Raw genomic sequence first — 57671 nt, 5'->3', positions numbered from 1 at the left:
CGCGTGGGAATGCCGGCTCGGCCACGCGCAGCAGCGCGTCGAGCCCCCGGAACAGGTTGTACCAGCCGGCATGCTGGTGCGGCGCGCGCGGCGCCAGGCCGACGCTGCGGCGTGGGTTGGAGAAGAGTTCGTCGATGCCGACGCCGCGCGGATTGCGCGCGCGCGGGCGCAGGCTGTTCAGCACCAGCAGCGGCACGATCACCGTGCGCGCCCAGTAAGAGACCTTGGATAGATGGAACGGGAACCAGCGCGGCAGCAGCATGATTTCCACCGGCATCATCGGCACCGCCGACCACGGCATCACGCCGTACAGCGCCAGCAGCGTGCGGGTGAACACGTTGCTGGCCTCGGCGCCGCCCATGGCATGGATGGCCTGGCGCGCGCGCGCCATGTGCGGCGCCTGCGGATCGTCGCCCGCCATCTTCAGCGCGAAGTACGCCTTCACGCTGGCACTGAGGTCCGCCCGCCCGTCATGGAACAGCGGCCAGCCGCCATCGTCGTTCTGGATGCGGCGCAGGTAGCGCGCGATGCGCGCTTCGAGCGCCAGGTCGGGTGCCTCACCAAGGTAGTGCACCATCAGCACGTATTCGGCCGGGATGGTGGCGTCCGCTTCCAGCTCGTAGACCCAGTGGCCATCGGGGCGTTGCTGGTGCAGCAGCGCATCGACCGCGAGGCTGATGCCGTGGTCGAGCTCCTGTGCGGCAGATTGCTGGTCGAACGCAGGGGCGAACGCCGGATCGGCGGCGATCCGGATAGGCGGGGCTGTCGTGGCGAAGGCGGTCTCGTTCATCGACATGCGGACTCCTTGTGCCGGCGCGGGCGGAATGATCCGCGCCCGGCCCCGGCTTGCATCGGCTTATATCGCCGGCAATGGCGTGCGGCGCTCAACCAATGGTGTGGCGCAGCATGATCCAGAGCAACTGCGCGCGCGGCAGGCGCACGCGTTGGCGCGGCGCCCGCCAGCCCTGCATGCGCAGGCGCGCGAGGATGCGGTGGTAGACGTCGGCCATGATGCGCGGTGAGCGCACCAGCCGTGGCGGGCAGCGCGCCATGATGGCGTCGGCCTGGTCGTAGTGCGCCTGTGCTTCCTGGGCGAGTGCCGCGCAGGCCTGGCCGATTGCCGCATGCGCGACCACCGCCTGCGGCGTGGCGCGCGCGGCATCGATGCCGGCGGCGGCCAGCGCCTCGGCCGGCAGGTAGAGGCGGCCGATGGCGGCATCCTCATCGATGTCGCGCAGGATGTTGGTCAGCTGCAGCGCGCGCCCCAGGTGGTGCGCCAGCGCAACGCCGCACGACGCTTCCAGGCCGAACACACGCACCGCCAGCCGGCCCACCGCGCTCGCGACGCGGTCGCAATACAGATCGAGGGTGGCGGCGTCGGGGGCGCGGATGTCCTGCACCACGTCCATGGTCATGCCGTCGATGACGGCGAGGAAATCCTGCTGCTGGAGGTCGAAGGCACGGATCTGCGCGGCCAGCGCCTGCAGCGCCGCGGGCGGGCTGCCGGCGTAGCAGGCAGCGATGTCGCGCCGCCAGGCATCGAGCCCGGCCAGGCGCTCGGCATGCGGGGCGTTGCCGTCGGCGATGTCGTCGACCGCGCGGCAGAACGCGTAGATCTCGAACATGGCCTGGCGCTGGTGCGCCGGCAGGATGCGCAGCGCGGCATGGAATGAGCTGCCGGCAGAGGCGGCAGCTCCCGCGCTGGAGCCGGCCACGGCGGCGGGGGTGTCTTGCGTTGCGATATGAGTACCGGCCACGTAACTCCTCGACACGCTGCATACCGTTCCGCGCAGCGCACGCAACGGTGTGCGCGCCCACGCGCGGGCGGTGGTTGTGGGTCGGGCGATTATAGCAACTTCACCCTGCGCATTGCGGCGCCATGGCCGGCGGAAGGAAGGCAACGGCGCATTGCCGGTGCGCAAAACCGGCGCGCAAAAGAAAAGCCCCGCGCCGGAGCTGCGGGGCTTGCTGGCCGGCACGGCGTCGCGAGACGCCGCGGGACCGGCCGGGTCTTCAAACCGGTATCAGACGGCCTGAATCTTGGTGGCTTGCTCGCCCTTCTGGCCCATGGCCTTGACGTAGCGCACCTTCTGGCCTTCCTTCAACGACTTGAAGCCCGAGCCTTCGATTGCGGAGAAGTGCGCGAACAGATCATTGCCGCCTGCGTCCGGCGTGATGAAGCCGAAGCCCTTGGCGTCGTTGAACCACTTAACGGTACCGGTTTCCATATCTATCTCAACCTTGGATTTCAAAATGAGCGAAAAACGCTCGTTATACACCGTGTGCAACGCAGGCAACGGTTTCTTGGATTCGCCGCTGCTGCATCCGTATGACCTCGATATGTCGCTGTCGTGACAACCGAAAACATCACGGAACAACACACCAAATGACACACCCCAAAGGGCGCTGCACAAGTGGGAATCATTCTGCCGAATTTTCCCGATGTGTCAATCAGGCGAAGCGCCTAATCATGATGAGAGGTTCCGATAGGAGATATTAACGTCTTCTACTTCGCATTCGATTCAGTGAATTCCCTGAGTGCGGTTGCCTGCGCAGTTTCGACTGAATTTCAGACGGATGCACCTTGAATGCGCGCCGATCAGGTTCCTAGTGCAGAAGGCTCGCGTTTCGGTGCATTGTTTCGTTTTGTTTCAAACTGCATTACCGCATTCGGGGGATGTTTTTACCGTTCGGGGGCGGCCGGCATCGGTATGGGGCAAATCCGGCCGGGAGAAATGCCGCGGCACGCCATTTTCGCAGAACGATTCTCGGGCGACGCATATAGGGTGGACCCCTGCAAAATGCTTCGCCGCGGCGCTGCAAAGTCGCGGGGCTGTTGTTTCGACAGGGTAAGTCCCGATTGTCGGCCGCCGTCGCTGGTTGCTGTGGATGCCCGTTGAGACCCTGCCACCTTCCGGCGGGCAAGAATTTTCCTGCCTCCTGTCGTCCGGAAGGCCCGTTGCTGCGTTAGCTGTCCGTCCCCTGTGCGTGATTGCGTGGATCGCTGCGTGGAGGGGGTACGCCGGGGGGCGGCGTGAGGCAATGCGGGTCGTCAACGGGTTCAGTATCCACAATAATAAAGTGACAAAAATGACAGGGGTCAATGGGGAAGGCGCGCCGCGCATTTATGTGCCCGTGCGCATCAAGTTCGCGGTCGCGCTGGCCGTGGCAGCGGGCTGGACCGCCTTTTCGGTGTGGATGGCGCAGCAGTGGATGTCCGACCTGACCAGCCGGGTCGGCGTAGTGGCCGCCGCGCTGCTGGTGGGTGGCATTGCCATCATCCCCGGCTTCATGAACGCCTTCCTGATCGCCAGCCTGGCCATGGACCGCCGGCCGCCGCGCCGGCAGCTGGACGACTATCCGCCGCTGACCATCCTGATCGCGGCCTATAACGAAGAAGCGTCGATCCTGGACACACTGGCCAGCATCGAGCGGCAGAACTATCCCGCGCCGTTGCAGGTGATCGTCATCAACGACGGCTCGCGCGACGCCACCGCGTCGCTGGTGCGCGGCGCCGAGGTCAAGTACCCGTGGCTGCGGTTGCTCGACATGCCCAGGAACGGCGGCAAGGCGAAGGCGCTGAACGCCGGGCTGAAGCTCGCGCTGAACGACCTGGTGGTCACCGTCGACGCCGATTCCTACCTGCAGAAGCTTGCGCTGGTCAGCATCGTCGAGCGCTATCGCCAGGACCCGCCCAATACCCGCGCCGTGGCCGGCAAGATCCTGGTGCGCAATTCGCGCCAGAACTGGCTGACGCAGTGCCAGGAATGGGACTATTTCCAGGGCATCGCTGCGATCAAGCGCATGCAGTCGCTGTACCAGGGCACGCTGGTCGCGCAGGGTGCGTTCTCGATCTACGACCGCCAGGCACTGCTGGAAGTGGGTGGCTGGGACGACTGCGTCGGCGAGGACATCGTGCTGACCTGGGCGCTGCTGAAGGCTGGCTACCGCGTCGGGCATTGCGAGGACGCCTGCATCTTCACCAATGTGCCCGACAACGTGCGCCAGTTCGTGCGCCAGCGCCAGCGCTGGGCGCGCGGCATGATGGAGGCCTTCCGCCAGCACCCGGGCATCCTGCTGGTGCCGCGCATGTCGACCTTCTTCGTCTACTGGAACCTGCTGTACCCGTGGCTGGACCTGGCCTTTACGCTGGGCTTCGTTCCCGGCATCGTGCTGGCGCTGTTCGGCTATTACTGGATCGCGGGGCCGATGACGCTGGCGCTGTTGCCGCTGGCGGTGCTGATGAGCGTGCTGATGTTCACGATCGAACGGCGCATGTTCGACCGGCTCGGACTGAAGGTCAGGCGCAACCGCCTCGGCCTGTGCATTTACGTGATTTTCTACAGCCTGCTGCTCCAGCCCGCGAGCGTGCTCGGCTATATCGACGAACTCTTCAAGACGCGCAAGACCTGGGGTACCAAGTGAAACGATTCGGCTTTATGTTGGTGTGCGCGGTGCTTGGTTCCCTGGGTGCGGAGACGGCGGTAGCGGAGGAAGAAAAGGTGCTCGACCAGGGGTTCGGCCCGGAATTCCTGGCCACCAACGACAGCGAAGGCTTCCGGTCGCGCCGCTTGTCGGTCGAGTACCTGCCCAGCATCCAGCACGCCGACCACCTGTTCGGCCTGCGCGCCAGCGACTATCGCTACAGCCAGGCCGGCTGGGCCCGCCACGGGCAAAAGGTGAGCGTGTTCGGGCGGCAACTGGATCCGGCCACGCTCAACGGCTGGACCTTCGACGCGGGTGTGTTCACCCAGGGCGGGCATACGCTGCTGACGCTGGATGGTGGCTACCGGCTGCCGCTGGCAAAGCGCACCGCGCTGGAAGTCTTCATCAACCGCGATTGGGTGGAGACCCAGACCGCGCTCGACCGCGGAGTGTCCTATACCTTTGCCGGCGTGGCGCTGGACCAGGGCATCGGCCCGCACGTGACGCTGGTGGGCGTGGCCGGGCAGCAGTATTTCTCCGACGGCAACCGCCGCGACCACGGCCGCGTGCGGCTGATCTACCAGCCGTCGCTCGACCTGGGCCTGACGCTGCAGGCGCGCTTCCGCGCCTACCGCAGCACGCAGGACGACGTGGGCCGCGCGTACTTCAACCCCGAGCACTACTCGGAGACCATGCTGGCGATCGGCTGGCGCCAGCGCTACCAGGGCTGGATGGGCTCGCTGGTGGCCGGCCTGGGGCGCGAAAAAATCGACGATTCCCCGCTCCAGCCCACCCGGCTGTTCGAGGTCAGCCTCCAGAGCCCGGTGCGCGGTGCGCAGTCGCTGCGCCTGCGTGCCGGCTACAACCGCAGCGCCTCCTATAACGGCCCTGATTATCACTATCGCTACGTGATCGGCGAATGGATCATCCGCTTCTAAGCCGTGCCTGAGCGGCTCGCCGGCTCCCCGCCGCCTCTCCGCCAGCTCCCCGCCGCACCGATTTCCGCCTCCCCGCGATCGTTGCGATTGGCCGGTTTTTCGCCACGGATCGATGGCCGATCCCGGCATGTTGCGCCATGCCCCTCGTCGGGAGCCTCGACGGCGGGTGTCGCTGTTGGGTAACATTGCACTTTCCGGCTTGCTTCGGCCATGCTTGCCGTGCGATTGACCATGGGCCGCGCCCACCAGGGTGAATATCAGAGCAGCCGTCAGTATTGCCCGGCGCGCAGTGGCAGTCGCAGTAGGCAGGGGGGAGTGGATGAGAATTGCCTCGGTAGAGGACGATCCGGATCAGGCCGAGCTGATCCGGCAGATTTTGGGCGAGGCCGGTTTCGAGTGCGAATCGTTCGCCAATGGCGCCGATTTCCTGCGCGCGCTGCGCGAACGGGCGTTTGACCTGCTGATGGTCGACTGGCAGCTGCCGGGCACCAGCGGCTACGAACTGGTCAGCTGGGTGCGCCAGAAGTCCGGCAACATGCCGCCGATCCTGTTTGTCACCAGCCGTACCGGCGAAGCCGACATTGTCGCCGGGCTGAGTGTCGGCGCCGACGACTACATGCTCAAGCCCATCCGCGCCGGCGAGCTGGTCGCGCGCGTGCGCTCGCTGCTGCGCCGCGCCTATCCCGAGGCCGCGCAGGAAGTCGAGCTGATCCGGCGCGGCAACTACACCGTCGATCCCCATGCCCGCGCCATCTCCCTCGGTGGCCAGCCCGTGCAGCTGTCGCCGCGTGAATATGAGCTGGCCCTGTTCCTGTTCCGCAATACCGGGCGCCTGCTGGCGCGCGAGGTGGTGGAGCAGGCGGTCTGGGGCCGCGCCATGGGCGCCGGCTCGCGCACGCTCGATACCCATATCTCGCGGCTGCGCCTGAAGCTGGCGTTGCGCCCCGAAAACGGCGTGCGGCTGACGTCGGTGTACTCGCACGGCTATCGCTTTGAGGAAATTTCCGCTGCCGAAGCGGCAGATTACGAGGCCGGGGCGGATGCGTAAGTGGATTGGCACGGCCGCGCTGGCCGGGGTGGCCTGGCTGGCCGGCGTGGCAGGTCCGGCCCAGGCCGGGCCGGCGGGCGCCGAGGGCGCCGACTTCCTGTACTTGGTGGAGCCAGGCGATACCCTGATCGGACTGGCCGAGCGCTACATGGCGTCGACCGATGGCTGGCGCACGCTGCAGCGGCTCAACGGCGTGGCCGACCCCTACCGGCTCGTGCCCGGCACGCGGCTGCGCATCCCGCTGAGCCAGATCCCCGAGCAAGCCGCCTCGGCGCGCGTGGTCTATGTCAACGGCGAAGTGCGTGCTAACGGCCGTCCGGTGCAGGTGGGCATGTCGCTGGACGAATCGGTCCGGATCGAAACGCCGGCGGCCGGCTCGGTCACGCTGGAATTGCCCGATCGCAGCCGCGTCACGCTGCCGCCAAAAACCACGGTGGCCGTGCGCCGGCTGCGTACGTTCGCGCGCAGCGGCCTGACCGATACCGTGATCCGCATCGAGCAGGGCGGCGCCGATACCCGCGTGGCGCCCGAGGGCAGCGGCGTGGGCCGCTTCGAACTGCATACGCCGATGATGGTCACGGGCGTGCGCGGCACCAGCTACCGGGTCGCGGCCGACGCGGCCGGCAGCCGCAGCGAGGTCCTGGAAGGCCGCATCGGCGTCAGCGCGGCGCGCCAGGCCAGGCCCGCCCCCGCCCCCGCCGGCCGCGCCATGACGGCGGCGGCGCAAGTGAGCGCCGGCTACGGCGTCGGCGTGTCCGACCGTGGCCGGCTGTCTCAGCCGGTGGCGCTGCTGCCGGCGCCGGTGTTGCTGCCCCCGGCCGATACGGTGCTGGGCCCGGCCTTCGACGCCGCCTGGCAGCCGGTGCCCGGTGCCAGCGCATACCGCGTCACGGTGGCGCGCGACGCGGCGCTGACAGAACTGGCCTGGAGCGGCACCACCACTGACACCCGCGCGCGTCCCGAGGGCCTGCCGGAAGGCACGCTCTATCTTGCTGTCAGCGCCATCGATGCCAACCGGCTGACCGGCCATGCCGCCCAGGCGCCGGTGGCCGTGCGGCTGAACCCGCCGGCGCCGTTCACGCTGCAGCCCGCCGCCGATGCGGTGCGCTATGGCGAGACGGTGGCGTTCGCGTGGGCGACGGTGCCCAGCGCGGCCAGCTATGAACTGGCCGTGGCCGGAGATGCCGGCTTTGCCGGCGAGGTGGCTCTGCAGCCCGCTGCGGAGCCCGCAAGCACGCAGCCGCAGGCGCCTGGCCAGTACTGGTGGCGCGTGCGCAGCGTCGACGCTGCCGGCCGGCCGGGCCCCTGGTCGGCGCCGGTCGCTTATCGCGTCGAGCCGCCGGGTCCGGTGGCGTCAATGCAGGACGACGGCAAGACGCTGCAGATCGGCTGGCCCGCCGACCGTGGCGCGGGCACCGGCTACCGGGTCCAGCTGTCGGCCGATGCCGGCTTCGCCACGCTGCTGGTGGACCAGCACAGCGAAACCAGCGCCATCGAGCTGCCGCGCCCGGCGCCTGGCGTCTACTACGTGCGGGTCGCCCGCGCGGCGCCGGGCACGGTGCCTGACCCGGCGGCGTTCTCCGCGCCGCAGCGCATCGAGATCTTCACCTACCTGATGGACGGCAATGGCAGTGCCATCGGCGCGGGTGGCGGGACGGGTGGCGGTGGCCGCATCCGCCTCCACTGAGCCCGCCGCGGCGCCGGTACCGGGTGTGCCGGCCGCGCCGGGCCGCGCCTTCGGCCGCCGCACGCTGGTCGAATGGTGCGTGCTGGTCGCGGCCGTGCTGGCACTGGTGCTGCTGGCCGCGCGCCAGGGCTGGACCGAGCGCGCCGACCTGGCCGCCTACGACACCGCCATCGCCGCCCAGCACCACCCCGCCCGCGACGACATCGTCATCGTCGCCATCGACGACGCCAGCATTACCGCCATCGGCCGCTGGCCCTGGCGCCGCGCGGTGCTGGGGCAGCTGGTCGAGCGCATTGCCGCCGGCGGCCCGCGCGCGATCGGCGTCGACGTAATCCTGTCCGAGCGCGACACCCGCTATCCGCAGGACGACGCGCTGCTGGCGCGCGGCCTGGCGCAGGCGGGCAACGTGGTGCTGCCAGTGGTGGCCGAGCCCGGTGCTGGTGGCATGCTGGTGCGCTACCCGCTGGCCGGGCTTGGCGCCGCGATCGGCCATATCAACATGGTGGTCGATACTGACGGCGTGGCACGCCAGGTCTGGCTGCGCGAAGGGCCGGAGCCGGTCGAGGCCGCCGGCGTGCCGCACCTTGCGGCGGTGATGGCCGGCATGCTGGCAGAACCGGGACGCGCACCGCGGGCGCTGGACAGTTACCGGCAGGAAGCCGTACGCGTTACCGAAAGCAACGGCTGGGAGCGCAGCGGCCGCGTGCGCATTCCCTACGCCGGCCCGCCCGGCACCTTTGCGCGCGTGTCGGCGCGCGATGTGCTGGAAGGCCGCATCGATCCCGCGCGCTTTGCCGGCAAGGCGGTGCTGGTCGGCGCCATGGCCACCGGCATGGGCGACGTGCTGCCCACACCGGTGTCGCGCGACGGCCGCGGCATGAGCGGCGTCGAGATCCTGGCCAATACGCTGCAGGCGCTGACCGACGGCGACGCCATCCTGGCGGTGCCGCGCGGCTGGCAGCTCGCGGGAACGCTGCTGGCGGTGCTGCTGGCGGCGCTGGCCGCGCTGCGGCTGCCGCCGCGCGGCGCGCTGGTCGCCACTGGGCTACTGCTGGCGGCCCTGCTGGGCGGCTCGCTGGCGCTGCTGGCGCTGGCACGGCTCTGGTTCGCCCCGGCCGCGGCTGCGCTGGGCTGCCTGCTGTTCTACCCGCTGTGGGCGTGGCGCCGCCAGGAAGCGGCGCTGCGCTTCCTGACCGACGAACTCGCGCGGCTGGAGCGCGAGCCGGGACTGATGCCGGCGCCGCACTACACCGGCGCCACCCTGGACAGCCGCATACGCGCCGTCTATGGCATGAGCGCCAGGCTGCGCGGCATGCGCCGCTTCCTCTCCGACGGGCTGGAAAGCCTGCCCGATGCCACCGCCATCTGCAACCTGGAGGGCGGCGTGATGCTGGCCAACCGCCGCTGCGTGGCGCTGGCGCCGGCCGTGCTCGGAGGCATGGCCGCGACAGGCGATACCGGCCAGCCGCGTCCGCCGATCCGCGACGTGATCGAGGCGCTGTTCCCGGCGCCCGCGCCGGTGCTGGCGTACTGGCACGCGCTGCATGACCGCCATGCCGGGGTCCGGCCGGGGCAGGAGCCCGTGCCCGAGGGCGGCATCGAGGTGGCCGGGCGCGGCGACAGTCGCTACCTGGTGCATGGCGCGCCGCTGCACGGAGAATCCGGCGCGGTGGCGGGGCTGATCGTCAGCGTCACCGACATCACGGCGATCCGCGTGGCCGAGCGCCAGCGCGAGCAGATGCTGCGCTTCCTGTCGCATGACATGCGCTCGCCGCAGGCATCGATCCTGGCGCTGATCGAGTTGCACGAGCGCCGCGCCCGCCGTATCACCGGCAATACCGGCAATACCGGCGACGGCCGCCATGGCGCCGCGCAGGCCGAAGGCGCCGGCGACAGCAACAGTGCCGTGCTGCACCGCATCGCCGCCCACGCGCGCCGCACCATGACGCTGGCCGACGATTTCATCAGTGTGGCGCGCGCCGAGTCGCAGTCGCTGGCCTTTACGGAAGTCGAGCTCGGCGGCCTGGTGCTGGATGCCACCGACCAGTTGTGGGCGCTGGCCAACGCCCGCAGCGTGTCGCTGCAGGTTGACCTGCCCGACGAGCCCGCCGTGCTGCGTGGCGAGCCCGCGCTGCTGGTGCGCGCCATCGCCAACGTGGTCAGCAACGCCATCAAGTTCAGCCCGCACGGTGCCGAGGTGGCGGTGACGCTGACGCACGCACGCGAGCATTTCGTGATTGCGGTGCAGGATCATGGCCCCGGCATCGACGAGGCCGACCAGGCGCGGTTGTTCGAGCCCTTCGTGCGCCTGCACGAGGGCCGGCAGGGCGCGCCGGACGGCACAGGGCTGGGCCTGGTGCTGGTGCGCGCGGTGGCCGAGCGGCATGGCGGCAAGGTCACGGTGCAAAGCGCGGCAGGTGCCGGCGCAACATTCAGGATCGAATTGCCGGCCGGTTAGCGGCTCAAAACAGCGCGGGCCATAACAGCGCGGGCCATGGCAGCGTGGGCCATGGCGGCAACGTGTCCGCCGACACAATTGTTGCCATTCGAAAAGGGCGGAATTGCGTAGCATCGGCCCGCCGCTGGAGCCGCATCCGGCGGTCTTTGCGCCCTCGCCAGCTCCCCCAACGGCCTTACTGGCTTGGGCGGCTTTTTTGCGCGCCCTTCAGCCTGCAGGCCATCAATCACGTCCGCACGGTGCCCTGTTCGCGCCGCGCGCGGAACGTCAGCACGAAGCGCGTCCTGCCCGCGGCCGACTCGGCGGCGATGGCGCCGCCGTGCGCCGCCATGATCGCCTGCGTGATCGCCAGGCCTAGCCCGGTGCCTTCCGAATCCGGCCGCGCGCGCGACTTGTCGGCGCGCGAAAAGCGGTCGAACAGCGACGGCAGGAATTCGGGCGGAATGGTTTCGCCTTCGTTTTCGACCACGATATCCACCGCCTCCGCGCCTTCCTGCGCGTCGGCGCGTGGCACGATCGTCACCATGATCGGCTTGCCCGCGGCGGCGTGCCGCAGCGCATTGGACAGCACGTTGCTGAGCGCGCGCCGCACCATCAGCCGGTCGCCGGTGATGCGGCCGCTGCCGTGCTGCCGCAGCTGCACGCCCTTGTCTTCTGCCAGCGCATCGTAGAAATCGAACAGCGCCGCGACTTCCTGCTCGAGCGCGATGCGCTCCGCGCTGGGCAGCGTGATGCCGTGTTCCATCTTGGCCAGGAACAGCATGTCGGACACCATGCGCGAGAGCCGCTGCAGCTCCTCGGCGTTGGACGCCAGCACCTCGCGGTATTTGGGCGCATCGCGCGGCTGCGACAGCGCCACGTCGGTCTGCGTCATCAGGTTGGTGATGGGCGTGCGCAACTCATGCGCCAGGTCCGACGAGAAGTCCGACAGGCGCCTGAAGTCTTCCTGCAGCCGCGCGAGCATGGCGTTGAGCGTGACGGCGAGGTCGGCCATTTCCGCCGGCACTGCTTCCACCGGCATGCGCTCGTCGAGCTTGTGCGCGGTGACCGTGCGCGCGCGCGATGCCATGGTGCGCAGCGGCGCCAGCCCGCGGCGCGCCGCCCACCAGCCCAGCAACCCGCTGGCCAGCGCGGCCAGCGCGGTGTAGAAGGCCAGCGACTGGCGGAACGCATGCATGAAGTGCGCATGCAGCGCGGTGTCCATGCCGACCACGATGCGCAGCGCGCCGGCACCCGGTACCTGCGCCACGGCGCGCAAGCCGCGGTAGGCTTGTCCGCGCTGCTGCCAGGCGAAGGTATCGCGATCCGCCGGCAGCGCCGCGGCGGTGGCCTGCGCGGGGCCGAAATCGAAACCGTGCGTCGCATACACGCGTTGGCCATCTGTGTCGCGCACCTCGGCAACGAAGCCGGGATGGTGCTCCAGCGCCTGTCCCAGCCGCTGCGGCAGCGACGCCATCGGGCCTTCGGCCGCGATCTTGCGTACCAGGCGCACGTTGTCGTCCAGCACGGCATAGTCTTCGTCGGCGAAATGGCTGTCCATCGCCAGCCAGATCAGCACGCCAAGCCCCAGCAGCACCGCCGCCGACGACAGCGAAAACAGGATCGTGAGCCGCGCCGTCAGCGACAGCCGGGCCTTCATGCCGCATCCTCCGGGTCCGGCTCCTCCAGCACATAGCCCATGCCGCGCACGGTCTGGATCAGCCGGGGCTCGAAACCGTCGTCGATCTTGGCGCGCAGGCGGCGGATGGCCACATCGATCACGTTGCTGTCGCTGTCGAAGTTCATGTCCCACACCTGCGAGGCGATCAGCGAGCGCGGCAGCACTTCGCCGCGGCGCCGCGCCAGCAGTTCGAGCAGCGCGAACTCCTTGCTGGTCAGCGTGATGCGGCGCCCGGCCCGGGTGGCGCGCCGGCGCCCGAGGTCGAGCACGAGATCGGCCACCTGGATCCGGTCGAGCGCCATCTGCGCGGCGCCGCGCCGCAGCAGGGTGCGTACGCGGGCCAGCAGTTCGGAGAAGGCGAAGGGCTTGACCAGGTAGTCGTCGGCGCCCAGCTCCAGCCCCTTGACGCGGTCGGCAACGCTGTCGCGCGCGGTCAGGAACAGCACCGGAACGGCGTTTTCCGCGGCGCGCAGCGCCTGCACGATGCGCCAGCCGTCCATGTCCGGCAGCATCACGTCGAGGATGACGAGGTCGTAGGGCTCGGTCATGGCCAAGTGCTGGCCGTCCAGCCCGTTGTGCACCAGGTCGACGACAAAGCCCGCTTCCGTCAGGCCCTGGCGCAGGTATTCCCCGGTCTTGGCCTCGTCTTCCACTACCAGCAGTTTCATCGGCCTTGGCTTCCTTGAATTGATTGTTCCGGCAACTCTACGCGAGCGCGGTGCGCGCGAACATGACCGTAAGATTACCGGATTGTCATGTTCCGGTCAGGCGAGGGTAGGGTGGCGCTGGCTACGCTTAGCTTGCCTTGATCAACAAAGTGAAGCCATGCGACGCCACCGACCCACGGGCCTCTTGCTGCCCACGCCTCCCGACTTGCCACGCCGCCGCTTCGTCCAGGGACTGGTGGCCGGCGGCGTGGTCGCCGGGCTGGCGGGGTTTGGCGGCACCAGCGTGCTGGCCGGCACGCCGCCTCGCTCCCCCGCCTCCGCCGCCGCGGCAGGAACCGCGCCGGTGCTGCGCGGCACCGAATTCGACCTCGTGATCGGCGAGTCGCTGGTCAACTTCACCGGCAAGCCGACGGTGGCGACCACCATCAACGGCATGCTGCCGGGCCCGACGCTGCGCTGGCGCGAAGGCGACACCGTCACCATCCGCGTCACCAACCGGCTGCGCGAGGCGACCTCGATCCACTGGCACGGCATCATCCTGCCGTTCGAAATGGACGGCGTGCCGGGCATCAGCTTTGCCGGCATCGCCCCGGGGGAGACCTTCACCTACCGCTTCAAGGTCGCGCAGCAGGGCAGCTACTGGTACCACTCGCACTCCGGTTTCCAGGAGATGACCGGGGTCTACGGCGGCATCGTCATCGACCCGGCCGAAGGCCGCGCGCACGGACATGCTGACCGCGACTACACCGTGCTGCTGTCCGACTGGACCGACGAAGACCCGATGCGGGTGCTGAGCAAGCTCAAGGTGCAGAGCGACTACTACAACTACAACCAGCCTACCGCCGTCGACTTCTTCCGCGACGCGGCACGCGACGGGATGAAGCAGGCGCTGGACAAGCGCCGCATGTGGAACCAGATGCGGATGAGCCCGACCGATCTCGCGGACCTGTCCGGCGCCACGCTGACCTACCTGACCAACGGCGTCACGCCGGCCGGCAACTGGACCGGGCTGTTCCGCCGCGGCGAGACCGTGCGCCTGCGCTTTATCAACGGCTCGGGCAATACCTTCTATGACGTGCGCATCCCCGGCTTGAAGCTGCGGCTGGTGCAGGCCGATGGTCAGGACCTGGAGCCGGTCACCGTCGACGAGTTCCGCTTCGGCCCCGGCGAGACCTACGACGTCGTAGTCGCGCCGCAGGACGACGCCTACACCCTGTTCGCGCAGGCGATCGACCGCACCGGCTATGCGCGCGGCACGCTGGCCGTGCGCGAAGGGCTGTCGGCACCGGTGCCGGCACTGGACAAGCCGGAGTGGCTCAGCATGGCCGACATGATGGGCGACATGGGCGGCATGGGCCATGGCGGCGCGCATGGCATGGACCACGGCAGCATGCACGGCATGGACCATAGCCAGCACGGCATGGACCATAGCCAGCATGGCATGGACCATAGCCAGCACGGGATGACGGCGATGTCAGCCGAGTCGTCCCTCAAGGTGCCGAGCAAGGTCGCGCGCCATGCCCGCACCGAGTATGGCGCCGGCACCGACATGCGCGTCGACACGGCGCGCACCAACCTCGACGACCCCGGCATCGGTCTGCGCAACAACGGCCGGCGCGTGCTGACGCTGGCCGACCAGCGCACCGTGGGCGGCCCGATGGACCCGCGCGGCCCGGGCCGCGAAGTCGAACTGCACCTGACCGGCAACATGGAGCGCTACACGTGGTCGTTCGACGGCGTGGAGTTCGGCAAGTCGACGCCGGTTTATTTCAAGTACGGAGAACGGCTGCGCGTGATCCTGCACAACGACACCATGATGACCCACCCCATGCACCTGCACGGCATGTGGAGCGAACTGGAAGCGCCGGACGGCAGCTTCCAGGCGCGGCGCCACACCATCCCCGTGCAGCCGGCGCAGCGCATCAGCTTTCTCGTCACCGCCGACGCGCTGGGACGCTGGGCCTGGCATTGCCACCTGATGATGCATATGGATGCGGGCATGTTCCGCGAAGTGGTGGTGGCGTGATGACGGCAATGAAGAGGACTTCCCGTTCGCTGGCCAGGCCAGCCACCCATGTCGCGGCCGCGGTGCTGGCCTTGGCCGCGATGGGCGCCGCGTCGGCGCAGGATCCGCACGCACATGGCCATGAGGGCCACCAGGGGCACCAGGGGCATGGCGTGCCGGCGCAGGAAATCTCCCCGATGCAAGGCATGGAGCCGATGGAGACGATGCAGCCCATGCAGCCCATGGAACCCATGCAGTCCACGCAGCCGATGCAGCAATCCGGCGCGATGGATCACGGCGACATGAAGATGCAGGGCGGCAGCGCTCCGCCCGATGCGCGCGATCCGCACGCATATTCCGGTGGCTACCAGCTCGGCGTCGGCAAGTACGCGCTGGGCGACAAGCGCCAGCTGGTGATGGCAGATGAGCACCTGTTCGCCTCCGTGCTGGTCGACCGCCTGGAGTGGGCCCACGCCAGCGGCGAAAACGCCGCGGCCTACGAGGTGCAGGCATGGTTCGGCAACAGCTACGACAAGCTCGTGCTGAAGGCCGAAGGCGAGGCCGCGAAGGGAAAGATGCATGAGGCCCGCACCGAACTGCTGTGGGGCCATGCCTTGGCCAGCTACTGGGACACCCAGGTGGGCCTGCGCAACGATGCCGGGAGCGGCCGTCCCGCGCGCAACTGGCTGGCGTTTGGCATCCAGGGATTGGCGCCGTACTGGTTCGAGGTCGACGCCACCGCCTACGTCGGCACCAGCGGCCGCACCGCGCTGCGGCTTGCCGCCGAGTACGAGCTGCTGCTGACGCAGCGCCTGATCCTGCAGCCGCGCATCGAAGCGAACCTGTACGGCAAGAACGACCCCGAGACCGGCATCGGCAGCGGCCTGTCCAGCGGCACCGTGGGTTTGCGCCTGCGCTATGAGTTCAGCCGCCAGTTCGCGCCGTATATCGGCGTCGAGCGCTACCAGGCCTTCGGCAACACGGCGGACATGATCCGCACGGCCGGCGGCCGCGCCGGCGAGACGCGCTTCGTGGCCGGCGTGCGCATGTGGTTCTGATCGGCCGCGATTTTCCTTTCCCATTTCCAATACGGAGCAGAGCCATGCGAATCAAGCGCCCCCTGATCGCCACCATTGCCGCCGCGGCCGCCGCGCTGGCCAGCAGCGCGGCCCTCGCGCATCCCAAACTGATCACGTCGACGCCCGCCGACAAGGCCGAGGTGGCCGCGCCGCAGAAGATCGAGCTGACCTTCTCGGAAGACCTTGTCACGCAGTTTTCCGGCGCCAACCTGGTGATGACCGGCATGCCCGGCATGGCCAGCCATGCGCCGATGAAGATGGCAGCCAGGGTGTCCGCCAGCAGCGACCCCAAGGCCATGGTGATCACGCCGGCGCAGCCGCTTCCCGTGGGCAGCTACCGCGTCGAATGGCGCGCCGTGTCGGCCGACACGCATCCTGTCACCGGCAATTTCTCCTTCACCGTCAAGTGATGGCCGGCCATGGACTGGCTCGCCGTCGTGCTGCGCCTGGCGCTCTATGTCGTCCTGGGCCTGGCGTTCGGCCTGCCGCTGTTCTGCCTGACTGCGCTGCGGCGCGATGAACACGATGCGCGGTTCGCCGCGCAGTGCCGGGCCATTGCGCTCGGTTGCGCGCTGGCCGGCATCGCGCTGTCGCTGGCGGCGCTGGTGGTGATGGCCAGGACGATGAGCGGTGCGGTGTCGTACGCCGCATTGGAGCGCGATGTCTTTGGCATGATCCTGGCCGGCACGGCGTATGGCGTGGCCTGGTCGGTGCGCGTAGCGGCGCTGGTGCTGTGCCTGCCAGGGGTGCTGGCGCTGCGCGCGCGGCCAGTCGCGCAGGCGGTATTGCTGGCGACGCTGTCAGCGGTGGCGCTGGCATCGCTGCCCTGGGGCGGCCACGGCGCGATGAGCGAGGGCATCGGCCATTATGTGCACCTGGCGGCCGACGCCGCACACCTGCTTGCCGCAGGTGCGTGGGCCGGTGCGCTGGCCGCCTTCATGCTGCTGTCGCGGGCACGGCTGGGATCCGATCGCGCCGCGCTGTCGCTGCTCAGCCGCACGGCCAACGGCTTCGCCCGTATCGGCACCGGCATTGTCGTCACGCTGGTGCTGACCGGCGCACTGAACTACGGCTTTGTCATCGGACCAGTCTTGCCGGACATGTCGGCAACGGCTTACGGTGGCTTGCTGGCCGCCAAGCTGGCGCTTTTCCTGGGGATGCTGACGCTGGCTGCCGCCAATCGCTTCCGCCACGCGCCGCGGCTGGAGCAGGCCTTGCGCGCGGGAGGGCAGCCAGCCATGGCGGCGCGCGCGCTGCGGCGCAGCGTGGCGCTGGAAGCGGTGGCGGGTACCGCGGTGCTGGCGCTGGTCGCGGCGCTGGGCACGCTCTCGCCCGTACCGGGATAACAGGGCCGACCGGCGGTCGGACAATTCCCGGGCGGTTGCAGGGCGGCACCCGCGGTCCATGTTCCCGCGCCAGCCGGCGCGCGGAGCGCCTCAGACGTAGGCGATCAGGCGCCCGGCACAGATCACCAGCACCCACATCACCACCGACACGATGGCACTGATGCGCGCGCCAGCCGGCGGCGCGCGCTCCACGTCCCAGCCGAGCCGGCTGTCATGCAGCCGCCGGTACGGCACCGTGTGAAACCACGCGACGTTGAGCAGTGCCAGCGCGACCAGGCATAGCTTGGCGAGGAAGGCCGGGTTGGTGGCCAGTTCGTCCGCGTGTGCCATGAACAGCAGCACACCGCTGGCGGCGACGGCGACAAAGGCCGCGACCGTGAACGGCAGCGCATGGCGCAGCAGCAGGCTGACCGGCAGCCGGCGTCCGAGCCCGGCCAGGCGCATGTCGACCACGACGATGGAGCCGAACAGCAGTGCCATGCCGGCGAGATGGACGATCTCCACCGCCGGGTAGGCCCACGCGGAGGAGCGCAGCGCGGCCGCGAACGGCAGCCGCGCCAGGCCGGCGGCCCATTCGCTCCATTGCGCCAGCAGTGCCGCCATGGCGCGCGTGGCGGCTCAGCGCAGCTCGACGGTCTTGCCGTCCACGGTGATGCGCTCGGCGCGCAGCTCGTTAGCCTTTTCCTTGCTGGCGTAGCCGACCAGCGTGACCTCGCGGCCCACGGCGACCTTGTCGGCGGTGGCGCCGCGCGCTTCCATGCGCGACACCGGGGCGAGGATGGCCAGCCAGCGCTTGCCGCTCGCATCGATGCGGATATGCGCGTGCGGGTTCTCGTAGTGGCTCTCGACGATCTTGCCGGTCAGCGTCAGGGGCTTGGTCTCGTCGTAAGTCGACCAGCCGTGGTGGGCCAGGGCAGGCACGGCCGCCAGCGCCAGCGTGGCGCTGGCGGCGAGGATCAGCGAGCGGAAGCGGTTCGGCATGGGGCGGTGGTCTCCGGTCAGGTGCGGGGTCAGGTGCAGTATAGGCGGCGCTGGACTGCCTCGCAGGTCCGCGTCATGGCGTAGATCATGGCCGGCAACTGTCCGCGCGCTGCACCAGCCGGTGCAGGCTCGGGCTGATGGGCTTGAGCGCGGCACGCTCGGCCGTCAGCGCAAGGGCCAGGTTGCGGCGGCCGGCACGCAGTGCCGACTCGATCAGCGTCAGGCCGATCACGTCGCGCTGCGCATGGCTGCCGCCGAAGCGATGGGCGATCAGCCGCACCGGCAGCAGCAGGTCGATCGAGCCGGCGTAGTCGCCCTGGTCGAACGCGATCAGCGCATCGGCCACTGGCAGGCCCACGTCGCGCGACATCATGGCGTTGGTGCCGTTGCCCAGCGCGGCGCGCTCGAGCGCGGCTCGCAACTGGTCCACGGCGGCCGGCCGGTGCGCGCCCAGGCTCGCCATCACGGCGTGGACGTCGTTGAAGGCGTAGTAGCCGGCCGCGCCACGGCCCAGCCAGTCGTCCGCCACGGGCTGCCAGCGCGTGCCCACGTCGACGCCGCGCAGATGCAGCCGCCACAGCAGCGCGGAGGCATCTACCAGGTCCAGCGCGATCGCCGGCGCCGGGCGGCTGATCTCGTGGTCGTACAGCGCCAGAACGTCGCCGATGTTGCCGGTTTCGAGCTGGAACAATGCCAGGTGCCACCAGTTGTGCACGGCCAGCATGTTGTCCTCGGACCAGTCGTCGCGGCGTGCATTCAGCCAGGCGATGCCGTCGTCCAGCCGGCCCTGCATCTCCATGACGTGCGCCACCGCGTGCACGGCCCACGGGTCGCGCGGGTTCAGTTCGAGCGCGCGCCGGCCGCTTTCCTCGGCGCGGCCATAGAGCTGGGTTTCTTCCAGCCCGAAGGCGTGCATGCCAAGCAGGTAGCCATAGCCCGGCATGCCCTCGTCCCAGTGCGGCAGCACCTGCGAGACGCGGTCGCGCAGCATGGACGACTGCCCCAGCAGGAAGTCGCCCAGGTGCGCCACCTGGATCGCCAGCAGGTCGCGTGGATAGTCGACCACGATATCGCCGTACAGCCGCAGCGAGCGGTCAAACTCGCCGTCCAGCCACGCGCGCGCCGCGGCCAGGTGGCGCTGCTCGCGCTCGTTCAGCCCGGTCAGCGCCTCGCCGGCTTCCACGCTGTCGCGCAGCATGGGTTCGGCGGTGCCGTCGCCGGCGGTCAGCATCAGGCCGGCGCGCAAGGCATGGCCCATGGCGAAGCCGGGATCGGCGTCGAGCGCAGCGTCGATGACGCCGAGCGGGTCGCCGTAGTAACCGTTCAGCAGCCGCAGTGCCGTCTCGTACAGCTCGACCGAGCGGTCGTTTTGGGTGGAGACCGCGAGATCCCTTGAGTCCGTCAATGCCATGGCATCCTCCATGCACCCCGGCCGCGCCGGGACTGTCAGAATCATCGTAGACCGCAAAACGGTGCATGCAACGGGACCCGTGTCGCAATCCGCCGCAAACGCCGCATACGCCGCATGGCGTGACCCGCCTGTGCGCCGCCTGTGTGCCGCCTGTGCGCCATCGGGCGCTGGCGGGCAAGGGGGATGACGGCCTAAGTTACACTGCCGCATCCCAATCACGACAACACGATGGCCTTTCCCATGAAAACTCTCGCGCTTCTTGTCGGCTCCCTGACCCTTGCCTGTGCCGCTGCCTCTGCCTTGGCGGCGGGTCCGGCGGCTTCCGCGCCCGCCGCCCCCGCCGCGCCTGCGGCGCCGCAAACGCTGCCTTCGGGCATGGCCATCCAGCACCTGGTGAAGGGCACCGGTGCTTCGCCCAAGGCCACCGACACGGTGCAGGTCCACTACCGCGGCACACTCGCCGACGGCACCGAGTTCGACAGCTCGTACAAGCGTGGCCAGCCGATCTCGTTCCCGCTCAACCGGGTGATCCCGTGCTGGACCGAAGGCGTACAGGCGATGCAGGTGGGCGGCAAGGCCAAGCTGACCTGCCCGGCCTCGACTGCCTACGGCGCGCGCGGCGTGCCGGGCACGATCCCGCCGAACGCGACGCTGACGTTCGAGGTGGTGCTGCTGGGTATCGGCAGCTGATCCGGGCGCAGGCGCCGCGTCAGCGCTGCGGCTGCGGCTGCGGCTGCGGCTGCGTCGGTGCCGGTGCCGGTGCCGGTGCCGCGGCCGGCATGGCGGGCTCGCTGTCCTTGACGTTGCCCTGTTCGTCGTCGTCGCCGTAGTCGGGCAGCGCCGTGTTTTCCCCAAGCAGGTAGCGCCTGCGTTGCAGGTACGCATCGCGCACGAATGTGTACTTGTCCAGCGCCGCCAGCGACAGCAGGTCGGTCGCGCCCAGCAGGTTGGTGCGCACGTCGATCACGTTGGCGCCATACAGCGAATTCCGCACCGCCGGCTCGGCATAGGTGCTCGGATCGAGCCAGAAATTCACATACAGGCCCACGCCGTCGCGAAACGAACTCGGGCCGAACACCGGCAGCACCAGGTACGGCCCCGACGGCACGCCCCACGTGCCCAGCGTCAGCCCGAAATCCTGCGAACGCTTTTCCAGCCCGGCCGGCGTGGCGATATCGACCAGCCCGCCCAGCCCGAGCACGGAATTGACCGCGACCCGCATAAAGCTTTCCGCCGCCGCCACGCCCTTGCCCTGCAGCAGGTTGTTGGCAAAGTTGCCCACGTCGGCGAGATTCGAGAAGAAGTTACTGACGGCGGTGCGCACCGGCTCCGGCGTGACCGCCTTGTAGCCCTGCGCGACCGGCTTCGCCACGTACTGGTCGAGCTTGTCGTTGACCGTGAACACGGCGCGGTTCATCGGTTCGAGCGGATCGTCGGGGTTGGCCTGCGGGCCGGTGGCGCAGCCGGCGAGCAGGGCTGCGGCAACGGCAGTGGTGGCAAGGGAAATGGCAGGCGAGCGCGGGCGGATGCGGAAAGTCATCGTACGAAAAGGGCGCGGCAAGTGTGACGGCTCAGGGGGAGGGCGCGGCGGGCTTGTCGTGGCCGGGATGCGCCTCTTCGCGCGGTCGGCCCATCAGGATCGGCTGGAAGAACACCGCGCCCACCAGCGTGCACACCAGCGCCAGCGCCAGCAGCTTGCCCATGCTGGCGGTGCCGGGATGGTGCGACAGCCACAGGCTGCCGAACGCGGTGGCGGTGGTGGCGGCGCTGTACAGCACCGCATGCGTCAGGCTCGATTGCAGCAGCTTGGTCTTGCCATGCCGCCAGGCAATCACGTAGTAGATCTTGAAGGCCACGCCGATGCCCAGCAGCAGCGGCAGCGCGATCACGTTGGCAAAGTTCAGCGCAATGCCGAACACCACGCACAGCTCCAGCGTGACGATGGCTGACACCAGCAGCGGCACCAGCGTGCGCAGCACGTCGCCGAAGCGGCGCAACGTGATCCACAGCAACAGCGTAATCGACAGCACCGCCCAGGCGCCGGCCTGCCCAAACGCCGTCATGATGGTGCCGGCCGAGCCGCGCACGGCGATGGGGCCGCCGGTGGCGGCAGGCTCCACGCGTTGCACCGCGGCGATAAAGCGGTCCAGCGCGGCCTCTCGCTGCACGCTGCCGGCCGGCGGCAGCTTCGGGCTGACGCTGACCAGCGCGCGGCCATCGGGAGTGACCCAGTCGCGCACCAGTTCCGGCGGCAGCGTTTCGCGGCTGACCGGCTGCGGGCCGAGCGCGAGCCTGAGCCGGGCCAGCGCCAGCTGCAGCGGCAGCGCGATGGCGCGCTCGGCGCGGTCCCGCGTGGCCGCGTTGGCGCCGGCGAGTTTGTTCAGCGTGGCCGACAGGTGCGCGGCTTCGGCCGCACCGGGGCCGGGATGCTCGTCGGCGGCGAGGGCGAGCTGGCGCGCCGCGTTGCGCAGCGCATTGACGCGGGCGGTGTCGTTCGCGGGTGTGGCGGTGGGCTGCGTGAGCGCCGGCATCAGCGCGGTCGACGCCTGCGCGATCGCCTGCAGCTTGGGCGGCTGGTCGTCGGGGATGAAGCTCTGCAGCGTGACCGTGCGCGCCACCTCCGGCAAGGCCGCGAGCCTGGCAGCGCTGTCGCGCGCCGCCTGCAGCGACGGCGCCAGCACGCTGACATCCTCGGTGCCGGCCTGCGGCGCGTCTTTCAGCGCCAGCAGCGTCGCCATCGATTCCGATTGCGGGTCTTTCAGGTGCAGCGGGTCGAAATCGAAACGCAGGTCTGGCAGCAGCGGCGCGCCGGCGAGAATGGCCAGCAGCGTCACCAACAGCACCGGTTTGCGGTAGCGCTCGAAGAACAGGTCCGCCGGCGCCAGCCAGGCAAAGCCCGGCGCCTCGGCTTCGCCGCCGGGCCGCAGCACGCAGATCAGCGCCGGCAGCAGCGTGAACGTGGTGGCAAACGCGACGAACATGCCGACGCCGGCGATCAGGCCCAGCTCGGCCACGCCGCGGTAGTCGGTCGGCAGGAAGCAGAAGAACGCCGCCGCGGTCGCGGCCGCGGCCAGCGCCAGCGGCGCCCCGACCGCGTGCGCGGCCATTCCCAGTGCCTCGACCACATGGTCGCGGTCATGGCGCTCGGCGCGGTAGCGCACGCCGAACTGGATGCCGAAGTCCACGCCGAGGCCGACGAACAGCACCGCGAACGCGACCGAGATCATGTTCAGCGCGCCCACCATGGCCAGCCCCAGCGCCGCGGTGATCAGCAGCCCGGCGAACAGGCTTGCCAGCACGGCCACGATCAGCCGCGCCGAACGCAGCGCCAGCCACAGGATCAGCACCACCACCAGCACGGTCAGCACGCCATTGAGCACGGCGCCATCGCTGACCGAGGCAAATTCATCGTCGGCCAGCGCCTGCGGGCCGGTCAGCCGCACCGTCGCCTGGTAGCGCTGCGCCAGCTGCAGGTCGGCGGCCGCCTGCCGGATCGCGCGCGAGGCCGCGGCGCCGGCCTGCAGGTCGCTGTAGTCGAGCACCGGGCTGACGGCGACGTAGCTGTAGGCATGGCCGTCCGGGCCGGGCTTGAGGCTGTCGTCGACCAGTCCGGCCCACGACAGCGCCGCGGGCTTGCCGGCCAGCACCTGGTCCAGTGCCTGCGCGCTGCTGCCGAGCAGCTTTGCCATGTCGCCAAGCTTGACCTGGCCCATCTGCAGCGGCAGCGTCAGCGTGGTGGTGAGGGTATCGGAGAGGCCGCGCAGCGTGGGGTCGTGCGCCAGCGCGCCGACCAGCGGACGCGCCTGCACGAGTTGCTGCGACAACTGGCGGACTTCGTCGGGATCCGCGAACAGCAGCCCGTTGCGCGCGAAGAACGCCCCCCCGCCAGGCTGGCTGACCGCGGTGAAGCGCGCCGGCTGGCGGCGTAGCGCCTCGGCCAGCGCATCGGCGGCGGCATCGGCCAGTTCCGCGGCGGGCGCCTGCACTACCGCCAGGATCAGCTGGTTGCGCTGTGGAAAGGCGTTGCCGATGGCGGCATCGCGTTGTGCCCACGGCGCCTCCGATTCGAGCAGGCGGCCGATGTCGGTGTTGATGGCAAAGTAGCGCGCCACGTAGACGCCGCTGGCCGCGCTCAGCACTGCCGCCAGCATGATGATCCGCCAGGGCCAGGCCGTGGCGAGCCGGACGATGCGTGTCAGCAGCGAAGTCAGCATGGGCGGATCCGGAAGGAGCACGAACCGCGAGTATATCGGCTGGCGGGGTGGCGCATGCGGCATGCGGCATGCAAGGCGGAGTGGGGCAGGCGTTCCGCTATACTGGCCGCGCACTTGCCAACTGCGCCTGACAGCCATGCGCCACAGGTGCGGCCACACTGTCCTTCCTGCACGAGATCCATGAAGAGTTACGGTTTGCTTCCCCTGGTGCCGCTCGCGGCAGTGGTCATGGTTGCAACGGCGCACGCCCAGGCGGTCCAGCCCGCCGCCAGCCCGGAGAAGCTGGTGCAGGCGGCGGTCGAAGGCGTGATCGGCACGATCCAGTCCAACCCCGACACGCGCGCCGGCGACCTCGGCAAGATCACCGCGGTCGTGCGCAAGCAGTTCCTGCCTTATGCCGACTTCCAGCGCACCACGCGGCTGGCGGTCGGCAGCGCCTGGCGCAACGCGACGCCCGAGCAGCAAAAGCAGCTCTACGAGCAGTTCGAGACGCTTCTGGTGCGCAGCTACGCGGTGTCGCTGGCGCAACTGCGCGAGCAGAACGTCAGGTTCCGCTACCAGCCGTCCAAGACTGGCAGCGGCGCCACCGACGTGGTGGTGCAGACGCGCGTGATCAGCAATGCCGACGAGATGCAGATTGACTACCGGCTGCAGCGCACCGCCGCCGGCTGGCGCATCTATGACATCAATATGATGGGCGCGTGGCTGATCGAGGTGTATCGCAAGCAGTTCGCCGATATCGTCGCGCGCGGCGGCGTGGACGGACTGGTGAACTACCTGACCACGCACAACGCCCGGCAGAACGCCGCCATCTAGGCCTTCCCGGCCTCGCGCGCACGGCTGCGGCGCCAGCGCCGCAGCTCCACCCACTGCCACGATAGCAGCGCCGGCACGCCGAACAGCACTTCGCGCGCGCGCTTGACCAGCGCCAGCGCCAGCGCGACCTGCGCATCCATCCCCAGCGCCTGTCCCAGCAGCATCACCACCGCTTCCTGTACGCCAAGCCCCGCTGGCACGAAGAACGCCACGTTGCGCGCAGCTTGCGTCAGCGCCTCGATTGCCAGCGCATGCCAGAACGGCACCGGGTGGCCCAGCAGCATCAGCGCGAACCACACTTCCAGCGTGCCGGTGACCAGCCCCGCGAGCTGCCACAACACCGCGCTGACCAGTTCGTTGCGGCGGCGGTTGAGCGCGCGGATATGGGCATCCAGCCGCGCGCCGTCGATCATGGCCACCAGGCGGTTTTCCTCGCCGAACAGACGGCGTGCCGCGCCTTCCAGTTTTTCAAAGACCGCGCTGTAGCGCAGCGACAGCGCGAACAGGACCGGCACCGGCAGCGACAGCAGCAGGCCGGCCAGGATGATCCACGCCTGCCCGCCTTCCTGCAGCGCCGCCACCAGCACCAGCACGCCCAGCGCCGAGAACAGGTACTGCGCGAACAGCGTGGTCATCACCTCGACCACCACGCTGGCGGCGACCGCGGTGGTATCGCGGATGCGCAGCCGCGTCAGGCGGATGCCGACCAGTTCGCCGCCGATGCTGGCGGTGGGCAGCAGGCGGCCGACCGCTTCGCGCACGGTGGCGACCCACCACAGGAAGCCCAGGCCGGCGTTCTCGTCGGGATCGGCCGAGTTCAGCAGTACGCGCCAGCCCTGCGCGTCGAGCAGCAGCGGCAGCGCATGCAGCGGCACCAGCGCCAGCAGCAGCCAGCCGCCCTGGGCCACGATCGCGGCGATGTCGCCGATGCCCTGGTGCACCACCAGCACGGTCAGGACCAGCAGGCCTAGCAGGCCGGTGAGGATGGCGATGCGCTTCATGGTCCGGAAATGGGTCGCAAACAGGTCGCCATCAGGCCGCCATCAGGCCGGCAGCACGTCGGCAAAGCCGCCGCGCCGGCTGGCGGCACGCTGGAGCGCGGCGCGCACGCGCGGCGACAGCAGGGCGGCCAGCTCGTCGGCGTGGCGGTAGCCGTGCATCGATGGGGCGATGGCCTCGCCCGACACCACTGCCGGGTGCAGGTAGAATTCGCCCACGCCGGCCGGCAGCCGCGCCAGCGCTTCAAGCAGCGCCGCTTCATCCATCTGCCCGCTGCGCGCGATGCCGACCACGTAGTCGTTGTGGGCGATACCGGCGCGGGCCAGGCGCCGGCGCAGCAGCGCCAGCCACGGCCGCAACAGCAGCGGCGCGCCGGCTTCGCGCGGCAGGCGCATGGCGCGCAGGCCGTAGTCGCGGCCGATCGACAGGATCAGCGCCAGCACGGTCGGGTGCAGGTGGAAATGCTTGTGCGTGTTGACATGGTCCAGCGGCAGTCCGGTGGCAGCGAAGGCGTCGAACTGCGCGCGGATCTCGGCCGCCAGTTGGCGCCGCACATCCGGCAGGAAGAAAAAGCGGCAGCCATCGAGCGCCATGGCCGAGCCGAAGCGCCCTTGTGCATCGACCAGCGCCGGGATCTGCGCACGCGGCAGCGTGGCGGGTCCGTCGGCCAATACCACGTGCAGGCCCACGCGCAATGACGGCAGCCGGCGTGCGCGCGCGACCGCATCGGCCACGGCCGGGGCGCCCACCATCAGGCTGGCCGCATTGAGCACGCCGTCGCGATGAGCCAGTTCCACGGCCTCGTTGACGGCCGGATGCAGGCCGAAGTCGTCAGCGGTGACGATCAGCGCGCGTTGCGACGCATCGATGCCCTGTGGAGCGTCGGGTGCCAGGATCAGGCCTCGTGCGAGCGCAGGAAGCGGAAGAACTCCACGCCTTCGCGCAGGCGCCGCTTCATCATGTCCCAGCTTCCCAGCATTTCCCGCACGATTTCCCAGATCTTGCCGGGGCGGAAGTAGAAGCGCTTATAGAAGGTCTCGACGCCGTGGTAGATCTCTTCCTTAGACAGGTGCGGGTAGCTGATCGCGGCCAGCTGCACACCCTGGTCGTTGACTAGGTTGATGACCTTGTTCTCTTCCAGCCAGCCGTTGTCGACCGCCTGGCGGTACAGCGTGGTGCCGGGGTAGGGCGCGGCCAGCGACACCTGGATGGTGTGCGGGTTGATTTCCTTGGCGTACTCGATGGTCTTCTCGATGGTCTCGCGCGTCTCGCCCGGCAGGCCCAGGATGAAGGTGCCGTGGATCTGGATGCCGAGCTTGCGGCAGTCCTCGGTGAAGCGGCGCGCGATGTCGGTGCGCAGGCCCTTCTTGATGTTCAGCAGGATCTGGTCGTCGCCCGACTCATAGCCCACCAGCAGCAGGCGCAGGCCGTTCTCCTTCATGATCTTCAGCGTGCTGTACGGCACGTTGGCCTTGGCATTGCACGACCACGTCACGCCCAGCCTGCCCAGCCCGCGCGCGATCTCTTCCACGCGCGGCTTGAAGTCGGTGAAGGTGTCGTCGTCGAACATGATTTCCTTCACCTCGGGCATGTTCTCCTTGATCCATTTCACCTCGGCGATCACGCTGTCGGCCGAGCGCGTGCGGTAGCGGTGCCCGCCCACGGTCTGCGGCCACAGGCAGAAGGTACAGCGCGAGCGGCAGCCGCGGCCGGTGTAGATCGACACGTATGGGTGCTTCAGGTAGCCGATGAAGTAGTTCTCGATCTTCAGGTCGCGCTGGTAGACCGGCGCCACGAAGGGCAGCTCGTCCATGTTCTCGATCATCGGGCGCTGGCTGTTGTGTTCGAGCGAGCCGTCGGGCAGGCGGTAGGACAGGCCCAGTATGTCCTTGAGCGGCTTGCCGGCTGCGACATCCTGGCAGGTGTAGTCGAATTCCTCGCGGCAGACGAAGTCGATCGCGTCGCTGGCGCCGAGCGTGCCGCCGGGATCGACCGCGGGCTTGGCGCCGACCATGCCGATCATCACGCCGGGTTTGCGCTTTTTCAGTTCCTCGGCGAACCTGGCGTCGGTGGGGAAGGAGGGCGTGCTGGTGTGGATGATGACCAGTTCGTACCCGTCGGCGATATCGAGCGTCTGCTGCACGGACAGCTCGTCGGCGGGCGCGTCGAGCACGCGGCTGCCGGGCACCAGCGCGGCGGGTTGCGCCAGCCACGTGGGGTACCAGAACGACTTGATCTCGCGCTTGGCCTGGTAGCGCGAACCGGCGCCGCCGTCGAAGCCGTCGAAGGACGGGGCCTGGAGGAACAGGGTTTTTTTCATAGCGGCCTCTTGGTATGGATGCCGGTGAAAGGTGGGGAGTCAGGGAGGGGCTTCGTGGATGCGCCTGCCCTCTCCCCCAACCCCTCTTCCGCGTGCGGGGAGCGAACCATCAGGAATTCCGGGCCCGCTTGTTTTCGCCCCTCTCCCGCTTGCGGGAGAGGGGCGGGGGAGAGGGCCGGCGCTCGGCCGGAGTGCTGCATATCACGTACCGAAAGCACCTGCTCCCGCCACTGCACGCGCTTGCCAACCAAGGCAATCGCCCAGCCCGCCAGCAGCAACCCATCACGCAACGGCGCGCGCAGCGCGGCGGCCGCATTGCCTGCCAGGATACTGCGTGCCATCGCACCAGCAGCCGCCACGGCGAACACCCACGGCAGCGGCGCCAGCCACAAGCCCAAGGCCAGCATCGGCCAGGTAAAGGTAATAAACGTAAAGCCAAAACCCAGCGGATTCAGCGACCGGATCGTCCGCAGCCAGCGCAATTCATGCCGCCACAGCGCGGCAAAGCGCTCTTCGGTGACATCGGTACTCACCACCACATCCGACAACACCGTCCGCAACCCCAGCCGCCGCGTCAGCTCGCCCAGCCAGAAATCGTCCGCCAGCCGGTCCGCCAACGCATCGAAGCCTCCGATCGCAGCCAGCGTCTCGCGCCGCAGCGCAATGGTCGCCCCAAAGGCAAAGCGGCGCGACCCGCCCGCATGCGCGATCCGCACCGACGGCGCGAACCACTCATCGATAAACTGCGCGCCCAGCCGCGACCAGAAGCCACCCGTGGCATGGCCGCGATAGAGGCAGGTGACCACGCCAACGCCGGGATCGGCCAATGGCGCTGTCACGCGCGCCAGGTAGTCCGGCGGCACGGCGATATCGCTGTCGGCGACCGCTAGCCAGTCATGCCTGGCCTGCGCGAACAGATTGACCAGGTTGCTGACCTTGAGATTGCTGCCGTAGATGCGCGGATCCACCACCAGCGCGATATCGCAATCGGGGAAATCGCGCCGCAGCCGCGCCACCACGGCGATCGCGGGATCGTCCGCGGCGCGCGCGCCGAATACCAGCTGGAATTCGCCATGCCGTTGCCGGCACAGCGTGGCGAGGTTGTCGTAGAGCCGTGGCTCGGCGCCGCACAGCGGCTTGAGCACGCTCACCGGTGCCACCACGCAGCCCGCACCGGCAGGCAGCCGCAGCGCACGGCGCGACACCCACGCCGCGGCCAGCGCATAGCCCGCCGACACGCAGGTCAGCGCGGCGCCGGTCAGGATGGCGGCGAGCATGGCCAGGCCCCGGGATCAGTGCGTGGCGGCGCCGCTGGACTCGGCCGCCTGTCGGGCCGGAGGGGCCGGACGGGCCTGATTGGCGGACGGCTTCGCGCGCTGGATTTCCTCCAGCTTGATCTCGACGTGGCGCGAGAACATGTATTCCGCCGGCCGTTGCTGGTCCAGCGCAATGTCCGGCGCCATCGGCCCGCTGGTGCGCACGCCGCGCAGGCTCACGCCCAGCGCCTTGAGCGGGTGGGCGAAGGTATCCGCCACCGCGGTGGCCTCGTAGCCGCTGTGCACCATGCAGTCGGCGCACTTCTCGTAGTTGCCGGTGCCGTAGGCGTCCCAGTCGGTCTCGTCCATCAGTTCGCGGAAGGTCCTGGCATAGCCCTCGCCGACCAGGTAGCACGGCCGCTGCCAGCCGAACACCGTGCGCGCCGGGTTGCCCCACGGCGTGCAGTGGTAGGTCTGGTTGCCGGCCAGGAAGTCCAGGAACAGCGTCGACTGGCTGAAGGCCCAGTTCTTGCCGGCGCGGCCGCGGCCGAGGATGTCGCGGAACAGCTGCCGGGTCTTGCCGCGGTTCAGGAAATGCTGCTGGTCGGGCGCGCGCTCATAGGCATAGCCCGGCGACACGGTGATGCCGTCCACGCCCAGCGCCTTGACCGAATCGAAGAACCTGGCCACGCGCTCGGGCTCGGCATCGTTGAACAGCGTGCAGTTGATGTTGATGCGGAAGCCGCGTTCCTTGGCCTGCCGGATCGCCGCCACCGCGCGGTCGTAGACGCCTTCCTGGCACACCGAGCGGTCGTGCATCTCGCGGTCGCCGTCCAGGTGCACCGACCAGATGAAATACGGGCTGGGCTGGTACTGCTCCAGCTTCTTCTCCATCAGCAGTGCGTTGGTGCACAGATAGACAAAGCGGCGCCGGGCGATGATGCCGCGCACGATCTCCGGCATGTCCTTGTGCAGCAGCGGTTCGCCGCCGGCGATCGAGACCACCGGCGCGCCGCATTCGTCAACGGCTTCCAGGCATTCCTGCACCGACAGGCGCTGGTTCAGGATCGGGTCGGGATAGTCGATCTTGCCGCAGCCCGAGCAGGCCAGGTTGCAGCGGAACAGCGGCTCCAGCATCAGCGCGAGCGGGTAGCGTTTCTGCCGCGACAGGTGCTTGCCGACGATGTAGGCGCCCACGCGGGCGACCTGCAGGAGCGGGATGGCCAAGGCAGCTTCCTCTGGTTGGGTTCAGCCGGCGATATTCTCGTTGGTGCCGGCAGCGGCTGGCGCGGTGTCGGCCTCGATGTCGGCCTCGATGTCGGCCTCGATGTCGGCCTTGATACGGGCGGCGGCCTTGCCAGCCTTGCGCGGCGCGGCGGACGGCCTGACGTCGGCCAGTTCGGCGGGCAGGCGAAATTCGGCATGCTCCTCGCGCCCGGCCATGGTGGTAACCTCGACCGGGCCCAGCTTGCGCAATGCGGCGATCACGTCCTCGACCATTTCCTCGGGCGCCGAGGCGCCGGCGGTGATGCCGACCACGTTGGCGTCGCGCACCCAGGCCGGGTCCAGTTCGCTGCCGTCGGCGATCAGGTAGCTGGGCACGCCGCTTTCGGTGCCGATCTCGCGCAGGCGGTTGGAGTTGGAGCTGTTGGTCGCGCCGATCACCAGGATGACGTCGGCCAGCTTGCAAAGGTCGCGCACAGCGCTCTGGCGGTTTTGCGTGGCGTAGCAGATGTCGCGTGTATCGGGGCCAACCAGGTTGCTGAAGCGGCGGGCCAGCGCGGCGATGATATTGCGGGTGTCGTCAACGCTCAGCGTGGTCTGCGTGACGTAGGCGACCGGCGTTTCGGGCGGCAGGTCGAGCTGCCCGACCTCGGCTTCGTTTTGCACCAGGATCACGTTGCCCGGGATCTGGCCCATGGTGCCTTCCACCTCGGGATGGCCGGCATGGCCGATCAGGATCACGGTGCGGCCGCTGGCAGCGTACTGGCGGCCCTGGGTATGGACCTTGATCACCAGCGGGCAGGTGGCGTCGATGGCATGCAGCTGGCGCTGGCTGGCATCGGCCACGACCGCGCGGGAAACACCGTGCGCGCTGAAGATGGTCAAGGCGCCGGTCGGAACTTCGTCGAGTTCTTCGACAAAACGCGCGCCTTTTTCCTTCAATCCCTCTACTACGTGCTTGTTATGCACAATCTCATGCCGCACGAACACCGGCGCGCCGTGCTTGGCGAGGGCGCGGTCGACAATCTCGATTGCGCGCACCACGCCGGCACAGAAGCCGCGGGGCTGAGCCAGAATCACCTGCATAGAGTAGACCCCCTGACCCTTTGCAACGGGTTTCAGCAATTGGGATGGCGGGATTTGCGATCCACACGCCGGCGCCGCACCGGAGATTCATCAGGATCACATTTCCGTCGCACGGTGGTTACTATATACCCGACACGCGCGCTTTGTCTGGCAGCGCCACGGCCCGGCGGACCGTACTGCGAGCGCGGCGGGCCGCCTTTGCGGCGCTTGTGCCTCACCGGGAAAACGGCTTTATGACGAGAAACGATGACGTGCTGGTGACAGGAGCCTCGGGTTTCCTCGGGTCGGCGGTAGTGCGGCAGGCGCTGGCGCGGGGTTTCAGCGTGCGCGTGCTGGTACGGCCGCAGAGTCCGCGCACCAACCTTTCCGGCCTGCCGGTGACCGTGGCCGAAGGCGACATGCGCGACGCCGCCGCCGTGGCCGCCGCGATGCAGGGCGTGCGCTACCTGTTCCACGTTGCCGCCGATTACCGGCTGTGGGCGCCTGATCCGGAGGAGATCGTACGCACCAACGTCGATGGCACGCTGGCGGTGATGGAGGCCGCGCAGCGCGCCGGCGTCGAACGCGTGGTCTATACCAGCAGCGTTGCCACGCTGCGCGTCGCCGGTGCGCAGGCGCCGGTGGACGAAACCGCGGCGCTGCACCCGCACGAGGCCATCGGTGCCTACAAACGCAGCAAGGTGCTGGCCGAACGCGTGGTCGAAAGGCTGGTGGCCGACCGCGGCCTGCCCGCAGTGATCGTCAACCCGTCGACGCCGATCGGCCCGCGCGACGTGCGGCCTACGCCGACCGGCCGCATCATCGTCGAGGCGGCGACCGGCAAGATTCCGGCCTTTGTCGAAACCGGGCTGAACCTGGCGCATGTGGACGACGTCGCCGAGGGCCATTTCCTGGCGCTGGAGCGCGGCCGCACCGGCGAGCGCTACATACTGGGCGGTGACGACGTGATGCTGCAGCAAATGCTGCGCGATATCGCCGAGCTGTGCGGTCGGCGTCCGCCTACCATGCAACTGCCGCGCTGGCCGCTGTATCCGCTGGCGCATGCGGCGGAGGCGGCGGCACGGGTGACCGGCAAGGAGCCGTTCATTACGGTCGACGGGCTCAATATGTCGCGGTACCGGATGTTCTTCACGTCGGACAAGGCACGCCAGCAGTTGGGTTATGCGCCGCGCGCGTACCGCGAAGGGCTGCGCGATGCGCTGGCGTGGTTTCGTGCGCAGGGATATCTTGGCTAGTGAGCAGCAGTGAGCAGCAGTGAGCAGCAGTGAGCAGCAGTGAGCAGCAGTGAGCGCCAAATGAGCGCCAAATGAGCGCCAAATGAGCGCCACGGCTCAGGACCGCAACGGCGCCTGTGCGCGCCCCTTCCACTGCCCGCCGCGCCGCAGCCAGTAGCGCCGCGCCGAGTCGATGGTCGCCCCCAGGTAGAACAGCGCCGTCACCGGCAGCAGCGGCGCCAGCCATGCCGGCTGGCGGTACTCGCGCAGCATCGGCAGGTAGGCAAACGCCATCGCGCCCCATGCCAGCCACGCGGGCCACAGCCGCCAGCCGCCGGCCAGCGCCAGCAGCGGCGGCGCCAGGTAGGTCAGGGCCATGCCGGCCACCGCGCCCGCCAGCAGCAGCGGCGAATAGCGCAGCTGCGCATAGGCGCTGCGCGCGATCATGTCCCACAGGCTGCGCCAGTCATCATAGGGGCGCAGCGACACGCTGTCGTCGGCCAGGTCCAACCGGATCGCGCCGCCGGGCTTGATGCGCGCCGCCAGGCTGCAATCGTCGATCAGCTCGCCGCGGATCGTGGCAAAGCCGCCGATGCGCGCCAGCGCCGCGCGCCGGGCCAGCATGCAGCCGCCCGCCGCGGCGGCCACGCGCGAGCGCGGGTCGCGCACGCGGGCAAACGGATAGAGCTTGGCGAAGAAAAACACGAACGCAGGCACGACCAGCCGCTCCCACGCCGATTCGCAGCGTAGCCGCACCATCAGCGAGACCAGGTCGCGCCGCTCGTGCTCCGCGCGCGCCACCAGCGATGCCAGCACGCCGGGGCCGTGCCAGATGTCGGCATCGGTCAGCCAGGCATAACGGGCATGCGGGGCAATGCGGTCGGCTTCGGCCAGCCCCTCGGACTGGGCCCAGACCTTGCCGCTCCAGCCGGGCGGCAGTTCGCGCGCGCCGATCACCGAAAGCGCTTGCGGACGCGCGGTCGTCGCGGCAGCGGCGCCGGCGAGATCGGCCGTGCCGTCGTGGCTGTGGTCATCGACGACTACCAGCGTGAGCCGCCCCGGATAGCGCTGGCCGAGCACGCTCGCCACCGCGCGTGCGATCACTGCGGATTCATTACGTGCCGGGATGATGGCGACCACCTCCGGCCATTGCGCCGGCGCCGGTGCGGCCGCCGGCTTGTGAACGCGCCAGAAGCCGGCGCGCAGCCAGAGCAGCCCGCACCAGACCGCCAGGGTCAGCCATGACAGTGCCAGCGCGATATCCATGGCGACTTCAGCAAACGGCGTGCCGGCAGGCATTGGCCGCGATGTGGCGCGGCGCAGGTATCAGGCGTCTCGACATTCGGCCCCCTGGCAATGGATTGCCCGGGGCCATTGTAGCGAGGCGCGCCATGACGCGCACCCGCGTACGTTCAGGCGCGATAGCTGACCGGCCCGCGCGAGCGCATGTCCAGCGCGTAGTAGCAGATCGTCAGCAGCACCAGCCAGCCCGGCCCCACGTACAGCGCCACGCGCGTTTCCGGGAAGTAGGCCATCAGCGCCACCACCAGCGCCAGGAAGGCCAGCGCGATGTACGAGCCATACGGCCAGAACGGCATGCGGAAGGCCAGCGCCTTGCGCTCGGCCGCCGACAGGCCGCGGCGGAAGTTGATCTGCGTGACCAGGATGATGGCCCAGGTCCAGACCGCGCCGAAGGTGGAGATGGCGGTCACCCAGACGAACACCTTCTCCGGCACCAGGTAGTTGAGCAGCACGCCGCACAGCAGCGCGGCGATCGACACCAGCAGCGCCCGGCGCGGCACGCCGTTGCGGTCGACCCTGGCGAAGGCAGCCGGCGCCTGGCCCTGCAGCGACAGGTTGTAGAGCATGCGCCCGGTGCTGAAGATGCCGCCGTTGCACGACGACAGCGCGGCGGTCAGCACCACGAAGTTGATGATGCCGGCGGCGGTCTTGATGCCCATGCGCTCGAAAGTCAGCACGAACGGGCTGCCTTGCGCGCCGATCTCGCTCCACGGGTACAGCGACAGGATCACGAACAGCGCGCCCACGTAGAAGATCAGGATGCGCCAGAACACCGAGTTGATCGCGTCCGGGATCGATTTCCTGGGGTTGCGTGCCTCGCCGGCGGTCAGGCCGATCATCTCCACGCCCAGGTAGGCGAACATCACCATCTGCAGCGACATCAGGACGCCGCTGGCGCCGTTGGGCATAAAGCCGCCATGCGCCCACAGGTTGGAGATGCCGGTGGCGATGCCGCCGTTGCCGAAGCCGAACACGATCATCGCGCCGCCGCCGAACAGCATCAGCACGATGGTGACGATCTTGATCATGGCGAACCAGAACTCGAACTCGCCATAGGCCTTGACGGCCATCAGGTTGACCGAGCCCATGGCGGCCAGCGCAGCCAGCGCCCAGATCCAGCGCGGCACGTCGGGGAACCACATGCCCATGTAGATGGCCACGGCGGTGATCTCGGCCACGCAGGTCACCAGCCACAGGAACCAGTAATTCCACCCGGTCAGGTAACCCGCCAGCGGGCCCATGTGGTCCTGCGCGTAGCGGCAGAAGGAGCCGGCCACGGGGTTGTGCACGGCCATCTCGCCCAGCGCGCGCATGATCAGGAAGATCATCGCGCCGCCGATCAGGTAGGCCAGCATGATGGCGGGGCCGGCCATCTTGATCGCGCTGCCGGCGCCCAGGAACAGGCCCACGCCGATGGCCGAACCCAGCGCCATCAGCCGGATATGGCGTTCGCCCAGGCCGCGTTGCAGATGCTCTGCGCTTGCACTCATCTTCGTTGTCTCCGTATGGTCAGAATGGCCGCGCCGGCCCTTGTGGGGCCGGCGGGAGCAGCTAATTTTCGCGTTCACGGAGACAGCGGCAGGAGTTCGGCATGTGGTCACACCGCGCAATTCCCAAGGGAGAGCATGCCTTGTACCGCTGTCCGGTTACCGATGCAGGAAGCGCCGCAAACGGAAAATAGCGGGCAGGTTAAACAGATCAGCTCGGTATTTGTTGCTGAATTAGCAAAGGATTTCAGGAGTAAATGCTGGTTGTGCCGAAATTTCCGTTCGGCACGCAATCTCTTGCCATATGCGCGGTGCTAGCGGCCGGCTCGACCTGAAAGCATTGGTAACACTCCTGCAGCGCCGGGACGCCAACGGAAACGCGCTTGCCACGTAACATTGACAGATGGGCCATGACAAGGAGGCGGGCATGGAGGCGGCGCAACAGGCGCAACAGGGCACGGTGTCGCGGCGGCTGGCGGCCTGGCGCGCCGCCGCGGCGGTGGTGATGGTCGCCTGCGTTGGCGCCTGTGCCCAGGTGCCGGGCGCCGGCAGCGGCAGCGCCACCGACCTGCGCTGGCTCAATACCGTCAGCTTTGGCGCCGATCAGGCGAGCCTGGCCGAACTCCGGCGCCTGGGACGCGCGGGCTACCTGGAGCGCCAACTGGCCATGGCGCCGGCCGATCCACCGGAACTGGCCGCCGCTATCGCCGCGCTGCCGACGCTGCAAGGCGATCCCAGCGCGCCGCTGCAGGCCGCGCGGCAGGCGCGCGAGCGTATCGATGCGCTGCCCGACGAAGACAGCAAACAGCAGGCTCGCCAGGCCCTGAATGCGCAGGGCCGCGAGCTGGTGGCCGATACCGCGCGGCGCCACTTGCTGCGCGCGCTGTATTCGCCGGCGCAACTGCGCGAGCAGATGACGTGGTTCTGGATGAACCACTTCAACGTCTTCTCCGGCAAGGGCCAGGTCCGCTGGCTGCTGCCCGACTACGAGGAACGCGCGATCCGCCCGCATGCACTGGGCCGCTTCCGCGACCTGCTGATGGCCACCGTCACCGCGCCGGCGATGCTGCTCTACCTTGACAACGCGCAAAGCAGCGCCAACCGCATCAACGAGAACTACGCGCGCGAGCTGATGGAGCTGCATACGCTCGGCGTGGCGGGCGGCCCGAGCGGCTCGCGCTATACCCAGCAAGACGTGCAGGAACTGGCGCGCGTGCTGACCGGCGTCGGCGTCAATCTGCGCGGCACGCCACCGCGGCTGCCGCCCGCGCGCGCGGCGCTGTACCGCAGCGACGGCGCGTTCGAGTTCAATCCAGCGCGGCATGACTTCGGCGCCAAGACGCTGCTGGGTCAGCGCATCGAGCCGGCCGGGTTTGCGGAAGTCGAGCGCGCGGTGACGATCCTGTCGCGCGAGCCGGCCACGGCGCGCTTTATCAGTGCCAAGCTGGCCGCCTATTTCATCGCCGATAACCCGCCGCTGGCACTGATCGATCGCATGGCCCATACCTTCACGCGTACCGACGGCGACATTGCCGCGGTGCTGCGCACCATGTTGCTGGCGCCCGAGCTTGACCGGCTGCCGTCGTCTTCGCCGGGCAAGTTCAAGGATCCGGTGGTCTACGTGGTGTCGTCGCTGCGGCTGGCCTACGAGGGCAGGCCGGTCGCCAACCTGCGCCCGGTGCTGAACTGGCTGAACCAGCTGGGCGAGCCGCTGTATGGCCACGTGACCCCCGATGGCTATCCCGCGGCAGAGAGCGCCTGGGCCAGTTCCGGGCAGATGGTGCGGCGCTTCGAGATCGCGCGCGCGATCGGCTCGGGGCCGGCCGGACTGTTCGCCGGCGATGCGGGCACGCCGCGCGGCGCGCGCTTCCCGGTGATCGGCAACAAGCTCTACTACGACAGCATCGAAGCCACGCTCGGCCCGGCAACGCGCGCGGCGCTGGCGCAGGCGGTCTCGCAGGCGGAATGGAATACCGTGCTGCTCAGCTCGCCCGAATGGATGCAGCGCTGACGCGCACAGAAAGGAGCCCGCCATGCAACGCAGACAATGGTTCAAGACAATGGGCGCCGCCGCGCTGGCATGGACGCTGCCCGCCACGGTGTCGCGCGTCTACGCGCTGCCGGCGCAGGCCGACGCCCGCTTCTTGCTGGTGTTCCTGCGCGGCGGCTATGACGCCGCCAGCGTGCTGGTGCCGGCCAGCAGCGACTTCTATTACGCGGCGCGCCCCAATATCGCGATCCGGCGACCGCCCGCCGCCGGAGCAGACCCTGACCCTGGCGCTGCCGTCGCGCTGGCGCCAGCGTTTGCCGCCGACAGCGCCGCGCGCGGCATCGGCGGCTGGGCGCTGCATCCGGCACTGGCGCCGACCATGCTGCCGTTGTGGCAGCGCGGGCAGCTTGCCTTCGTGCCATTTGCCGGCACGCATGATTTGTCGCGCAGCCACTTCGAGACCCAGGACACCATTGAGGCCGGCCTGCCGGGCGCGGGCGGTGATCCGGGCGACAACAACCGCAGCCAGCTCGCCGCGCTGCGCGGCAGCGGCTTCCTCAACCGTCTGGCGCAGGCGATGGGCGGCCAGGCCGCGCCGGTGGCCTTCACCGATGGCCTGCCAATGGTGCTGGCGGGGCCGCGCGACGTGCCCAATGTCTCGCTCAAGGGCAGCGGCCGCGCCCCGTTCGATGCGCGCCAGGAACAAATGCTGGCGCAGATGTACCGCGGCACGCGCTTCGAGTCGCTGATCGACGAAGGCTTCGAGTTGCGACAGGCGGTTGCGCGGCAGGCCGAGGCGACCGCAGGGGACATGGCAGGTGGCAACAACATGGCCGCGCGCCAGCAGGAAATGCAGGCCGCCAACCGCCGCTCGCTCAGCGCGCGCGGCTTCGAGGTCGAGGCGCGGCGCATGGCGGGGCTGATGCGCGAGCGCTTCAACCTCGGTTTTATCGACGTCGGCGGCTGGGATACCCACGTCAACCAGGGCGCGGCGCAGGGCCAGCTCGCCGGCCTGCTCGACAACCTCGGCCGCGGCCTGTCAGCCTTCGCCGACGGTATGGGGCCGGCGTGGGACAAGACCACGGTGGTGGTGCTGTCAGAGTTTGGCCGGACATTCCGCGAGAACGGCACCCGCGGCACCGATCATGGTCATGGCACCGTCTACTGGGTGGCAGGCGGCGCGGTCCGCGGCGGGCGCATTGCGGGCGAGCAAGTGCCGGTGGAGCGCGCGGCGCTGAACCAGGACCGGGACTGGCCGGTGCGCAATGAGTATCGGGCGGTGCTGGGCGGGTTGTTCCAGCGGTTGTATGGGTTGGATGCTGGGCGGCTTGCGCAGGTGTTTCCGGGCGTATCCGGGCGCGATCTGAGGCTGGTCTAGCAGGCCTGGCAAGCCCCGGCCGCTAGCCGTGTCGCTCAGTTGCTGCCGTTGGCGGGTGAAATCGTGGTTGGCGCAACCGGATAGATGGGTGCGGCGGGTGCGGCCGCTGGCGGCGCAGGGGCCGCCGCGGGTGGCGGGGGCGGTGCCGCGGGAGCAGGCTGGCCAAGTGGCGCTGACGGGGCGGCCGGTGCGCTTGCCATTCCGGGATCCTGCGGCGGCACTGCCATCACCGTCTCCCCCCGATCCAGCGCCAGGCTGGACTCTCCTTCACCACTGCCATCGCCGGTCACCGGCGCCGAGCCCGACGCCATCGGCGTGCTCGCCGGCGGCGCCACCTCCGCCTCGGGCGCCGGCAGCGCTGGACGGCGCGGCGCCGGGCGTGGCGCGGTGGCGTCGTTGGCCTTGTCGCGGCTGAACAGCTGGGCCCACCAGCCGCGCACCTGGTTGCCGAGCGAGGCGAACACATGGGTTTCCTCGTACTCGGCAAAGCGTGCGCGGCCGTCGATGACGCGGCTGCGCAGCGCGCGCTGGTAGAAGTCGCCGACCATCGGCAGCGCGCTGTGCGCGCCCTGGCCCCAGTAGTCGCTGCGCAGCGTGACGCGGCTGTCGTTGAAGCCGACCCAGGCGCCGGCGACCAGCTCCGGGTGCATCATGATGAACCAGCCGTCGGCGTTGTCCTGCGTGGTGCCGGTCTTGCCGGCCACGTCGGCGCGGATGCCGAAGCGCGAGCGGATGCCGGCGCCGGTGCCGCGGTCGATCACGTCGCGCATCACGTCGAGCAGGGTCTGCGTGGTGGCGTGAGGCAGGGCGTGCTCGGCGCGCGCCGGGCGGAATGCCTGCAGCACATTGCCGTTGCGGTCTTCGATCCGCGTGACCATGGTGGGCGCAATGTAGTTGCCGGCGTTGGCGATGGTGCCGTAGGCGGCCACCATTTCCTTGAGCGTGACCGGGCTGGTGCCCAGCGCCAGCGACGGCACCTCGTCGAGCCGGCTTTCGCGCACGCCCATCTCGCGCGCCAGCCGTGCCACGCGCGCCGGACCTACCTGCTGCATCAGCTGCGCGGTGATGGTGTTGCGCGAATAGACCAGGCCGTCGCGCAGGCTCATCGCGCGCCCGGTGGGGCGGCCCTCGTCCGACGGGCGCCAGATCTCGCCGCCGGCCAGCTCGATCTCGACCGGCTGGTCCATCAGCGTGTCGTCGGGCGACTTGCCTTCCTCGAACGCCGCGCCGTAGACGAAGGGCTTGAAGGTCGAGCCCGGCTGGCGGCGCGCCTGCTGCACGTGGTCGAAGGCGTCCTGCGTGTAGTCGCGGCTGCCGACCCAGGCGCGGATCTCGCCGTTGCGCGGATCGATGGCGAGGAAGCCCGCCTGGATCCGCGTCTTCTGCTGGTGCAGCGCACGCATGAAGGCGCCATTGGCCAGCAGGTGCTTGATCGCGTCTTCGGGCGGCGTGCCGGCGGCGGTGGCGGCGCGGTATTCCGGCGACTCGCGCACGAAGGCCTGCACCAGCGCGCGGTCCGCGGCCCAGCCCGCGCGCGGCGCCCAGGCTGCGTTGGCGATTGCCTGCAGGCGGTTGCCCTGCTGCGCCACCGCCTGCGTGGCCATGGCCTGCAGGCGCGCGTCGATGGTGGTGCGCACCACCAGGCCGTCGGCGTAGATGTCGTAGCCGTTGCGGTCGGCCCAGTCGATCAGCCATTTGCGCAGTTGCTGCGCGAAATGCGGCGCGGGGCCGGGCGGCTCGGTCTGGCGCTCGAAGTCGATGCGCAGCGGACGGCGTTTGAGCTGCTCATAGCGGGCCGCGTCGAGCTTGCCGTGCTTGACCATCTGCCCCAGTACGATATTGCGCCGGTCCAGCGCGCGCTCGGGGTTCAGCACCGGGTTGTAGTAGCTGTTGCCCTTGAGCATGCCGATCAGCGTGGCGCTCTGCAGCACGTCGAGCGTGCGCGCCGGCTTGTCGAAGTACGTGCGCGCGGCCATCTCGATGCCGAACGCGTTGTACAGGAACGGCACCGTGTTCAGGTAGGTCTCGAGGATCTCGTCCTTGGTGTACAGCGCCTCGATCTTGAGCGCGGTGATCGCTTCCTTGAGCTTGCGCGTCAGCGTGGGCGCGCGGCCGATCTCGTCGGGATAGAGGTTGCGCGCCAGCTGCTGGGTGATGGTCGAACCGCCCTGGCGGTCGCCCGAGAAGGTATGCACCGCGGCCGAGGCGATGCGGCGCCAGTCGAGCCCGTGGTGCTCATAGAAGCGGTGGTCTTCGGTCGAGATCAGCGCCGCCACCACGTTGGGCGAGATCTGCTTCAGCGGCACCCAGTCGCGGTTGGCCCACTTGAACACCGCAAGCTCTTTTCCGTCGGCCGACAGCACCTGCGCCGGCTGCTCGGACTTGGCCTTGCGGATGTCGCTGATGCCCGGCGTGAACGGCACCAGTATCAGCACGTACAGCAGCAAGGCCGCCGGCACGGCGGCCATGCCAACCAGCACGCCGCGGCGCGTGGGCCGCAGCGAGCCGGGCCGGGTCAGGCCCAGGCGCGCGCTACGCGCGCACAGGCCGGACAGGCGTTGCTGGATCGAGGCGGGGAGCGGAGCCTGCAGCGAGGCAAGCCGGGTCTTGATCTCTGCCAGCTTCATGACGCGAAGCTGTCGAGGCAAAGGCACATGGCGGCACGGAGCACTGGCATTACCGTCGTCGGGAAAGCCTGCATCCTACCAAAACGATCCCGTCGCTCACAGGGAAAACCCCCATTCGGGGGTTATTCGGCACATTGTGCTGCGTGCTACTCGTCACAAGGCTTTCATATTGCGCCAGCACAATGCGCCGGCCGCACATATGCGGACGTGCGCCACCGCCAGGGCTCAGCGCGACCAGCCAGCTCAGGCCCGGATGGCCGCCGGCACCGGACGGATCGGCGCGGTGTCATGGATCACCATAAAACAGAGAAATCACAGTGAAGAAAGCTCTCCTTGCAATGACGGCAGCAGTGGCCGCGACGGCGGCATCCGGGGTGGCATCGGCCCAGTCCGCATCGAACGTAACGCTGTACGGCATCGCCGATGCCGGCCTCGAAGTCATCAGCAACGTGCCCGGCAGCAACGGTGCCCAGGGCACGTCCACCCGCCTGAACTCGGGCAACCTGTCCGGCTCTCGCTGGGGCCTGCGCGGCACCGAAGACCTGGGCGACGGCCTGAAGGGTATCTTCGTGCTGGAAAGCGGTTTCGATATCGATACCGGCACCTCCGGCCAGGGCAACCGCCTGTTCGGCCGCCAGGCCTACGTGGGCCTGCAGGGCGGCTTCGGCGCCGTCACGCTGGGCCGCCAGCAGAATGCGCTGTACGACCTGTTCGGCGCTTTCGACCCGATGGGCGTGGGCCCGCGCTACTCGCTCAACAGCGTCGATTCGGCCTTCAACGGCCGCGCCGACAACGCCATCAAGTACACCGGCAAGTTCGGCGGCCTGACCGCCACCGGCTTCTACAGCTTCGGCCGCGACAACAACGGCGAAGTGCCGGGCGAACCCAAGGTCGCGCGCAACTTCGGCGGCGGGCTGTCGTATGCCGCCGGCGGCTTCTCGGTCGGCGCCGCCTACGACCAGTACCAGGGCGCCACCGTGGCGCTGCAGGACCGCAGCGCCAAGCGCGCCGCGGTGGGCACCGCCTACGCCTTCGGCGGCGCCAAGGTGTTCGCCGGCTACCGCTGGCTGAAGGACGACGGCGTATCCAGCGCCACCGCGGCCGCGACCCGCAGCAATGTCTACTGGGCCGGCGCGCAGTACCGCTTCACGCCCGCCTTCCTGGTGACCGGCGCCGCCTATTACAACGACACCCGCAACAGCGATGCCGATCCGTGGATGTTCGTGCTGTCGGCGGACTATTCGCTGTCCAAGCGCACCGACGTGTACCTGAACGTGGGCTACGCCAAGAACAAGAACGGCTCGGCCCTGGGCCTGAATGGCGTGGGCACCGTAGTCGCAGGCGAGAACCAGACCGGCGCTACCATCGGCATGCGCCACCGCTTCTGATCCCAGCCTCCGGATGCCCGCCCGGCATGGCGCACCAACGGCGCGCACGGGCGGGCGCGTGATGTTCATATCGACACCTTGCTTTGCGGGGTTCGTTGGGCCGGTTCCTCGATCGGCCCTTTTTTCTTGCGCGGGGTTCTTGCACGGTTCTTCGCGGCCTAGCGGTAGGCCGCGGCACTGATGAACTGCCCGAACCGCTCGCACCAGATCACCACCGCACGGTGCTGGCCGGGATCGACGCCATCCGGCAGCGCCACGGTGAAATTGCCGAATGTCTTCAACGGTGCAACCTGCACCGCGCGGTCCTTGATCCCAAGGAATGCCGCCTTGGTGTCGACGAACTCCGGCACCAGGTAGATCCGGTAGTCCGGTCCCGGCGCCACGCTGCCCTCGAAGGCGATGGCCCGGGCCGACACATGCAGCCGTCCGCTGGCCCAGTGGAAGGCGTCACTGCCGGCCAGATCCTTGCGGAAGGCGCCGGAAAAGACCGCCTGCCGCGACACCGCCTGAACTTGCCCCATACTCGCCCCCGCCTGCTCGGTCAGGATCGGCAGCACATAGATGCCGGCCGCAAAGCCGGTCGCCAGCATGGCGAGGTGTGTCAGCGCGAGGATTGCGATCTTGCGGGGAGACTTGGCCGTCATGTCAGGCTCCGGTTTCTGGCGAGGGGACATGGGTTGGTCGTGGCCGATGCGGCTTCCTGACAGCAAGTTACAACCAGCAAGTTCCGACCGCAGTCATCAAAGCAACACAGGAATGTGGTTATGATTTGTCGTCCTCATGACGAGAAGCTGCCTATGACACTCCACGTCACGATCCGTACCATCCGTACGGGCGCATTGCAAACGGCCCGTTACCAGGCCCAGGTCTACCCGACCACCGACGCCGAAGCCTTGCCTCTGCTGGCCACGCCCTGGAGCGAACGCGAGGCCGAGGCCTTTCGCGACGCCCAGTTCTGGGCCCAGCGCCACGCCTACATCGTGTCCAACCCGCGGGTGGGGACGTACTACGGCATTCCATGCCGGCGCTGACTCCGGCACGCCGGCGCGGCGCGCTGCCCCTGGCAGCCGCATTGATGCTGGCGGGCTGCACCGCAGAGAACGTGGTCGGCGTCCTGTCCGGCGGGCGCGATGGCCTGTGGCGCAACGTACAGCAGCGCTGCCTGGCGCCGCCGCAGCCGCAGCATGCCGATTGCGCCAGCGTCGACCGTACGCGCGGGCTGGTGCTGTACAAGGACGCGATCGGCGTGTCGCACTACCTGGTGATCCCGGCGCGGACAGTGACGGGCGTGGAGGATCGCAGGGCGTGGGACGGCACCGGCGCCAACGCCTGGGCGTTTGGCTGGGACGAGCGCGGCGTCGTCGGGCAGGCACTGGGCAAGCCGGTGCCGGACGACATGCTGGGGCTGGCGGTCAATTCCCGCACCTCGCGCAGCCAGGATCAGCTCCATATCCACCTCGATTGCATCAGTGCCGCGGCGCGCGCCTTCGTCAATGGCGCGAGCGGGCCGATCGGCACCGAGTGGACTTCGCTGCGGTTCGACGGCAAGCCGGTGCGTGCCAGGTTCATCCCGGCTGCCGCGCCAGTGTTGTCGGCCGATCCGTTCGCGCTGGTCGGGGGCAGGGCTGACGACCCCGGCGCCAGCGCCATCGCGGTGCCGCCGCCCGACCGGGGCATCTTCCTCACCTATGGCCAGGACCGGCAGGGCCGCCCTGGCTTCTTCCTGGTGGACCAGCCGGTCCACGCGTCTGGCGGCAGCAATGGCCATGCGAGCGACTTCCTGGACCGGCGCTGCCGGCTGGCCGCGGAATTGCCAGCGGCAGGGTAGCGCGGCCGGCAGCCTTCGGGGCTAGTCCACTAGCGGGCGCCCGGCATGGATGCGGTGGCGGCGGGTGCCGACGCGGGTGCGGCTGCGGGTGCCTGAGCAGAAGGACCTCCTGACCGCTTCCCTGGCGTGGCCGCCGCCGTGCCCGCAGCCAGACCGTCCAGCACCTTGGCCGCCGCCAGGTGCTGCGGAATCACCAGCCCTTCGCGCGCCGTGGCCACGTTGATCTGCCCACCCTGGGCGCTGCCGCGCGCGACGAAGTCGCGGCCATGCCGGTACACCAGCCGCGTCAGGTCGGCCACCTCGGTATCCGACAGGTCCGGGCCGGTCACCAGGATCGCCGCGGTGGCGATGGTGCGCACCGGCTCGCGCAGGCCGGGGTAGGTGCCGGGCGCGATGCTGGCGCGGAAATACCCTGCCTTCTGCCCGACCATCGCCGCGATCGCGCGCTCGTCCAGCGGCAGCAGCCGCAACGGCAGTTCGCTCAACGCATCGCGGATGCTGTCGGACGGCACGCCGATCACCTGCATCACGGCGTCCACCTGGTTCTGGCGCAGTGCCACCAGCGCCGCGCCCAGGCCGACTTCCTCGGCCTTGAAATCCTTCTCGGTCAGCCCATGCGCGGCCAGCACGCGCAGCACCGTCCCGCGCGAGGCCGCGCCGCGTTCGCCCACCGCGATGCGCTTGCCGCGCAGGTCGGACACCGAGCGCGCCGGGTCGCCGTCGCGTACCAGCACATGCACCGGCTCCGGGTACAGGCTGCCGATGGCGCGCAGCGACGCGTGCGGCCCGTCCTCGGCAAAGGCGCCCTTGCCTTCATAGGCATCCAGCGCGGCATCGCCCTGCGCCATGGCCGCCGAGACCTTGCCGCCGCGCAGCAGGCGCAGGTTCTCTTCGCCGCCGCGAGTGACCAGCGCAATGGCTCGCACGCGCGCGCCGTCCACCAGCGCGCGCACGAAGCGCAGGTACTGGCCATGCTCGGCGCCGGCGGCAATCGCGTAGCCCTCGTCGACCCGGGCCAGCCGGGCGCGGATATTGGCGTGCGCGGTGGTAAGTTCCTGCTCGATCACAGCGCGCTGCGCCGGCGAGGCGTCCTTCTGGACCGCCTCGACCACCTTGCGCATTGCATCCAGGATCGCCGCCGGGCCGGTGGGGGCGTTGGTGGCCACGGCGGGGGCTTCGGCCGGACGATAGCCGGCGGGCTGCACGCTGACCCAGCGCTCGCCGTCGCGCCGGTACAGCGCGGTGCCGTGCGCGCGCAGGATGTCGCCCGCCTTGTTGCCGCCGCTGGTGATCCCGGTGATGCCACGTGGCCCCGCCCCCAGCGCCGTGATCAGACCGGCCACGCCGGGCGAATCCCACGCCCCGAAGTCATAGTCGCGCAGCAGCTTCAGCTTCGCGTCGAAATACACCACGCGCCGGGTCTCGCCGGCCGGTGCCTTGGTATCGGACTGCGAGCCGCGCCGGTCGATGTCGGTCAGCTGCACGGTGCCAGGCGGCAGCGCCTGCGCGAGGCGCTCGTTGAGATTGGCGCGGATGCCGTCGGCGTTCGGGCCGCCGCCGCAGCCGGCCAGCCACAGGCTGGCCAGCAGCGCAAGGAAGAAGGCAAGGCAGGCGCGGCGCATGTCAGCCTCCGATCAGCGGCAAGGCCAGCATCATGGTCAGCACGAACGCGTTCATCAGGTCGACAAAGAACGCGCCGGCCAGCGGCGTGATCAGGTAGCTGGTGGGTGCCGGCCCGTAGCGCGCCGTGATCGCGCGCATATTGGCCATGGCGGTCGCCGTGGAACCCATGTTGAAGCCGATGAACGCGGCCGAGGTGACCGCGGCCTCATAGTCGCGGCCCATGAAGCGGAAGCAGACGAACACCGCGTAGAGGATGATGAACACGACCTGCATCGCGATGATCAGCAGGAACGGGCCGGCCGACAGCGCCACCTCGGCCAGGTCCAGCGCCATCATGGTCATCACCAGGAACAGCGACAGGCAGACGTTGGTGATGAGGTCGGTGGCGCGGTCGTCGAAGCGCAGGCCGATGAACGGCAGCAGGTTGCGGATCGCGATGCCGAGCATCATGCACCACAGGAAGCCGGGGATGGTGATCGGGCCCGCCGGCATCTGCGCCGCGATCCAGCGCCCGCCGATCACCGCGGCCAGGATGCCGGCCAGCGCCGCAAGCGCGCCGACCGTGGTGATCGGCGACGCCGCGGCGGCCTCCTCCTCGGTGTCGCCGGCCTCGCGCGCGGTGGAACGCAGCTTGTAGCGCGAGATCAGGTACTGCGCCACGGGACCGCCGATGATGCCGCCGACGACCAGGCCGATGGTCGCCACCGTCATCGACAGGTCCATCACCGCCTGCAGGTTGTTGACCTCGGCGAAGCGCTCGGCATACGCGGCCCCGGTGCCATGGCCGCCCACCAGCGTGATGGAGCCACTCACCAGCCCGAAGATCGGGTGCAGGTCGAGCGTCCTGGCCATGGCCACGCCGACGGCATTCTGCACCACGATATAGGGCAGCAGGATGATCAGGAAGATCGCCAGCGCCCTGCCGCCGCGCTTGAGCATGCGCAGGTCGGCGCCAAGGCCGACGCCGCCGAAGAACATCAGCAGCAGCACCGGCTTCATGCCGGGATCGATGACCACGCGAAAATTTGCCCCCGCCGCTGCCACCGACGCGACGATGGCGAACAGCAGCCCGCCGGTGACGGGGTCGGGGATGTTGTAGCGCGACAGGATGCCGACGCTCCGGTTGACCAGGGTGCCGATCAGCAGCACCACCACGGCGGTCAGCAATGAAGCCAGCAGGTCGAGATTCATTGGGGGCGTCCTGGGCGGTAAGTCCTGCGGTGGGGCGCCGCTGGCCGTGCCGGTGCGCACTGGCTGCCAGCGAGGCCTGGCGAGTAGCATGCATCACTACGGGTTGTAGACGGACAGTGGGGAGAAGGCAAGGAAAGGATCGGTGGCAGGGCCTGTGGTTTTGATGAGCATAACTTTCGTGGAGGCGCCGGCCCTCTCCCCCGGCCCCTCTCCCGCAAGCGGGAGAGGGGAGAACGCACGCGGCAACGTACGCGCTCAACGCGCCCGCAACGCATCCACGATATTCATCCTTGCCGCCCGCACCGCCGGCAGGAAGCCTCCCACCAGCCCCATCACCATCGCGAACCCCAGCGTCTGCAGTGCAATGCCAGGCGTCAGGATGAAGCGGAACGACAAATCGGCGAACGTCTGGAAGTTGGTCGTCGAGAACGACGCGAACTGCATCAGTGCCGCAAAAGCCAGCCCGGCCACGCCACCCACCAGTCCCAGCAACGCCGCCTCGATCAGGAAAGCCACCAGCACGTTGGCACGCTTGAATCCCAGCGCGCGCAGCGTGCCGATCTCTGCCACGCGGTTGGCCACCGACGCGTACATCGTGATCATGGCGCCGATCATTGCCGCAATCGAAAAAATCGTGGACAGCGTAAAGCCCAGGATATTGATAAAGCTGGACAGCGCCTTGGACTGGTCGCTGTAGAACACCTGCTCGCGCTTGGCCTCGTCGGCCAGGCGCGGGTCCACGTCGATATCGGCGCGGAAGCGCTCGAACAGCGTGGGGTTGGCCAGCCGCACCACCATCGACGAATATGCATTGCGCCGGAACGACTGCATCAGCTGGTCGACATCGCCCCAGATCTCCGAGTCGAAACCGCTGCCGCCGGCGTCGAAGTGGCCCACCACGGTCCACTCGCGCTGGGCGAAGCGCAGGTGTTCACCGATCTGCACGCCGGCAAAGCCGCCGGCAATGCTGCTGCCGACAATGATTTCAGCCGAGCCCGGGCGGAACATGCGTCCCGCCACGAGCTTGACTTGCGGACGCAGGTTCATCCCCAGCGGCGAGATGCCGCGGATCACCACATTGGAGGGTTGCCCGGTGCTGGACTTGGTCAGGGAGATCAGCACCACCGCCTCGCGCGAGGCCATCGGCTGGCCGGCGCCGGTCATGGCCACCGCGGGGTGCATTTCCAGGATGCTGGCCTGGCCACGCTCGACAGCGCTCTGGATCTCGGTCTCGGCGCCCTTGCGGATCACCACCACGTTGTCGTGCTCGCCGGTGGTGACCAGCGTCTTCTTCAGGCCGGCATCCAGCATCAGCATGGTGGCGAAGACAAAGACCACCAGCGCCAGTCCGCCCGCGGTCAGCGCGGTGGTCAGGCGCCGGGCCCACAGGTTGCGCGCGATATAGGTGAGCGGGATCGCCATGGTCGAACGCGTCAGCCGATCGCCCGCAGGCCTTCGACGATGCGCACGCGCGCGGCCTGTACTGCCGGCACGATGCCGGCGGCGATGCCGACCGCCAGCGCGCACGCGGCCTGCGCGCGCATCGTTTCCGGCGATACGGTGAACACCGGGAACACGCCGCCCACGGCCTGCTTGAATGCGCTGGCCATTGGTGGCGTGGCCAGCATGCCGAGCGCGCCGCCCGCCACGCAGATCGCAAGCGATTCGCCGAACACCAGCAGCGCCAGGAAGCCCGGGCCGAAGCCCAGCGCCTTGAGCGTCGCGTATTCCACGGTGCGCTCGCGCGCGCTCATCGCCATGGCATTGGCCATCACCGCCATGATGATCAGGATCACCACGTAGGACACCACCCGGATCGCCGCGATGATCTGGTTCGACATGGCGACGAAGCCAAGCTGGAACGCCTGCTCGGTCTCGGTCAGCGTCTCGGCCAGCGAGTTGCGGAACACGGCATCGACATTGCGCGAGATCGCCGCGGTGTTGTCGGGATTGTCCACGCCCAGCACATAGACCCCGACCTGGTCGGCCTGCCGCGGCGTCTTCTTGCGGATGGTCTCGTTCAGGTATTCCCAGTGGAACACCATCTGCCGCGTGATGATGCTTTCGTCGCGGCCGTCCATGATGCCGCGCACCACGAACTCCCAGGTGCCGGGGTAGATGGTGCCCTTGATCGGGATCACGTCGCCGATCTTGAAGCCGAACTGGTCGGCAAGCTGGCGGCCCACCAGCGCTCCTTTGCGGTCGCGCCGGTATTCGGCGCGCTGCTGTTCGGGAACGATGAATTCCGGATAAAGATCGAGGTAGTTGTCCGACACCGCGAACTGCGCGAAGAAATTCTTGGGATCGCGATAGACGCCGCCGAACCAGTTGGAGCGCGCCACCATGGTCACGCCGTCCACGCCGCGGATGCGTCCCTCGTAGCTGAGCGGCAGCGGGAACACCAGCGAGATAGCATTGCGCGTCACCAGCCGCGCGCTGGACGCGGCCGAGGCGCCGGCGTACCACGCATCGATCACGGTCTGCAGCAGGCCGAACGCCAGCACCGCGATCACCAGCCCCAGCACGGTCAGCGCGGTGCGCAGCTTGTGCCGCAGCGCGTTGCGGGTGATCAGCTTGAGCGCGTACATGGCGGGTCAGGCCACCTCGCCACGGATCAGCTCGCCCTTCTCCAGGTGCACCAGCGAGCCCGCCGCGGCCGCGGCATGGGCATCGTGCGTGACCATGATGATGGTCTTGCCGAGTTCCGCGTTCAGGCGCTGCATCATTGCCAGGATTTCCGCGGCGGAGGTCCGGTCGAGATCCCCGGTGGGCTCGTCGGCGACGATCAGCGTCGGGTCGGTGATCAGCGCCCGCGCGATCGCCACGCGCTGCTGCTGCCCGCCCGACAGCTCGGACGGGTAGTGGCTCATGCGGTCAGCCAGGTTGACCATGTCCAGCACCAGCTCCACGCGCGCGCGCCGTTCCGCGCGCGGCAGGCTGGTCAGCATCAGCGGCAGCTCCACGTTCTCGAAGGCGGTCAGCACCGGCATCAGGTTGTAGAACTGGAAGATAAAGCCGACGTTGGCCGCGCGCCAGTCCGCCAGCTCGGCTTCGGGCAGCTGCGTGATATCGAGCCCGGCCACTTGCAGCGTGCCGCTGTCGGGGCGGTCGATGCCGGCGATCAGGTTCAGCAGCGTGCTCTTGCCCGAGCCGGATGGGCCCATCAGCGCCACGAAGTCACCCTGGCCTATATCGAGCGAGATATCGGTCAGCACCGGCACGGTCTGCATGCCGCGCCGGTAGGACTTGGCGACGTGGCTGATCCGGACCAGCGGCGCGGTGTTCATGCGGCCACCGTCATGGCTTGGCCGGCTTGGCCTGCGTCACGCTGTCGCCGTCGCCCAGCTTGTCGCCGGGGGACAGCACCAGCACGTCGCCTGGCTTGACGCCCTGCACCGCGACCAGCTCGCCAAGCTTGTCGCCGGTCTTGACCTGTGTTTCGTGCGCCTTGCCATCACGGACCACGTAGACTACCTGCCGGCCATCGCGCATGACCACCGCGGCGGGCTGCACCGCGACCATCGGCTGGCGGTCCCGCGCCGTGGCCGCGCGCGACAGGAAGGCGATCTTTGCGCTCATGTCCGGCAGCACCCGCGCGTCGCGGTCAACGAAGCGCACCTTGACCAGCACCGTGGCCTTGGAGCGGTCTACCGTCGGCACGATGCGCGACACCTGGCCGGCCAGGCGCACGCCGGGCAACGCATCGAGCAGCAGTTCGCACGGCTGGCCGGCGCGGATCCTGGCGATATTGGATTCGGCGACGTCGGCTTCGACTTCGAGCGTCTCCATGTCGGCAATGGTCACGATCGCGCCCTTGGTGTCGGCGGCTGCCGAGAACGGCGTGATGTTGTCGCCGACGTTGGCATGCTTGACCAGCACCACGCCGTCGAACGGCGCGCGTACCACGGTCTGTTCCACCGCCACCTCGGCCGCGCGCGCGTTGGCCTGCGCCGACGCGATCGACGCCTGCGAACTGCTGACCGACGCCCTGGCCTTGTTGTAGCGCGCGACGTCGGCATCGTACTGGTTGCGCGAGATCGCGTTCGGCACGATCAGGATCTGCGAGCGCCGCAGGTTGACTTCCGCGTCCTTCAGTTCCGCCTGCTGCAGGGCCAGGTTGGCCTGCGCCACCTTGACCTGGGCCTGCGCCTGAGCGAAGGACGCGGACACGTCCTTGCTTTCCAGCCGCGCGATGACCTCGTCCTTCTTGACGCGCGAGCCTTCCAGCACGCCCAGCCATTCGAGCCGTCCCTGCGCCTTGGACGCGACTGCTGCCTTGCGCTGCGGGACGACATAGCCGGTGGCGTTGAGCAGCGTGAAATTCTGCGTGGGATAGGCGGAAGTGACGGTGGTGGTCTGCACCGAGCGCGGGCCCGCGAGCCTGACGCCGATGCCGAGCACGGCCAGCAGGACCAGCGCGATGACCGCATAGCGCAGCCATCTGCGCCGGGGGCGGATGCGGGCGCCCGGCGCGGCGGTGGCGCTGCGGTCGATTTTCAGCCTGGACAGGTCGTGGTCAGCCAATTGCGCGCTTCCTCCGGCAGGCCAGGCGCGAGCGCGGCCTGCGTGTTGCCGTGGTGGTGGGCGGGGGCTTCCCAGTATAGCGGGGTGCGTGGGGGATTACATGACTGTGGTGATGGCCGGCCTGGCAGGGCGGGCAGCTTGCCGAGTCGGCGCTCCCTCTCCCGCTTGCGGGAGAGGGTTGGGGGGAGGGCGGGAGCGTCCACGCTAGTGAAGAGTTGTCGTGCTTGCCAAAGGCCCGCCCTCTCCCCCGGCCCCTCTCCCGCACGCGGGTGAGGGGAGCAAACAGGCAGCATGCGGGCGTAGTTTTGGCTAGTGATTCCTCTCCACCGCCAGCTTCAGCTTGCCCAGCGCAAACTCCCATTGCCTTCCGATCGCCTCCAGCGAGCGCCGCGCGGCCTCGACCTGCGCCGGCTCGAACATCCACAGCCGCTCGCGCCCGGCCTTGCTGTCGCGCACCAGCCCGGCCTGCGACAACACTTGCAGGTGCTTGGTCACCGCCTGCCGGGTCATGGCGCTGCCGGCGGTCAGTTGCGCGATCGACATCGCGCCGCCCGCGCACAGCGCCGCCACCAGCCGCAGCCGGGTCTCGTCGCCCAGCGCGGCAAAGACCGCGGCGGACTGCTGCAGATCCAGCGCTTCAGGCACCCGTGACGTGCTTGAGGACATTCTTCACCTGTTCGTCCCAGCCGCCGCTGTTAATGCGGAACGCTTCCATGCGGCGTTCGGGCGGGATCTGGTCGAAGCCCGACTCGACCACGGTCAGCATGGTGCCGCCGTCGACTTCGCGCAGCGTGAATTCCACCAGCGTGCTCGGTTCGTCGGAATAGTCACGCCCGCGTTCCATTGGCGCGGGGTGCCAGCGCCAGGACAGCAGCTTTCCCGGCTCCATGCGTTCCACCTGCACGTCGAACTTCAGGTATTCATAGCCGGGGTAGGTGATGCTGCCCACGGCGCGCTGGCCGGGTGTGAAGGCGGCGCCGTCGAACTTGACGCCGAACCAGCTGCCGAAGGTGTCGGCATCGGCAAGTGCGTGCCAGACGCGCGCGACGGGGGCTTCTATCAGGATGCTGCGCTCGATGCGGTCGGTGTCGGAAGGCATGTCTGGTCTCCTGTTCGGGGTTGATATGCAACGGCGTGGTTGCATGTTAGGAGGCCGGGGGAGGAAATGCAACTAAAAGGTTGCTAATGACGCCAACTGACCCGGCTGCACCGTGGCTGACGGCACGTTCAGGGAAGTGGTCGACTGCCTGTTGCAGAAGGGAATCTGCGCAACAACGAGTGTTTCTGTTTTAATGATTAAAGAAACAAGTGTTGCAATGACGGAAGGCCTGAGCCTATACTGCCGATGCATTCCCGCCACGTTCGTTCCGCTTCCACCAGAGTTCCGCCATGCAACACCAGCCAAGACGCCATTTCCTCGTCGCCATGCTCGGCCTGGCCTGCGCCGGCATGTCCGCCTCGGCCATCGCAGCCGATAGCTACCCGTCTCGCCCGATCCGGCTGGTCGTGCCTTCGGCCGCTGGTGGCAGTCCTGACGTGCTGCTGCGGGCGCTGGGCGCTGAAGTTACCAAGTCTTTCGGCCAGTCTTTCGTGATCGACAACAAGCCCGGGGCCTCCGGCGTAATCGGCATCTCCGAACTGGAGCGCGCCGCGCCCGACGGCTATACGCTGGGCTACGCCAACAACGTCACGCTGTCGATCAACAAGAGCACCTTCCGCAAGCTGCCATACCGGCCGGATGCCTTCGCGCCGGTGGTGCTTCTCTTCAAGGTGCCCAACGTGATCGCCGTCAACCGTGACATGCCGGTCAAGACCTTTGCTGAACTGGTGGCCTACATCAAGGCTAACCCCGACAAGATCACCTATGCCTCGCCAGGGCAGGGCACCTCCGGCCACCTGACCGGCCAGTTGCTAGCCGACAAGGCCGGCCTGGCGTGGATGCACGTGGGCTACAAGGGCAGCCCGCAGGCCGCGACCGACGTGATGGCCGGGCAGGTCAACGTCCTGATCGACAACATGCCGACCATCCTGCCGCTGATCCAGGCCGGCAAGCTCAAGCCGCTGGCCGTGACCAGCCTGGCGCGCTCGCCGCTGCTGCCGTCGCTGCCGACCATTGCCGAGTCAGGCGTGCCCGGCTTCGAAGGCGTCGCATGGGGCGGGCTGGTGGCGCCGCAAGGCACGCCGGCCGAGGTGGTGGGCAAGCTCAACGGCGCCTTCAACCGCGCGCTGGCCAATCCCGCAATCAAGGAAAAATTCGCGTCGATGGGCGCGGAAACCGTCGGCGGCACGCCGCAGGGACTGTCCGGCTACGCCGCGCGCGAGACCGACAAGTGGGCCGCGGTGGTGCGCCAGGCCGGCATCACGCCGCAATAAGCAAGGGAATGACGATGGCAGTGCAGCAATCCACGCCCGGACACGCCGACCTGGTGTTCCGCAACGCCACCGTGGTCGACGGCACCGGTGCGCCGCGGCGCGTGGCCGATGTCGCGGTCGCGGGCGACCGCATAGTGGCCGTTGGCGACTGCGGCGCGGTGCGCGCGGCGCGCAGCGTCGAAGCCGCCGGCCGCGTGCTGGCGCCGGGCTTTATCGATGCGCACACGCATGACGATGGCTACCTGCTGGTGCACCGGGACATGACGCCCAAGGTCTCGCAGGGCATCACCACGGTGGTCACCGGCAACTGCGGCATCAGCGTGGCGCCGTTGCTGAGCGGTGCGCCGCCGCAGCCGCTGGATCTGCTCGGGCCGGCCGAGTTGTTCCGCTTCGATACCTTCGCGCAGTGGCTTGACGCGCTGCGCGCCACGCCGGCCAATGTCAATGTGGTGCCGTTGCTGGGCCACTCCACGCTGCGAGTGCGCGCCATGCCGCGGCTGGACCGCGCCGCCACCGAGGCCGAGATCGCCGCCATGCGCGAGGAGGTCGGGCTGGCGATGGCCGCCGGCGCCTTCGGCGTGTCTACCGGCACCTTCTACCCGCCCGCCGCCGCCGCGACCGAGGCCGAGATCATTGCCGTCTGCGAGCCGGTGCGCACGCACCGCGGCTTGTATTCCACGCACCTGCGCGACGAAACCGACCACATCGTGCCGTCGATCGAAGAGGCACTGCGCATCGGCCGCGCACTGGATTGCCCGGTGGTGTTCTCGCACCACAAGGTGGCGGGCAAGCGCAATCACGGGCGCTCGGTCGAAACGCTGGGCCTGCTGGCCGATGCCGCGCGGCTGCAGCCGCTGTGCCTGGACTGCCATCCGTATCCGGCCACCTCGACCATGCTGCGACTGGACCGCGTGCGCCAGTCCACGCGCACCATGATCACCTGGTCGACCGGCTATCCGGCCGCAGGCGGGCGCGACTTCCACGAACTGATGCACGAGCTTGGCCTGGACGAAGACGCGCTGCTGGAAAAGCTGCGCCCCGCCGCGGCGATCTACTTCATCATGGACGAGCGCGACGTGGCACGGATCGCGCAGTTTCCGCTGACGGTGTTCGGCTCGGACGGCCTGCCGTTCGACCCGCGCCCTCACCCGCGCCAGTGGGGCACGTTCCCACGCATCCTCGCGCGTATGGTGCGCGAGGACCAGTTGATGACGCTGGAGACGGCGATCCACAAGATGTCGGGCCTGGCCGCGCAACAGTACGGCCTGCGGGACCGCGGCCAGATTGTGCCGGGCGCCTTTGCCGACCTGGTCCTGTTCGATGCCGATCACGTGCAGGACCGCGCCACCTTCGAAGATCCGCTGCAGCTCAGCACCGGTATCCATGGCGTTTGGGTCAATGGCGCACAGGTCTGGGAGCAGGACGCCCAGGCGAGCAGCAACGGCCGCGCGCTCCCGGCATTCACCGGCCGCGTGCTGCAGCGCCGGCCCGTACAACCTTCATCCGCCGCGCGCCCTGGCGCGCGGCAAGGCACTGCCACCCCAACACCATCATGACCCACGTATTCCATCGCAATCCGCGCCAGAAACTGCCCGTCGCTGTTGCCGGGCAGGGGATCGAACTGATCGACAGCGAAGGCAAGCACTACCTCGATGCCTCCGGCGGCGCCGCCGTATCGTGCCTCGGGCACGCGCACCCGCGTGTGATCGAGGCGATCAAGTCGCAGCTCGACACCATCGCCTACGCGCATACCTCGTTTTTCACCACCGAGGTGTCGGAAACGCTGGCCGAAACGCTGGCGCAAGCCGCGCCCGGAGATCTCGGCCATGTGTATTTCGTTTCGGGCGGCTCCGAGGCCGTGGAATCGGCGCTGAAGCTGGCGCGCCAGTATTTCGTCGAGGTGGGCCAGCCGGGCCGCCGCCATTTCATCGCACGCCGCCAGAGCTACCACGGCAACACGCTCGGCGCGCTGGCGATCGGCGGCAATGCGTGGCGGCGCGAACCGTTCCTGCCGCTGCTGGTGCCGGCGCACCATGTCTCGCCGTGCTACGCCTATCGCGACCAGCAGGCTGGCGAGACCGACACGCAGTATGCGCAGCGGCTCGCCGACGAACTCGAGGCGAAGATTCTGGAGCTGGGGCCCGACACCGTCGCCGCTTTCGTCGCCGAGACGGTGGTCGGGGCTACCGCCGGCGCGGTGCCCCCGGTGGGCGACTACCTGAAGCGCATCCGCGCTGTGTGCAACAAGTACGGCGTGCTGCTGATCCTGGATGAAGTGATGTCCGGCATGGGCCGCACCGGCTACCTGTTCGCGTGCGAAGAGGATGGCGTGGTGCCGGATATCGTCACCATTGCCAAGGGCCTCGGTGCCGGCTACCAGCCGATCGGGGCGATGCTGTCGACGCGCCGTATCTATGACGCCATTGTCGGCGGCAGCGGCTTCTTCCAGCACGGCCACACCTACATCGGCCATGGCACCGCGTGCGCGGCGGCGCTGGCGGTGCAGCGCACGATTGCCGAAGACAGGCTGCTGGCCAATGTGCTGGCCCGCGGCGAGCAACTGCGTGCGCGGCTGCGCGAGGCGCTGGGCGAGCATCCCAACCTGGGCGACGTGCGCGGGCGCGGGCTGTTTGTCGGCGTGGAGTTTGTCGCGGACCGCGACAGCAAGGCGACGCTCGATCCCGCGCTGAAGACGCATGCGCGGCTGAAGTCGGCGGCGATGCAGAACGGGTTGCTGGTCTATCCGATGGGTGGCACGGTGGACGGCGTGCGCGGCGACCACGTGTTGTTTGCGCCGCCGTTTATTTGCACCGGGCGGGATATTGACAACATCGTAGAGCGCTTTGAGGCGGCGGTGCAGACGGTGCTGCCGGCGGCGGCGTAAGGCAGGGAGGGGGCGAAGGTCGCGGACCTATACTGTCGGCTTGCTCCCCTCTCCCGCTTGCGGGAGAGGGGCTGGGGGAGAGGGCCGGCGCGTGGCAACCATCGTGATGTCTCATTTCGTGGCGGCGCGGGGGGGGGGGGCCCCCCCCCCCCCCCCCGGGGGGGGGGGGGGGGGGGCTGGGGGGGGGGGGGGGGGGGAAAAGGTAAGCCCCCCCACGCCACGCGGGGGGTGCCGGGGGGTG

48 protein-coding genes (1 of these 48 running past the window's edge) are annotated in these 57671 nt (G+C 68.9%); 20 read left to right on the top strand and 28 right to left on the bottom strand.

The features are described 5' to 3' along the window. From shc to ACIP1U_RS11945, 3 genes are all read right to left on the bottom strand, one after another. Positions 1-796 carry the 5' portion of a squalene--hopene cyclase gene (gene shc, locus ACIP1U_RS11955; RefSeq protein ID WP_400314920.1) on the bottom strand. The gene continues 1241 nt to the left of window position 1, outside the view, so 796 of the gene's 2037 nt are visible here — the first part of the coding sequence; its start codon is at positions 794-796; its stop codon lies off the left edge, out of view. 88 nt (positions 797-884) lie between these two features. Beyond that, complete coding sequence (gene hpnD / locus ACIP1U_RS11950; RefSeq protein WP_400315432.1) at positions 885-1757, bottom strand: presqualene diphosphate synthase HpnD; 873 nt, start codon at positions 1755-1757, stop codon at positions 885-887. A gap of 267 nt (positions 1758-2024) precedes the next feature. Beyond that, the gene (locus ACIP1U_RS11945) at positions 2025-2228 is read right to left on the bottom strand and encodes a cold-shock protein (protein ID WP_029045406.1); all 204 of its coding nucleotides are present in this window, start codon (positions 2226-2228) and stop codon (positions 2025-2027) included. A gap of 862 nt (positions 2229-3090) precedes the next feature. Between ACIP1U_RS11945 and ACIP1U_RS11940 the strand changes: the two genes are divergently transcribed. From ACIP1U_RS11940 to ACIP1U_RS11920, 5 genes are all read left to right on the top strand, one after another. Continuing rightward, positions 3091-4425, top strand: a complete 1335-nt coding sequence (locus ACIP1U_RS11940) for a glycosyltransferase (protein ID WP_400314918.1) — start codon at positions 3091-3093, stop codon at positions 4423-4425. A gap of 29 nt (positions 4426-4454) precedes the next feature. Beyond that, positions 4455-5363: a hypothetical protein gene (locus ACIP1U_RS11935; protein WP_400314917.1), complete on the top strand. Its 909-nt coding sequence runs from the start codon at positions 4455-4457 to the stop codon at positions 5361-5363. Between the two features lie 319 nt (positions 5364-5682). Beyond that, on the top strand, positions 5683-6411 hold the full coding sequence (locus ACIP1U_RS11930; protein WP_400314916.1) for a response regulator transcription factor: 729 nt from the start codon (positions 5683-5685) through the stop codon (positions 6409-6411). Further along, a complete protein-coding gene (locus ACIP1U_RS11925; RefSeq protein WP_400314914.1) occupies positions 6404-8098 on the top strand; it encodes a FecR domain-containing protein in 1695 nt (564 codons plus the stop codon). The genes ACIP1U_RS11930 and ACIP1U_RS11925 overlap by 8 nt, the downstream gene beginning before the upstream one ends. Then, the gene (locus ACIP1U_RS11920) at positions 8037-10556 is read left to right on the top strand and encodes a CHASE2 domain-containing protein (RefSeq protein WP_400314913.1); all 2520 of its coding nucleotides are present in this window, start codon (positions 8037-8039) and stop codon (positions 10554-10556) included. Before ACIP1U_RS11925 ends, ACIP1U_RS11920 begins: the two co-directional genes overlap by 62 nt. A gap of 226 nt (positions 10557-10782) precedes the next feature. On the opposite strand, the gene ACIP1U_RS11915 is transcribed toward ACIP1U_RS11920, so the two are convergent. Together ACIP1U_RS11915 and ACIP1U_RS11910 are read right to left on the bottom strand one after the other, a co-directional pair. Beyond that, the gene (locus ACIP1U_RS11915) at positions 10783-12195 is read right to left on the bottom strand and encodes a heavy metal sensor histidine kinase (RefSeq protein ID WP_400314912.1); all 1413 of its coding nucleotides are present in this window, start codon (positions 12193-12195) and stop codon (positions 10783-10785) included. Further along, on the bottom strand, positions 12192-12884 hold the full coding sequence (locus ACIP1U_RS11910) for a heavy metal response regulator transcription factor (protein WP_400314910.1): 693 nt from the start codon (positions 12882-12884) through the stop codon (positions 12192-12194). Before ACIP1U_RS11910 ends, ACIP1U_RS11915 begins: the two co-directional genes overlap by 4 nt. 157 nt (positions 12885-13041) lie before the next feature. Between ACIP1U_RS11910 and ACIP1U_RS11905 the strand changes: the two genes are divergently transcribed. Genes ACIP1U_RS11905 through copD form a run of 4 tightly spaced genes read left to right on the top strand, consistent with a single transcriptional unit; the run spans position 13042 to position 17314 of the window. Further along, positions 13042-14910, top strand: coding sequence for a copper resistance system multicopper oxidase (locus tag ACIP1U_RS11905; protein ID WP_400314908.1), 1869 nt, complete (start codon positions 13042-13044; stop codon positions 14908-14910). A gap of 8 nt (positions 14911-14918) precedes the next feature. Then, positions 14919-15947, top strand: a complete 1029-nt coding sequence (locus ACIP1U_RS11900; RefSeq protein ID WP_400314906.1) for a copper resistance protein B — start codon at positions 14919-14921, stop codon at positions 15945-15947. Positions 15948-15991: 44 nt separating this feature from the next. Continuing rightward, entirely contained in the window at positions 15992-16378 is a 387-nt protein-coding gene (gene copC / locus ACIP1U_RS11895) for a copper homeostasis periplasmic binding protein CopC (RefSeq protein ID WP_400314904.1), read from the top strand. A gap of 9 nt (positions 16379-16387) precedes the next feature. After that, positions 16388-17314, top strand: a complete 927-nt coding sequence (gene copD, locus ACIP1U_RS11890; RefSeq protein WP_400314903.1) for a copper homeostasis membrane protein CopD — start codon at positions 16388-16390, stop codon at positions 17312-17314. 90 nt (positions 17315-17404) lie between these two features. Here the strand turns inward: copD and ACIP1U_RS11885 are convergent, their stop codons facing one another. The 3 genes from ACIP1U_RS11885 to ACIP1U_RS11875 all read right to left on the bottom strand — a co-directional run bounded on the left by ACIP1U_RS11885 (position 17405) and on the right by ACIP1U_RS11875 (position 19706). Continuing rightward, positions 17405-17917 carry a DUF6644 family protein gene (locus ACIP1U_RS11885; RefSeq protein WP_400314901.1) on the bottom strand — a complete coding sequence of 171 codons (513 nt, stop codon included), beginning with the start codon at positions 17915-17917 and terminating at the stop codon, positions 17405-17407. A 15-nt stretch (positions 17918-17932) separates the two neighbouring features. Next, on the bottom strand, positions 17933-18295 hold the full coding sequence (locus ACIP1U_RS11880; RefSeq protein ID WP_400314900.1) for a DUF6152 family protein: 363 nt from the start codon (positions 18293-18295) through the stop codon (positions 17933-17935). Positions 18296-18380: 85 nt separating this feature from the next. Next, a complete protein-coding gene (locus ACIP1U_RS11875; RefSeq protein WP_400314899.1) occupies positions 18381-19706 on the bottom strand; it encodes a tetratricopeptide repeat protein in 1326 nt (441 codons plus the stop codon). A 240-nt stretch (positions 19707-19946) separates the two neighbouring features. Here ACIP1U_RS11875 and ACIP1U_RS11870 point away from each other — a divergent pair, with 240 nt between their 5' ends. Then, entirely contained in the window at positions 19947-20396 is a 450-nt protein-coding gene (locus tag ACIP1U_RS11870; RefSeq protein ID WP_400314898.1) for an FKBP-type peptidyl-prolyl cis-trans isomerase, read from the top strand. Positions 20397-20415: 19 nt separating this feature from the next. On the opposite strand, the gene ACIP1U_RS11865 is transcribed toward ACIP1U_RS11870, so the two are convergent. Beyond that, positions 20416-21246 (bottom strand): VacJ family lipoprotein, encoded by an 831-nt coding sequence (locus ACIP1U_RS11865; RefSeq protein WP_400314897.1) that lies wholly within the window; start codon positions 21244-21246, stop codon positions 20416-20418. A gap of 31 nt (positions 21247-21277) precedes the next feature. Continuing rightward, positions 21278-23920, bottom strand: coding sequence for an MMPL family transporter (locus tag ACIP1U_RS11860; protein WP_400314895.1), 2643 nt, complete (start codon positions 23918-23920; stop codon positions 21278-21280). A 180-nt stretch (positions 23921-24100) separates the two neighbouring features. Here ACIP1U_RS11860 and ACIP1U_RS11855 point away from each other — a divergent pair, with 180 nt between their 5' ends. Next, a complete protein-coding gene (locus tag ACIP1U_RS11855; protein ID WP_400314894.1) occupies positions 24101-24736 on the top strand; it encodes a phospholipid-binding protein MlaC in 636 nt (211 codons plus the stop codon). Here ACIP1U_RS11855 and ACIP1U_RS11850 read toward each other — a convergent pair. The 6 genes from ACIP1U_RS11850 to ispH are packed head-to-tail and all read right to left on the bottom strand — an operon-like array spanning position 24733 to position 31621. After that, on the bottom strand, positions 24733-25737 hold the full coding sequence (locus ACIP1U_RS11850; protein ID WP_400314893.1) for a flippase-like domain-containing protein: 1005 nt from the start codon (positions 25735-25737) through the stop codon (positions 24733-24735). The genes ACIP1U_RS11855 and ACIP1U_RS11850 overlap by 4 nt on opposite strands. 42 nt (positions 25738-25779) lie before the next feature. Next, positions 25780-26583: a hopanoid biosynthesis-associated protein HpnK gene (gene hpnK, locus ACIP1U_RS11845; RefSeq protein WP_400315429.1), complete on the bottom strand. Its 804-nt coding sequence runs from the start codon at positions 26581-26583 to the stop codon at positions 25780-25782. 47 nt (positions 26584-26630) lie between these two features. Beyond that, on the bottom strand, positions 26631-28055 hold the full coding sequence (hpnJ, locus tag ACIP1U_RS11840; RefSeq protein ID WP_400314891.1) for a hopanoid biosynthesis associated radical SAM protein HpnJ: 1425 nt from the start codon (positions 28053-28055) through the stop codon (positions 26631-26633). Further along, on the bottom strand, positions 28052-29332 hold the full coding sequence (gene hpnI, locus ACIP1U_RS11835) for a bacteriohopanetetrol glucosamine biosynthesis glycosyltransferase HpnI (RefSeq protein WP_400314889.1): 1281 nt from the start codon (positions 29330-29332) through the stop codon (positions 28052-28054). Before hpnI ends, hpnJ begins: the two co-directional genes overlap by 4 nt. Before the next feature lie 15 nt (positions 29333-29347). After that, the gene (gene hpnH, locus ACIP1U_RS11830; RefSeq protein ID WP_400314887.1) at positions 29348-30538 is read right to left on the bottom strand and encodes an adenosyl-hopene transferase HpnH; all 1191 of its coding nucleotides are present in this window, start codon (positions 30536-30538) and stop codon (positions 29348-29350) included. Between the two features lie 21 nt (positions 30539-30559). Then, positions 30560-31621, bottom strand: coding sequence for a 4-hydroxy-3-methylbut-2-enyl diphosphate reductase (ispH, locus tag ACIP1U_RS11825; RefSeq protein ID WP_400314885.1), 1062 nt, complete (start codon positions 31619-31621; stop codon positions 30560-30562). A gap of 233 nt (positions 31622-31854) precedes the next feature. On the opposite strand from ispH, the gene hpnA reads away from it, so the two are divergent. Further along, complete coding sequence (gene hpnA, locus ACIP1U_RS11820) at positions 31855-32856, top strand: hopanoid-associated sugar epimerase (protein WP_400314883.1); 1002 nt, start codon at positions 31855-31857, stop codon at positions 32854-32856. Between the two features lie 96 nt (positions 32857-32952). Here hpnA and ACIP1U_RS11815 read toward each other — a convergent pair whose 3' ends face one another. Together ACIP1U_RS11815 and ACIP1U_RS11810 are read right to left on the bottom strand one after the other, a co-directional pair. Next, on the bottom strand, positions 32953-34101 hold the full coding sequence (locus tag ACIP1U_RS11815; protein ID WP_400314882.1) for a glycosyltransferase: 1149 nt from the start codon (positions 34099-34101) through the stop codon (positions 32953-32955). 146 nt (positions 34102-34247) lie between these two features. Next, on the bottom strand, positions 34248-35627 hold the full coding sequence (locus ACIP1U_RS11810) for an amino acid permease (protein WP_400314880.1): 1380 nt from the start codon (positions 35625-35627) through the stop codon (positions 34248-34250). Between the two features lie 424 nt (positions 35628-36051). Between ACIP1U_RS11810 and ACIP1U_RS11805 the strand changes: the two genes are divergently transcribed. Further along, entirely contained in the window at positions 36052-37635 is a 1584-nt protein-coding gene (locus ACIP1U_RS11805) for a DUF1800 domain-containing protein (RefSeq protein WP_400314879.1), read from the top strand. A 22-nt stretch (positions 37636-37657) separates the two neighbouring features. Continuing rightward, complete coding sequence (locus ACIP1U_RS11800; RefSeq protein ID WP_400314878.1) at positions 37658-38992, top strand: DUF1501 domain-containing protein; 1335 nt, start codon at positions 37658-37660, stop codon at positions 38990-38992. 35 nt (positions 38993-39027) lie between these two features. On the opposite strand, the gene ACIP1U_RS11795 is transcribed toward ACIP1U_RS11800, so the two are convergent. Next, a complete protein-coding gene (locus tag ACIP1U_RS11795; RefSeq protein WP_400314877.1) occupies positions 39028-41619 on the bottom strand; it encodes a penicillin-binding protein 1A in 2592 nt (863 codons plus the stop codon). Between the two features lie 317 nt (positions 41620-41936). Here ACIP1U_RS11795 and ACIP1U_RS11790 point away from each other — a divergent pair, with 317 nt between their 5' ends. Then, positions 41937-43007: a porin gene (locus ACIP1U_RS11790; RefSeq protein ID WP_400314875.1), complete on the top strand. Its 1071-nt coding sequence runs from the start codon at positions 41937-41939 to the stop codon at positions 43005-43007. 158 nt (positions 43008-43165) lie between these two features. Here ACIP1U_RS11790 and ACIP1U_RS11785 read toward each other — a convergent pair whose 3' ends face one another. Continuing rightward, complete coding sequence (locus ACIP1U_RS11785) at positions 43166-43651, bottom strand: DM13 domain-containing protein (protein WP_400314874.1); 486 nt, start codon at positions 43649-43651, stop codon at positions 43166-43168. A gap of 153 nt (positions 43652-43804) precedes the next feature. On the opposite strand from ACIP1U_RS11785, the gene ACIP1U_RS11780 reads away from it, so the two are divergent. After that, the gene (locus ACIP1U_RS11780; RefSeq protein WP_209771603.1) at positions 43805-44038 is read left to right on the top strand and encodes a CDP-diacylglycerol pyrophosphatase; all 234 of its coding nucleotides are present in this window, start codon (positions 43805-43807) and stop codon (positions 44036-44038) included. Then, positions 44026-44835, top strand: a complete 810-nt coding sequence (locus ACIP1U_RS11775; protein ID WP_400314872.1) for a CDP-diacylglycerol diphosphatase — start codon at positions 44026-44028, stop codon at positions 44833-44835. The genes ACIP1U_RS11780 and ACIP1U_RS11775 overlap by 13 nt, the downstream gene beginning before the upstream one ends. A gap of 29 nt (positions 44836-44864) precedes the next feature. Here the strand turns inward: ACIP1U_RS11775 and ACIP1U_RS11770 are convergent, their stop codons facing one another. The 8 genes from ACIP1U_RS11770 to ACIP1U_RS11735 all read right to left on the bottom strand — a co-directional run bounded on the left by ACIP1U_RS11770 (position 44865) and on the right by ACIP1U_RS11735 (position 53272). Next, entirely contained in the window at positions 44865-46457 is a 1593-nt protein-coding gene (locus ACIP1U_RS11770) for a TAXI family TRAP transporter solute-binding subunit (RefSeq protein WP_400314871.1), read from the bottom strand. A 1-nt stretch (position 46458) separates the two neighbouring features. Further along, a complete protein-coding gene (gltS, locus tag ACIP1U_RS11765) occupies positions 46459-47649 on the bottom strand; it encodes a sodium/glutamate symporter (RefSeq protein WP_400314870.1) in 1191 nt (396 codons plus the stop codon). 255 nt (positions 47650-47904) lie between these two features. Beyond that, complete coding sequence (locus ACIP1U_RS11760; RefSeq protein WP_400314868.1) at positions 47905-49071, bottom strand: ABC transporter permease; 1167 nt, start codon at positions 49069-49071, stop codon at positions 47905-47907. Positions 49072-49082: 11 nt separating this feature from the next. Further along, complete coding sequence (locus ACIP1U_RS11755) at positions 49083-50237, bottom strand: ABC transporter permease (protein WP_400314867.1); 1155 nt, start codon at positions 50235-50237, stop codon at positions 49083-49085. 6 nt (positions 50238-50243) lie between these two features. Then, a complete protein-coding gene (locus ACIP1U_RS11750) occupies positions 50244-50936 on the bottom strand; it encodes an ABC transporter ATP-binding protein (RefSeq protein ID WP_400314866.1) in 693 nt (230 codons plus the stop codon). A 10-nt stretch (positions 50937-50946) separates the two neighbouring features. Beyond that, positions 50947-52173: an efflux RND transporter periplasmic adaptor subunit gene (locus ACIP1U_RS11745; protein ID WP_400314864.1), complete on the bottom strand. Its 1227-nt coding sequence runs from the start codon at positions 52171-52173 to the stop codon at positions 50947-50949. A gap of 309 nt (positions 52174-52482) precedes the next feature. Beyond that, the gene (locus ACIP1U_RS11740) at positions 52483-52839 is read right to left on the bottom strand and encodes an ArsR/SmtB family transcription factor (RefSeq protein ID WP_400314862.1); all 357 of its coding nucleotides are present in this window, start codon (positions 52837-52839) and stop codon (positions 52483-52485) included. Next, the gene (locus ACIP1U_RS11735; RefSeq protein WP_400314861.1) at positions 52811-53272 is read right to left on the bottom strand and encodes an SRPBCC family protein; all 462 of its coding nucleotides are present in this window, start codon (positions 53270-53272) and stop codon (positions 52811-52813) included. The genes ACIP1U_RS11740 and ACIP1U_RS11735 overlap by 29 nt, the downstream gene beginning before the upstream one ends. Before the next feature lie 290 nt (positions 53273-53562). Between ACIP1U_RS11735 and ACIP1U_RS11730 the strand changes: the two genes are divergently transcribed. From ACIP1U_RS11730 to ACIP1U_RS11720, 3 genes are read left to right on the top strand one after another with little or no spacing between them, the layout of a single operon-like run. Continuing rightward, a complete protein-coding gene (locus tag ACIP1U_RS11730) occupies positions 53563-54546 on the top strand; it encodes a Bug family tripartite tricarboxylate transporter substrate binding protein (protein WP_400314859.1) in 984 nt (327 codons plus the stop codon). Positions 54547-54560: 14 nt separating this feature from the next. After that, a complete protein-coding gene (locus ACIP1U_RS11725) occupies positions 54561-56102 on the top strand; it encodes an amidohydrolase family protein (RefSeq protein WP_400314858.1) in 1542 nt (513 codons plus the stop codon). Then, positions 56099-57430, top strand: a complete 1332-nt coding sequence (locus ACIP1U_RS11720; protein WP_400314856.1) for an aspartate aminotransferase family protein — start codon at positions 56099-56101, stop codon at positions 57428-57430. Before ACIP1U_RS11725 ends, ACIP1U_RS11720 begins: the two co-directional genes overlap by 4 nt. The last annotated feature ends 241 nt before the right edge of the window (positions 57431-57671 follow it).

The sequence above is a fragment of the Cupriavidus sp. NPDC089707 genome, from assembly GCF_044748965.1.
GTDB lineage: Bacteria > Pseudomonadota > Gammaproteobacteria > Burkholderiales > Burkholderiaceae > Cupriavidus.
This window is presented reverse-complemented; position numbering and strand designations above follow the sequence as displayed.

Coding starts and splice junctions, on each gene's coding strand:
- ACIP1U_RS11945 (WP_029045406.1), bottom strand. CDS start 2,228: ATGGAAACCGGTACCGTTAAGTGGTTCAACGACGCCAAGGGCTTCGGC.
- ACIP1U_RS11940 (WP_400314918.1), top strand. CDS start 3,091: ATGACAGGGGTCAATGGGGAAGGCGCGCCGCGCATTTATGTGCCCGTG.
- ACIP1U_RS11930 (WP_400314916.1), top strand. CDS start 5,683: ATGAGAATTGCCTCGGTAGAGGACGATCCGGATCAGGCCGAGCTGATC.
- ACIP1U_RS11925 (WP_400314914.1), top strand. CDS start 6,404: ATGCGTAAGTGGATTGGCACGGCCGCGCTGGCCGGGGTGGCCTGGCTG.
- ACIP1U_RS11920 (WP_400314913.1), top strand. CDS start 8,037: ATGGCAGTGCCATCGGCGCGGGTGGCGGGACGGGTGGCGGTGGCCGCA.
- ACIP1U_RS11915 (WP_400314912.1), bottom strand. CDS start 12,195: ATGAAGGCCCGGCTGTCGCTGACGGCGCGGCTCACGATCCTGTTTTCG.
- ACIP1U_RS11910 (WP_400314910.1), bottom strand. CDS start 12,884: ATGAAACTGCTGGTAGTGGAAGACGAGGCCAAGACCGGGGAATACCTG.
- ACIP1U_RS11905 (WP_400314908.1), top strand. CDS start 13,042: ATGCGACGCCACCGACCCACGGGCCTCTTGCTGCCCACGCCTCCCGAC.
- ACIP1U_RS11900 (WP_400314906.1), top strand. CDS start 14,919: ATGAAGAGGACTTCCCGTTCGCTGGCCAGGCCAGCCACCCATGTCGCG.
- copC (WP_400314904.1), top strand. CDS start 15,992: ATGCGAATCAAGCGCCCCCTGATCGCCACCATTGCCGCCGCGGCCGCC.
- copD (WP_400314903.1), top strand. CDS start 16,388: ATGGACTGGCTCGCCGTCGTGCTGCGCCTGGCGCTCTATGTCGTCCTG.
- ACIP1U_RS11885 (WP_400314901.1), bottom strand. CDS start 17,917: ATGGCGGCACTGCTGGCGCAATGGAGCGAATGGGCCGCCGGCCTGGCG.
- ACIP1U_RS11880 (WP_400314900.1), bottom strand. CDS start 18,295: ATGCCGAACCGCTTCCGCTCGCTGATCCTCGCCGCCAGCGCCACGCTG.
- ACIP1U_RS11875 (WP_400314899.1), bottom strand. CDS start 19,706: ATGGCATTGACGGACTCAAGGGATCTCGCGGTCTCCACCCAAAACGAC.
- ACIP1U_RS11870 (WP_400314898.1), top strand. CDS start 19,947: ATGAAAACTCTCGCGCTTCTTGTCGGCTCCCTGACCCTTGCCTGTGCC.
- ACIP1U_RS11865 (WP_400314897.1), bottom strand. CDS start 21,246: ATGACTTTCCGCATCCGCCCGCGCTCGCCTGCCATTTCCCTTGCCACC.
- ACIP1U_RS11860 (WP_400314895.1), bottom strand. CDS start 23,920: ATGCTGACTTCGCTGCTGACACGCATCGTCCGGCTCGCCACGGCCTGG.
- ACIP1U_RS11855 (WP_400314894.1), top strand. CDS start 24,101: ATGAAGAGTTACGGTTTGCTTCCCCTGGTGCCGCTCGCGGCAGTGGTC.
- ACIP1U_RS11850 (WP_400314893.1), bottom strand. CDS start 25,737: ATGAAGCGCATCGCCATCCTCACCGGCCTGCTAGGCCTGCTGGTCCTG.
- hpnJ (WP_400314891.1), bottom strand. CDS start 28,055: ATGAAAAAAACCCTGTTCCTCCAGGCCCCGTCCTTCGACGGCTTCGAC.
- hpnI (WP_400314889.1), bottom strand. CDS start 29,332: ATGCTCGCCGCCATCCTGACCGGCGCCGCGCTGACCTGCGTGTCGGCG.
- ispH (WP_400314885.1), bottom strand. CDS start 31,621: ATGCAGGTGATTCTGGCTCAGCCCCGCGGCTTCTGTGCCGGCGTGGTG.
- hpnA (WP_400314883.1), top strand. CDS start 31,855: ATGACGAGAAACGATGACGTGCTGGTGACAGGAGCCTCGGGTTTCCTC.
- ACIP1U_RS11815 (WP_400314882.1), bottom strand. CDS start 34,101: ATGGATATCGCGCTGGCACTGTCATGGCTGACCCTGGCGGTCTGGTGC.
- ACIP1U_RS11810 (WP_400314880.1), bottom strand. CDS start 35,627: ATGAGTGCAAGCGCAGAGCATCTGCAACGCGGCCTGGGCGAACGCCAT.
- ACIP1U_RS11805 (WP_400314879.1), top strand. CDS start 36,052: ATGGAGGCGGCGCAACAGGCGCAACAGGGCACGGTGTCGCGGCGGCTG.
- ACIP1U_RS11800 (WP_400314878.1), top strand. CDS start 37,658: ATGCAACGCAGACAATGGTTCAAGACAATGGGCGCCGCCGCGCTGGCA.
- ACIP1U_RS11795 (WP_400314877.1), bottom strand. CDS start 41,619: ATGAAGCTGGCAGAGATCAAGACCCGGCTTGCCTCGCTGCAGGCTCCG.
- ACIP1U_RS11785 (WP_400314874.1), bottom strand. CDS start 43,651: ATGACGGCCAAGTCTCCCCGCAAGATCGCAATCCTCGCGCTGACACAC.
- ACIP1U_RS11780 (WP_209771603.1), top strand. CDS start 43,805: ATGACACTCCACGTCACGATCCGTACCATCCGTACGGGCGCATTGCAA.
- ACIP1U_RS11775 (WP_400314872.1), top strand. CDS start 44,026: ATGCCGGCGCTGACTCCGGCACGCCGGCGCGGCGCGCTGCCCCTGGCA.
- ACIP1U_RS11770 (WP_400314871.1), bottom strand. CDS start 46,457: ATGCGCCGCGCCTGCCTTGCCTTCTTCCTTGCGCTGCTGGCCAGCCTG.
- gltS (WP_400314870.1), bottom strand. CDS start 47,649: ATGAATCTCGACCTGCTGGCTTCATTGCTGACCGCCGTGGTGGTGCTG.
- ACIP1U_RS11760 (WP_400314868.1), bottom strand. CDS start 49,071: ATGGCGATCCCGCTCACCTATATCGCGCGCAACCTGTGGGCCCGGCGC.
- ACIP1U_RS11755 (WP_400314867.1), bottom strand. CDS start 50,237: ATGTACGCGCTCAAGCTGATCACCCGCAACGCGCTGCGGCACAAGCTG.
- ACIP1U_RS11750 (WP_400314866.1), bottom strand. CDS start 50,936: ATGAACACCGCGCCGCTGGTCCGGATCAGCCACGTCGCCAAGTCCTAC.
- ACIP1U_RS11740 (WP_400314862.1), bottom strand. CDS start 52,839: ATGTCCTCAAGCACGTCACGGGTGCCTGAAGCGCTGGATCTGCAGCAG.
- ACIP1U_RS11735 (WP_400314861.1), bottom strand. CDS start 53,272: ATGCCTTCCGACACCGACCGCATCGAGCGCAGCATCCTGATAGAAGCC.
- ACIP1U_RS11730 (WP_400314859.1), top strand. CDS start 53,563: ATGCAACACCAGCCAAGACGCCATTTCCTCGTCGCCATGCTCGGCCTG.
- ACIP1U_RS11725 (WP_400314858.1), top strand. CDS start 54,561: ATGGCAGTGCAGCAATCCACGCCCGGACACGCCGACCTGGTGTTCCGC.
- ACIP1U_RS11720 (WP_400314856.1), top strand. CDS start 56,099: ATGACCCACGTATTCCATCGCAATCCGCGCCAGAAACTGCCCGTCGCT.